49 protein-coding genes and 2 tRNA genes (1 of these 51 only partly in view) are annotated in these 55,184 nt (G+C 52.5%); 15 read left to right on the top strand and 36 right to left on the bottom strand.

The annotated features are described in order from the left end of the window. Positions 1 to 125 precede the first annotated feature (125 nt). The 10 genes from EDC14_RS15575 to EDC14_RS26840 form a co-directional block, all read right to left on the bottom strand. On the bottom strand, positions 126 to 1,070 hold the full coding sequence (locus EDC14_RS15575) for a tyrosine-type recombinase/integrase (RefSeq protein WP_243662946.1): 945 nt from the start codon (positions 1,068 to 1,070) through the stop codon (positions 126 to 128). A 179-nt stretch (positions 1,071 to 1,249) separates the two neighbouring features. Next, positions 1,250 to 1,325: transfer RNA gene (locus tag EDC14_RS15570), tRNA-Glu, on the bottom strand. A 31-nt stretch (positions 1,326 to 1,356) separates the two neighbouring features. Beyond that, positions 1,357 to 1,430: transfer RNA gene (locus EDC14_RS15565), tRNA-Gln, on the bottom strand. A gap of 121 nt (positions 1,431 to 1,551) precedes the next feature. After that, complete coding sequence (gene gltX / locus EDC14_RS15560; RefSeq protein ID WP_132015241.1) at positions 1,552 to 3,036, bottom strand: glutamate--tRNA ligase; 1,485 nt, start codon at positions 3,034 to 3,036, stop codon at positions 1,552 to 1,554. A 183-nt stretch (positions 3,037 to 3,219) separates the two neighbouring features. Beyond that, the gene (locus EDC14_RS15555) at positions 3,220 to 3,399 is read right to left on the bottom strand and encodes a hypothetical protein (RefSeq protein ID WP_132015240.1); all 180 of its coding nucleotides are present in this window, start codon (positions 3,397 to 3,399) and stop codon (positions 3,220 to 3,222) included. A 358-nt stretch (positions 3,400 to 3,757) separates the two neighbouring features. Beyond that, a complete protein-coding gene (gene mtnA, locus EDC14_RS15550; RefSeq protein ID WP_132015239.1) occupies positions 3,758 to 4,804 on the bottom strand; it encodes an S-methyl-5-thioribose-1-phosphate isomerase in 1,047 nt (348 codons plus the stop codon). Then, positions 4,801 to 5,589: an S-methyl-5'-thioadenosine phosphorylase gene (mtnP, locus tag EDC14_RS15545; protein WP_132015238.1), complete on the bottom strand. Its 789-nt coding sequence runs from the start codon at positions 5,587 to 5,589 to the stop codon at positions 4,801 to 4,803. Before mtnP ends, mtnA begins: the two co-directional genes overlap by 4 nt. Next, on the bottom strand, positions 5,586 to 8,051 hold the full coding sequence (locus EDC14_RS15540) for a DEAD/DEAH box helicase (protein WP_132015237.1): 2,466 nt from the start codon (positions 8,049 to 8,051) through the stop codon (positions 5,586 to 5,588). The genes mtnP and EDC14_RS15540 overlap by 4 nt, the downstream gene beginning before the upstream one ends. A 155-nt stretch (positions 8,052 to 8,206) precedes the next feature. Then, on the bottom strand, positions 8,207 to 9,214 hold the full coding sequence (gene pta, locus EDC14_RS15535; protein ID WP_132015236.1) for a phosphate acetyltransferase: 1,008 nt from the start codon (positions 9,212 to 9,214) through the stop codon (positions 8,207 to 8,209). A gap of 308 nt (positions 9,215 to 9,522) precedes the next feature. Further along, entirely contained in the window at positions 9,523 to 9,681 is a 159-nt protein-coding gene (locus EDC14_RS26840) for a hypothetical protein (protein ID WP_165908057.1), read from the bottom strand. 197 nt (positions 9,682 to 9,878) lie between these two features. Here EDC14_RS26840 and EDC14_RS15530 point away from each other — a divergent pair, with 197 nt between their 5' ends. Both EDC14_RS15530 and EDC14_RS15525 read left to right on the top strand, forming a co-directional pair. After that, on the top strand, positions 9,879 to 11,675 hold the full coding sequence (locus tag EDC14_RS15530; protein WP_132015235.1) for a DEAD/DEAH box helicase: 1,797 nt from the start codon (positions 9,879 to 9,881) through the stop codon (positions 11,673 to 11,675). 156 nt (positions 11,676 to 11,831) lie between these two features. Next, positions 11,832 to 12,776 (top strand): YqhG family protein, encoded by a 945-nt coding sequence (locus EDC14_RS15525; RefSeq protein WP_132015234.1) that lies wholly within the window; start codon positions 11,832 to 11,834, stop codon positions 12,774 to 12,776. An 18-nt stretch (positions 12,777 to 12,794) separates the two neighbouring features. Here EDC14_RS15525 and EDC14_RS15520 read toward each other — a convergent pair whose 3' ends face one another. The 9 genes from EDC14_RS15520 to hemW all read right to left on the bottom strand — a co-directional run bounded on the left by EDC14_RS15520 (position 12,795) and on the right by hemW (position 23,798). After that, positions 12,795 to 13,541 (bottom strand): 16S rRNA (uracil(1498)-N(3))-methyltransferase, encoded by a 747-nt coding sequence (locus EDC14_RS15520; RefSeq protein ID WP_132015233.1) that lies wholly within the window; start codon positions 13,539 to 13,541, stop codon positions 12,795 to 12,797. A gap of 266 nt (positions 13,542 to 13,807) precedes the next feature. Further along, positions 13,808 to 14,749, bottom strand: a complete 942-nt coding sequence (gene prmA, locus EDC14_RS15515; protein WP_132015232.1) for a 50S ribosomal protein L11 methyltransferase — start codon at positions 14,747 to 14,749, stop codon at positions 13,808 to 13,810. Positions 14,750 to 14,833: 84 nt separating this feature from the next. Next, complete coding sequence (gene dnaJ / locus EDC14_RS15510; protein ID WP_132015231.1) at positions 14,834 to 15,976, bottom strand: molecular chaperone DnaJ; 1,143 nt, start codon at positions 15,974 to 15,976, stop codon at positions 14,834 to 14,836. A 214-nt stretch (positions 15,977 to 16,190) separates the two neighbouring features. Beyond that, positions 16,191 to 18,041 carry a molecular chaperone DnaK gene (dnaK, locus tag EDC14_RS15505; protein WP_132015230.1) on the bottom strand — a complete coding sequence of 617 codons (1,851 nt, stop codon included), beginning with the start codon at positions 18,039 to 18,041 and terminating at the stop codon, positions 16,191 to 16,193. 80 nt (positions 18,042 to 18,121) lie between these two features. Further along, on the bottom strand, positions 18,122 to 18,712 hold the full coding sequence (gene grpE, locus EDC14_RS15500) for a nucleotide exchange factor GrpE (RefSeq protein WP_132015229.1): 591 nt from the start codon (positions 18,710 to 18,712) through the stop codon (positions 18,122 to 18,124). Between the two features lie 57 nt (positions 18,713 to 18,769). After that, complete coding sequence (locus tag EDC14_RS15495; RefSeq protein ID WP_132015228.1) at positions 18,770 to 20,329, bottom strand: TCP-1/cpn60 chaperonin family protein; 1,560 nt, start codon at positions 20,327 to 20,329, stop codon at positions 18,770 to 18,772. 51 nt (positions 20,330 to 20,380) lie between these two features. Further along, positions 20,381 to 21,430, bottom strand: coding sequence for a heat-inducible transcriptional repressor HrcA (gene hrcA / locus EDC14_RS15490; protein ID WP_132015227.1), 1,050 nt, complete (start codon positions 21,428 to 21,430; stop codon positions 20,381 to 20,383). 196 nt (positions 21,431 to 21,626) lie between these two features. After that, positions 21,627 to 22,457, bottom strand: a complete 831-nt coding sequence (gene nudC, locus EDC14_RS15485; protein WP_132015226.1) for an NAD(+) diphosphatase — start codon at positions 22,455 to 22,457, stop codon at positions 21,627 to 21,629. A 201-nt stretch (positions 22,458 to 22,658) separates the two neighbouring features. Then, entirely contained in the window at positions 22,659 to 23,798 is a 1,140-nt protein-coding gene (hemW, locus tag EDC14_RS15480; protein ID WP_132015225.1) for a radical SAM family heme chaperone HemW, read from the bottom strand. Between the two features lie 280 nt (positions 23,799 to 24,078). Here hemW and EDC14_RS15475 point away from each other — a divergent pair, with 280 nt between their 5' ends. Beyond that, complete coding sequence (locus EDC14_RS15475) at positions 24,079 to 24,876, top strand: sugar phosphate isomerase/epimerase family protein (RefSeq protein WP_165908056.1); 798 nt, start codon at positions 24,079 to 24,081, stop codon at positions 24,874 to 24,876. On the opposite strand, the gene lepA is transcribed toward EDC14_RS15475, so the two are convergent. The 4 genes from lepA to gpr form a co-directional block, all read right to left on the bottom strand. Beyond that, on the bottom strand, positions 24,877 to 26,676 hold the full coding sequence (gene lepA / locus EDC14_RS15470; protein WP_132015223.1) for a translation elongation factor 4: 1,800 nt from the start codon (positions 26,674 to 26,676) through the stop codon (positions 24,877 to 24,879). A gap of 684 nt (positions 26,677 to 27,360) precedes the next feature. Beyond that, positions 27,361 to 28,944, bottom strand: coding sequence for a murein biosynthesis integral membrane protein MurJ (gene murJ, locus EDC14_RS15465; protein WP_132015222.1), 1,584 nt, complete (start codon positions 28,942 to 28,944; stop codon positions 27,361 to 27,363). A gap of 23 nt (positions 28,945 to 28,967) precedes the next feature. After that, positions 28,968 to 29,303, bottom strand: coding sequence for a hypothetical protein (locus tag EDC14_RS15460; RefSeq protein ID WP_132015221.1), 336 nt, complete (start codon positions 29,301 to 29,303; stop codon positions 28,968 to 28,970). A 394-nt stretch (positions 29,304 to 29,697) separates the two neighbouring features. Then, positions 29,698 to 30,675 (bottom strand): GPR endopeptidase, encoded by a 978-nt coding sequence (gene gpr / locus EDC14_RS15455; RefSeq protein WP_132015220.1) that lies wholly within the window; start codon positions 30,673 to 30,675, stop codon positions 29,698 to 29,700. Between the two features lie 473 nt (positions 30,676 to 31,148). Here gpr and EDC14_RS15450 point away from each other — a divergent pair, with 473 nt between their 5' ends. After that, the gene (locus EDC14_RS15450; RefSeq protein WP_165908055.1) at positions 31,149 to 32,093 is read left to right on the top strand and encodes a CsgG/HfaB family protein; all 945 of its coding nucleotides are present in this window, start codon (positions 31,149 to 31,151) and stop codon (positions 32,091 to 32,093) included. A gap of 78 nt (positions 32,094 to 32,171) precedes the next feature. Then, positions 32,172 to 32,441, top strand: a complete 270-nt coding sequence (gene rpsT / locus EDC14_RS15445) for a 30S ribosomal protein S20 (protein WP_424337415.1) — start codon at positions 32,172 to 32,174, stop codon at positions 32,439 to 32,441. 147 nt (positions 32,442 to 32,588) lie between these two features. On the opposite strand, the gene hisF is transcribed toward rpsT, so the two are convergent. From hisF to EDC14_RS15400, 9 genes are all read right to left on the bottom strand, one after another. Next, positions 32,589 to 33,362, bottom strand: coding sequence for an imidazole glycerol phosphate synthase subunit HisF (hisF, locus tag EDC14_RS15440; protein ID WP_132015217.1), 774 nt, complete (start codon positions 33,360 to 33,362; stop codon positions 32,589 to 32,591). 43 nt (positions 33,363 to 33,405) lie between these two features. Next, complete coding sequence (hisH, locus tag EDC14_RS15435; protein WP_132015216.1) at positions 33,406 to 34,029, bottom strand: imidazole glycerol phosphate synthase subunit HisH; 624 nt, start codon at positions 34,027 to 34,029, stop codon at positions 33,406 to 33,408. Between the two features lie 5 nt (positions 34,030 to 34,034). Then, positions 34,035 to 34,619 carry an imidazoleglycerol-phosphate dehydratase HisB gene (hisB, locus tag EDC14_RS15430; RefSeq protein WP_132015215.1) on the bottom strand — a complete coding sequence of 195 codons (585 nt, stop codon included), beginning with the start codon at positions 34,617 to 34,619 and terminating at the stop codon, positions 34,035 to 34,037. Positions 34,620 to 34,628: 9 nt separating this feature from the next. Further along, a complete protein-coding gene (hisD, locus tag EDC14_RS15425; protein WP_132015214.1) occupies positions 34,629 to 35,942 on the bottom strand; it encodes a histidinol dehydrogenase in 1,314 nt (437 codons plus the stop codon). 110 nt (positions 35,943 to 36,052) lie between these two features. Continuing rightward, a complete protein-coding gene (locus EDC14_RS15420) occupies positions 36,053 to 36,277 on the bottom strand; it encodes a hypothetical protein (RefSeq protein ID WP_132015213.1) in 225 nt (74 codons plus the stop codon). Next, positions 36,274 to 37,365: a GerAB/ArcD/ProY family transporter gene (locus tag EDC14_RS15415; RefSeq protein ID WP_132015212.1), complete on the bottom strand. Its 1,092-nt coding sequence runs from the start codon at positions 37,363 to 37,365 to the stop codon at positions 36,274 to 36,276. Before EDC14_RS15415 ends, EDC14_RS15420 begins: the two co-directional genes overlap by 4 nt. A 48-nt stretch (positions 37,366 to 37,413) precedes the next feature. Next, positions 37,414 to 38,598: a Ger(x)C family spore germination protein gene (locus EDC14_RS15410; protein ID WP_132015211.1), complete on the bottom strand. Its 1,185-nt coding sequence runs from the start codon at positions 38,596 to 38,598 to the stop codon at positions 37,414 to 37,416. Further along, a complete protein-coding gene (locus EDC14_RS15405; protein ID WP_132015210.1) occupies positions 38,595 to 40,205 on the bottom strand; it encodes a spore germination protein in 1,611 nt (536 codons plus the stop codon). The genes EDC14_RS15410 and EDC14_RS15405 overlap by 4 nt, the downstream gene beginning before the upstream one ends. A gap of 198 nt (positions 40,206 to 40,403) precedes the next feature. After that, a complete protein-coding gene (locus EDC14_RS15400) occupies positions 40,404 to 40,880 on the bottom strand; it encodes a hypothetical protein (RefSeq protein ID WP_132015209.1) in 477 nt (158 codons plus the stop codon). A 302-nt stretch (positions 40,881 to 41,182) separates the two neighbouring features. Between EDC14_RS15400 and EDC14_RS15395 the strand changes: the two genes are divergently transcribed. From EDC14_RS15395 to EDC14_RS15380, 4 genes are all read left to right on the top strand, one after another. Further along, positions 41,183 to 41,818, top strand: coding sequence for an HAD-IA family hydrolase (locus EDC14_RS15395; protein WP_165908054.1), 636 nt, complete (start codon positions 41,183 to 41,185; stop codon positions 41,816 to 41,818). A 127-nt stretch (positions 41,819 to 41,945) separates the two neighbouring features. Beyond that, complete coding sequence (locus EDC14_RS15390; RefSeq protein WP_132015207.1) at positions 41,946 to 42,404, top strand: hypothetical protein; 459 nt, start codon at positions 41,946 to 41,948, stop codon at positions 42,402 to 42,404. A gap of 70 nt (positions 42,405 to 42,474) precedes the next feature. Further along, a complete protein-coding gene (locus EDC14_RS15385) occupies positions 42,475 to 42,771 on the top strand; it encodes a hypothetical protein (RefSeq protein WP_132015206.1) in 297 nt (98 codons plus the stop codon). Then, positions 42,761 to 43,018, top strand: coding sequence for a hypothetical protein (locus EDC14_RS15380; RefSeq protein ID WP_132015205.1), 258 nt, complete (start codon positions 42,761 to 42,763; stop codon positions 43,016 to 43,018). Before EDC14_RS15385 ends, EDC14_RS15380 begins: the two co-directional genes overlap by 11 nt. A 108-nt stretch (positions 43,019 to 43,126) precedes the next feature. Here EDC14_RS15380 and EDC14_RS15375 read toward each other — a convergent pair whose 3' ends face one another. Further along, positions 43,127 to 44,905 (bottom strand): L-fucose isomerase, encoded by a 1,779-nt coding sequence (locus EDC14_RS15375; protein WP_132015204.1) that lies wholly within the window; start codon positions 44,903 to 44,905, stop codon positions 43,127 to 43,129. A gap of 49 nt (positions 44,906 to 44,954) precedes the next feature. Further along, the gene (locus EDC14_RS15370) at positions 44,955 to 45,956 is read right to left on the bottom strand and encodes a LacI family DNA-binding transcriptional regulator (RefSeq protein WP_132015203.1); all 1,002 of its coding nucleotides are present in this window, start codon (positions 45,954 to 45,956) and stop codon (positions 44,955 to 44,957) included. 496 nt (positions 45,957 to 46,452) lie between these two features. Here EDC14_RS15370 and EDC14_RS15365 point away from each other — a divergent pair, with 496 nt between their 5' ends. From EDC14_RS15365 to EDC14_RS15340, 6 genes are all read left to right on the top strand, one after another. Then, on the top strand, positions 46,453 to 47,193 hold the full coding sequence (locus tag EDC14_RS15365) for an IclR family transcriptional regulator (protein ID WP_243662945.1): 741 nt from the start codon (positions 46,453 to 46,455) through the stop codon (positions 47,191 to 47,193). Between the two features lie 85 nt (positions 47,194 to 47,278). After that, positions 47,279 to 48,202, top strand: coding sequence for a dihydrodipicolinate synthase family protein (locus tag EDC14_RS15360; RefSeq protein ID WP_132015201.1), 924 nt, complete (start codon positions 47,279 to 47,281; stop codon positions 48,200 to 48,202). Between the two features lie 125 nt (positions 48,203 to 48,327). Beyond that, the gene (locus EDC14_RS15355; RefSeq protein ID WP_132015200.1) at positions 48,328 to 49,617 is read left to right on the top strand and encodes an ABC transporter substrate-binding protein; all 1,290 of its coding nucleotides are present in this window, start codon (positions 48,328 to 48,330) and stop codon (positions 49,615 to 49,617) included. Between the two features lie 88 nt (positions 49,618 to 49,705). Continuing rightward, positions 49,706 to 50,563 (top strand): carbohydrate ABC transporter permease, encoded by an 858-nt coding sequence (locus EDC14_RS15350; protein ID WP_132015199.1) that lies wholly within the window; start codon positions 49,706 to 49,708, stop codon positions 50,561 to 50,563. Positions 50,564 to 50,571: 8 nt separating this feature from the next. Continuing rightward, positions 50,572 to 51,411 carry a carbohydrate ABC transporter permease gene (locus EDC14_RS15345; RefSeq protein ID WP_132015198.1) on the top strand — a complete coding sequence of 280 codons (840 nt, stop codon included), beginning with the start codon at positions 50,572 to 50,574 and terminating at the stop codon, positions 51,409 to 51,411. 617 nt (positions 51,412 to 52,028) lie between these two features. Then, on the top strand, positions 52,029 to 53,048 hold the full coding sequence (locus EDC14_RS15340) for a sialidase family protein (RefSeq protein ID WP_132015197.1): 1,020 nt from the start codon (positions 52,029 to 52,031) through the stop codon (positions 53,046 to 53,048). 50 nt (positions 53,049 to 53,098) lie between these two features. On the opposite strand, the gene EDC14_RS15335 is transcribed toward EDC14_RS15340, so the two are convergent. Together EDC14_RS15335 and EDC14_RS15330 are read right to left on the bottom strand one after the other, a co-directional pair. Continuing rightward, the gene (locus tag EDC14_RS15335) at positions 53,099 to 54,082 is read right to left on the bottom strand and encodes a type I phosphomannose isomerase catalytic subunit (protein WP_207930751.1); all 984 of its coding nucleotides are present in this window, start codon (positions 54,080 to 54,082) and stop codon (positions 53,099 to 53,101) included. 305 nt (positions 54,083 to 54,387) lie between these two features. Then, a protein-coding gene (locus EDC14_RS15330) for a pyridoxal phosphate-dependent aminotransferase (protein ID WP_132015195.1) crosses the window boundary here: on the bottom strand, positions 54,388 to 55,184 show its 3' portion. The gene runs 397 nt beyond the window's last position; only the last 797 of its 1,194 coding nucleotides appear in the window; its start codon lies beyond the right edge, outside the window; it ends in the stop codon at positions 54,388 to 54,390.

The raw sequence follows: 55,184 nt of genomic DNA, 5'->3' as shown, positions 1-55,184 counted from the left end.
TCAAGGTCCGTTTTGGGCTTGCTCATGGAACTTGGGGGGTTCGCTGAATCGGCTTTTTGAGGGCGTTTTCCCCTGTTCAGCGAACCCTAAATTATAGTCACTAAAATACATAATTATTTTACAAACTACAATTTTCTGACCCTATGTTTCTTGCTTATTAACTGATTTATCGGAGTCGCAATAGCGTGTTGTTGATGTAGATCGTTTTCAGTCAAAGATACATACCGTTTGGTCATAGTTAAGTTTGTATGCCCCAAAGTCCTTTGAAGTGAAAAAGCATTTCCTCCAAATCGAAGGAACATTACTGCAAAAGAGTGTCTTAAATCGTATGGTCGAATTTTCACTCCAATTTGTTGACTATAATAATTCATTCGTTTATCCCAAACAAAACGATTCATTGGTTGACCATCTTCCGTACAAAACAATGGAACTGATTCTTTCCAATCCGAATGTCTCGCCATAATGAGTTTCCTTATAGCATCAACAGTAATTGCTGTTAAAGGAAGGGTTCGTGATACTCTGGTTTTTGCTACACTAGGGGGTATATTAACCTCCAAAGCCTTGAAATTGAAATCTCCAATTACCAATCCAAAAGCCTCACTTGGTCGAATTCCCGTATCCATTGTTAAAAGTATAAGTGCATAATCCCGAACTCCGACATAAGTATTCAACTTTAAGGAGGATAAAAGGCTTTTGATTTGGTCCTCTTTAACCGATCTCGGTTTCTCATCTTCTTTCCGTTTTTTAATTCCATCGAGAGGATGATCGGAAATAATCCCCTCGTCCATAGCCCAGTTAAAAAATACCTTAAGAGTCTTTCTTCGCGTGTTAAATGTTGATGGAGATAAGTTTGAGCTTTCTGCAAAGTAATTCATTACAGCTAATCGTAAAGCCTCGTAGTTACCCATTGAAGACAATCGTGAGTTCTGGAAGAATTGGCTGACATGGTAATGGTAGTCATTAAGGGTTCTTTCAGCCAATCCTTGCGATTTCTTAAACAATAAAAAGTGTTCCAAGCATTTCTCCCATCCTGAGTCTACTTTCTGCGAAACCTTCCTGACTCTAGACAAAATAAAAACCTCCTTCGTATTTCCCACGAAAGAGGATTCTTTGAAAGTTTATGTTCTTGGTTAAGTCTCCGCTCTAGTGATTTTTGTAAGGGCGGTTCCCTATTTTCATAAATCAGGGTCACCGTACTTACTAAAAATTTTCCACTATTCGAAGATCAAAAACCACGATTTAGCTGGTATGGTAGTCCCAACGGGATTCGAACCCGTGTCTCCGCCGTGAGAGGGCGGTGTCCTAGGCCTCTAGACGATAGGACCAAAAATTGATAATGGATATTCGTTTTTTAAATGGCTGGGGGAGAAGGACTCGAACCCTCGCCGACAGGGCCAGAACCTGTTGTCCTACCACTAGACGATCCCCCAGTGCGCAAAAATTATTATACCAACGAAGCAGGCCGGAGTCAATACTTATTTACTAACAATTTTCGTTTTGCCAGGCAATTTTGACCTCGATTGGGCAAATTCAACCTTTTCTGGTCACCGGCTAGGAAAGAACCTGGATCGCCGTCTGGATTCGTCGTAATACGCGGTCTTTCCCCAAGGCATGAAGACTCTCGAAGATGCCCGGCGTGGCGGTCCGGCCCGACATCGCCACGCGGATCGGCATAAAGATCTGCCCATCGTGCAATTCAAGCTTTATCGCCAGTTCCCGGAGAGTGGCCTCTAACTCTGCTTCCTGAAAATCGTCAGCGACGTTTTGCAAAGCCTCGTGCGTATGGACCAATACTCGCAAGGTTGTTGCCTGGTCCATCTTTTTGGGGATGAGTACTTCTTTAGACAGAGCTGGAATCTCCTCTTGCAAGAAAATATCCAGCAACTGCGGCGCATCGGTCAAAAGCTTCAGCCGTTCCTGAACCAAGGGAATCAGGCTGACCAGATAAGCGAATCGTTCCGCCGGACAGGGATCCGGTAATAAATTCGCCTTTTGCAGAAACGGCAGACAACGTTCAGCCAAGTCTTGATGGCCCAAACTACGGATATAGACTCCGTTATACCAGTTCAGTTTGTCAGTGGAAAACTTCACCGGCGAGGCGTTGACCCGATCAAGGCCAAAAACTTGGGCCGCTTCCTCTTTAGCGAAAATCTCCTGCTCGGTGCCGGGATTCCAGCCCAAAAGCAATAAAAAGTTGAATAAGGCTTCCGGAAGATAACCCTGCTCGCGGTACTCCTTAACGCTGGTGGCACCATGCCGCTTGCTCAGTTTCCCCTTGCCATCCGGGGAGAGAAAAATCGACAGATGGGCAAACTGCGGCGGTTGCCAGCCGAATGCCTCATACAACAGCACATGTACCGGCGTGCTGGCGATCCATTCATCGCCACGCAAAACATGGCTGATCTTCATCAAGTGGTCATCCACCACGTTGGCAAAGTGGTAGGTGGGAAAGCCATCCGATTTTATCAGGACGAGGTCTTCGAGAGTCTCGTTCTCAAAGACCAACTCGCCACGGATCAGATCCTTCACGACGGTCCGACCACTCAACGGGGTCTTAAACCGGATCACTCTCCGCAACCCGGCTTGATTCCGCTGCTCACATTCGGCAGCGGACAATGTCCGGCACAACCGATCATAACCCGCTTGAACTTTGGCGTTTTCTTGACTCTTGCGCAATTCTTGAAGCCGTTCCGAGGTGCAGTAACAGTAATAAGCTTTCCCCTCGGCCACCAATTGTTGAGCGTATTGATGATAGAGGTCCAACCGTTCTGATTGAAAATAAGGTCCGTACCCGCCGCCCGTTTCCGGTCCCTCATCCCACTCCAACCCCAACCACCGTAAGCTGGCCAGGATATCATCGAGCGAGTCCGGTACAAACCGATTCCGGTCCGTATCCTCAATCCGTAATAAGAATTTGCCCCCGGTGCGCCGGGCCAGTAGCCAATCGTAAATTGCGGTTCTGGCGCCTCCGATATGTAAATATCCGGTCGGACTCGGCGCAAATCGCACCCGTACTTCGGCTTGGTCTTGATTCATCGAACGGTCACTCCCAAATAACATTTTCGAATTCGTTTTCATCTCAAAAAGAGCCGCATCATGGATTGATCCGGCGAGAGCTACCATAGGTTCCCCGTGGCAACTCAGTCTTTATATCATAGCATATCCGCTGGGCGTAAACAAGCAGAAGAGGCGTCGGAGACGCCCCTTCCAGATGAGAGGTTACTGTTTTTTCCGGGGTTGTCGCCGCTTGTTCATGCCGGATTGCGAAACGTCGGTCAATAAATCGCTGGCATACTCCATGTCTCCATGCCGACTGCTCTCGGCATGCTCATGGATGGCGGATATTTCAGAAGCGGTCTCCATCCGTTTGCTGTCGTTTTTCTGCGGTTTCTTGGCCAAACCGGACCCTCCTTTCGTCGAGATAACCATAGTATCTCTGGCCGACGGAGAATCATGATTGATTTTCAAATTTCTTAAACCGGTCTGAACCAAATATTATCATCATTTCCATCGTTTCTTAACTGGACGACGGAAGACTTTATGGCATATGATGAATATATCCTGGTTCATCTGGGCATATGAAAACCGTTGGATAGAGGTGATAACATGATATGCCCGCTATGTCGGCGCCACAAATTATTACGGGCCGAAGGAAAGTGGTTTTGTCCCCACTGTTTCCAAGTCTATCATTCTTTGCCGCTCTATGGAGCCGGCAAGTTTGTAGCAGCCAAAAGACCGAGCTTTTAAGCACGGTCTTTTATTCATTTGGTGTAATCCAGCTTCGAAAAGTACGCTTCCAGTCCCCGGTAGCGATGCCCTTTTCGGTGATGATCGCTGTCACGTATTTGGCCGGCGTGACGTCAAAGGCCGGATTGAAGACCGCGACTCCTTCCGGGGCGACCGGGATCCCGCCAAAAGAAGTGACCTCCGCGGCAGCCCGTTCCTCAATGGGAATATCCGCTCCGGAAGCCAGCTCCAGATCGATGGTCGAGAGCGGCGCCGCCACATAAAACGGGATGCCATGCTCCTTGGCAAGCACCGCCAAACCATAGGTGCCGATCTTATTGGCGACATCCCCGTTGGCGGTGATCCGGTCAGCGCCCACGATCACCGCTTGAACCTTGCCCAAATGCATAACTGCGGCAGCCATATTGTCTGTGATTAAAGTCACCGGGATCCCTTCCTGCATCAGTTCCCAAACGGTCAGACGCGCGCCTTGCAGCAACGGACGGGTCTCATCGGCAAAGACGCTAATCCGTTTGCCTTGCCGGTGAGCCATGCGGATGGCGGAGAGAGCCGTCCCATAGGCGGCAGTAGCCAATGCCCCCGCATTGCAATGGGTCAGTACGGTGATCCCATCCGCCAAGAGCGTCGCGCCATTCTCCCCAATGGCCCGGCAAACTTGTTCGTCCTCGGCGGCAATTTGGCAAGCTTCATTCTCTAAGGCGGTGATAATCATCGCCGCTTCTGCCTGAGATTCGTTCCGTTCCAGCACGGCCTGTTGCCGTTTGAGCGCCCAAAACAGATTGACTGCAGTCGGACGGGTCTCCGCCAGTTCGGAGATGACCTGCCGGACTTTCTCGCCAAACTGCGCCGCTCCGGCGAGTTCCTTCGCTCCCAGCACCACTCCGTAAGCGGCCGCGATCCCAATGGCCGGCGCACCCCGGACTTTGAGCCGTCGAATGGCGTCAGCGACGACCCGATAGTCTTGGGTGGTAATATAACGGGTCTCTCCCGGCAGCAACGTCTGATCGAGGAACGTCAGCCGGCCGTCTTGCCAGGCGAAAGTGCGCCACCCGCTCATTCTTTTCCCTCCGAACCGCGCCGGCAACCGCAGTCGGAAACGGCGCCGATCGCTTGATAACAGCCGATGATCAGATTGACAATTTTTTGGCCATGTTCGTTCATAATCTGGACCACATCGGCATGATCCAAGCGAATGGGACTGATCCCCGCCGCCCAGTTCGTGACCATGCTGACTCCGGCGTAACAGATTCCGAGTTCCCGGGCGAGCACCACCTCGGGTACGCCGGTCATCCCGACCACCGCTCCGCCCAACTGGCTGTACATGCGGATCTCCGCCGCGGTTTCATAGCGCGGCCCTTCGGCGCAGACATAACAACCCCCGGAATGAACCGCGATCCCGGCGGAAGTCGCCGCCCCTTCGAGCTGGCGCCGGAGATCCGGACAATAGGGCTCGGTCACGTCAATGTGGGCCCGGTGTACCTCGCCACTTTCAAAGAAGGTCAACGGCCGTTGCTTGGTAAAATCCAAAAACTGATCCACCAGGACCAGCGCTCCAGGGGCCAGCTCTTCGCGCAGGCTCCCCACCGCCGTGGTGGCGATGATCCGTTCCACTCCCAGACTTTTCAATCCCCAAATATTGGCCCGGTAGTTCAATTGATGCGGCAGCAGCGAATGCTCCCTGCCGTGCCGCGCCAGAAAGGCAACCTGCCTTCCAGCGATCTTTCCGACCATGGGCCGGATCTCCCCATAGGGGGTTTCCACGGCGACTTCCGAGACGTCATCCAGCATCGCAGGCTGATATACCCCGGAGCCGCCGATAACGGCCAATTTGATCTCATTCATTCGTTTTTCCTCCTCGGCATCGCCAGTTTCTGGCGGAGCTGTTGTTCGATCTTCTCGGGCAGGCGAAGCAACGGCGGATACGGGACATCCGGCACCGGCGTCGCGCTTGCGCCGGCCACGGCCGGCGCTTTCCGTTCCTTCGGGACGTAGGGTTCCAATTCCAACAGGTCATGCAGGATGATTAGCGCCCCTTCCTTGTCGGGGATCCGCCCTTTGGCGGTAGTATCCGGATCCAATTGGGGATTGGGCGGCAGCGGCGATCCGACACACGACGGGCAGCCGTCCTCGCAGGAACAGGTTTGAATCAGTTCCAGCGCCTTATGGAAAAGGTCTTCCACGCTTTCGAACGAACGGTGGGCAAACCCGATACCGCCCGGGAACTTGTCATAGACGAAAATCGACGGTGCGCCGTTGTTTTTCAGATCGACCACCGAACCGATATCCCCGGTATCGCACATCACCAGAAACGGCAGGACTTCGGTGAGCACATTGGCGATGCCGAGCATCGCCTCGACCGGATCCCGCTGAAACTCTTTGACCCGGTGCAAAGTCGACGGCGGCGGCACGACCCAAAGCGCATTGGTCTGCATTACCTGCGGTTCCAAGTCAATCTTGCCAAAACCGATGCTGTCCCTGGAGCCGAACTTGATCTTCCGGAACAGATACGGTTTGATCATCACTTCCACGTCGCCGAACCCGGTGGCGGCCTTGCGCCATTCCCGCTCCAGCTCCTTGGCGGTGGTAGTAATCTGTACCTCGGTGATGGACTGGGTATAGTAATCGACATCGATCTTCTCGACATAGGAGACTTTTTGGGGTACGTTCATTTCTTTGACGAAATAGGTCTCGCCGTCGTGCAGATAGATGGCTTCGGTATAGATCTGCTGATAGGCGCTGGCCTCTTCCAGCGTGCCAATGACTTTGCCGGGTTTGACGGTGACATCGACGATGCTGAAAGTATTGTCGGAGATATTGCGCAAGCTGACATCGGCCGGCGGGAAGCCGTTCGACCGCCAGTACCACTGGTGCTGCAGCTGTTTCAACTCCCCCGCCTCGCCCAACAGTTCCAGCAAGGCCGGAGCGTAGGCCCCGAACGATTGGCAATCCAGTCCGCTCACTGGCCCTTCCAGCGCGGCGCAACGGAGGTGGCCCATGAGAATATGGGGATTATTGGGATCGATCACCGCGGCCTCGGGATTCCGTTCGAAAAAGTATTGGGGGTTCTTGACCAGGTACTGATCGATGGGATTCTGGTGCGGAATGTACACCACCAGCGACTCCTCGTGCGCCCGGCCGACCCGCCCGGCTTGTTGCCAGGTGGAAGCGATGGTCCCCGGATAGCCGGTGATCAGGCAGGCGTCCAATTGGCCGATATCGATACCGAGCTCCAACGCATTGGTGCTGGCCACTCCCAGCAATTCACCGGAGAAAAGTTGCCGCTCGATCTCACGGCGTTCCTCCGGCAGGTAGCCGCCCCGGTAGGCCCGGATCTTCCCGGCCAGCGACGGACTGTAACGTTGCAATTGATCCTGGACATAACGGTAGAGCAACTCGGTAACGACCCGGGCCTTGGTAAAGGTGATGGTGGGAATCCGCTCCCGGATCAGCTCTGTCATCAGCCAGGCCGCTTCCGTATTGGCGCTACGCCGTTCGGTCCGGGTTTCATCCAAATACGGCGGGTTCCAAAAGATAAAATGTTTACTGCCGCGCGGCGATCCGTCGTTATCCACCAGTTCCATCGGCAGTCCCACCAGTTCCTGGGCATGTTCCAACGGATTATGGATGGTGGCCGAAGCCGCGATGAAAACCGGCATGCTGCCGTAATGACGGCAGATCCGGATCAGCCGCCGCATCACATTGGCGACGTTGGAACCGAAGACGCCCCGGTACGTATGGACCTCATCGATGACCACGTATTTTAAATTGGTGAAAAAGGCGGACCAGGCGGGATGCTTCGGCAGGATCCCCTGGTGCAGCATATCCGGGTTGGTCAGGACGAAATTGCCGCGATCGCGCAGGGTTTTGCGGAGGTTGACCGGCGTGTCGCCGTCATAGGTGCCCATCGCCGGCGGCGGCGCCGGCAGACCCTCAACCAGCCGTTGCAGGCTTTTTAATTGATCCTGGGCCAGCGCTTTGGTGGGATAGAGAAAAAGCGCCCGGCTCTGGGGGTCCGCCAGGTAGCTTTCCAAGGCGGGCAGATGATAGCAGAGCGTTTTGCCGCTGGCGGTCCCGGTCACCACCACCGTATGGCGGCCGCTGCGGATAGCATTGATGGCATCGGCCTGGTGGGAATAGAGATCCTTGATCTCCCGTTCCGCCAATAAGCGTTGAACCGGTTCGCTGAGCGGCGGATCGAGCCGGCCCCAGACCGCTTCCTTCGCAAAGGACTGTTGCTCGAAGACGATCTGCCCCTGATAGTTCCGATCGGCGGTGATTTTATCCAAAAATCGTTGAACGTTCATCGTTACCCTCACTTTTCCAAACTTAAAGATTCGACGATCGGACTGAACGTTCCTGCCGGAGAAGATACCCGCTTGAAAAAGAACCGCTTCTATTCAGCTCCCGGTTCCTTGCCCATCATTTTACCGGGACGCTCCGTTTCCAAACGCTCTGAACTTTACGGACGGATCGTGGCTTGAGCTTGCACCGCAGTTATCGCGACCATATTGACGATATCATCGCTGTTGCAGCCGCGCGACAGATCATTCACCGGTTTGGCCATGCCCTGAAGGATTGGCCCGATCGCCACGGCTTTGGCCAGCCGCTCCACCAGTTTATACCCGATGTTGCCGGACTGCAGATCCGGGAAGACGAGCACATTGGCTTTGCCGGCCACCGGGCTCCCCGGCGCTTTTTGGCGTCCGACCGCCGGGATCAGCGCGGCATCGGCTTGGAATTCGCCGTCAATTGCCCAAGAGGGCTCCATTTCCCGGGCGATTTGAACCGCTTCCCTGACCTTGTCGACCATCTCATGGCTGGCGCTCCCTTGAGTGGAAAAAGAGAGAAAGCTGATGACCGGCTCAAAATTTGCCAGATTCCTGGCAGTATGTCCGGCCTGAATGCCGATCTCCGCCAGCGTCCGCGAATCAGGATTGACATTCACGGCGCAATCGGCAAAGACGAACAACCCATGCTCTCCGAGGATACAATCCGGCACAAAAATCAGGAAGGCACCGGATACCGTCTGATAGCGCCGCTCCGTTTTAATGATCTGAAGGGCTGGCCGGAGCACATTCCCGGTGGTGCTGATCGATCCGGCCACCATGCCATCCATATCCCCACAATAAACCATCATGGTTCCGAAATATAAAGGATTATTCAATAACTCCCGGGCTTCGTCCAACGACAATCCTTTTTCCCTGCGGAGCTGGTAAAGAGTTTTAACATACTGCTCACGCTTGGGATGTGCCGCAGGCTCGATGATCTCCAGGTCCGAGAGGTCGATCCTCAAATCCGAAGCCTGTCGCGGCAGTTGCCGTTCTTCCCCGATCAACGTGATCCGGGCCAGCTTTTGGTCGACGATCTGCCGCGCCGCTTTCAGCACCCGGCTGTCACCGCTCTCCGGCAGGATGATGCGACGCTGCGCCGCGCTGGCTTTCTCCTTGATGACCTGTAAAAAATCCATCGTTTTTCCCTCCTGAATTACGACTTTCCGTCCGGATAACGGAGAATCGGATCAATAATTCACAGTGATTTCGGCCCAGCTGATTTCAGTCATGCCATCTTTCTACTCTTCAACATCTTTCCTCAGTTCCCTCCCCTCAAATTTTTTATAACCAAATTTCCGTAAATGGGCGGGATAAACACAGGGAATACCCTTTGAAACAGATTTCCTCCTTTCAGTCCCCCATTGCGGGTTGCTAAATGCGGATAACGGGAAACAAAATTTGAGGATTTCATTTTGGAATGAACTTCGTCAGTAACCGCCGTAGTTCATTTTGTTACCGAATCTTCTCCGGCAGCAATTGCCGGAGTATATTTTGTTGTCAAAATTGAGCATTCTGTTGAAAGGCGTACGCCAATCACCCGAAAATAACGCCGGTCCAGATCGGCCAGGCCATTTCCGGAGAGATAACCGCCAATGGTAACCATTAAACAAGCGATTCCGGAAACGTCGGGAGAAACTCCGGCCTGCGGAAGGATTCCCCCAAACGCTTTAATTCCAGCAGGGTTAAAACAAAGCTAAAACGATAATAATAACTCAACACTCGCAATATTCGGCAAGCTTTCCCGATGGAAATCGGGTACGGCCGCGCCTTATCTTCCTGTTCTATGGACGGAGGGGTAACTTGGAATCATCGACCATATCCAGGGATCAACTTACCGAGAAGAATCCGGAAGTTCCAAAGGGCACACTGCAGCTGGCCCAACTCTTTCCCGATTTTCAGCCGATGATCGAGGTCTCCGACGACTTCGCCCGGTTTTTGTTGCCGATGCACCGCAAACAATGGGATAGCTGGGAAGCCTTTTTACTGCACTATCGCGGCGAGGAACTGACTCTCAGCCGAGGCTTTGAAGAGCTGCAGGTCATCAGCCATCTGCAGGAGCATTGGCGCCAGAACGGCGTCATCGCCTATCCCCACCAATTGGAAACGGTTAAAAAAGTCATCTCCCAAATGCGCGGCCGGGCCATCCTCGCCGACGAGGTCGGTCTGGGCAAGACCATCGAAGCGGCAATGATTCTCAAAGAATATATGCTGCGCGGGCTGGTGAAACGCTTTTTGATCCTGACTCCGGCCACCCTCTGCCGGCAATGGGAGACCGAGCTACGCGAGAAGTTTGAGATTCCGACCCTGATCGCCCGCCGTGAATACGACTGGGCTCATTATGACTACCTGATCGCTTCCATCGACACGGCCAAGAAAGAGATCCACCGCCAGCAGATCCTGGATCTCTATTTTGACCTGGTGATCGTGGACGAAGCCCATAAACTGAAGAGTACCGCCACCCAGAACTGGCAGTTTGTGAACAGCATTCAGAAGAAATACTTTCTGTTGCTGACCGCCACCCCGCTGCAGAACGATCTGAAGGAACTCTTCAACCTGATCTCGTTGCTCCGCCCCGGACAGCTGGGCAACTACCGCAGCTTCAAAAGCCGCTACACCCATGACAAGCGGAAACCGAAGAATCCCCAGGAATTGAAGGGGCTCCTCAGTGAGGTCATGATCCGCAACAAACATGGTTCGAATATGGGTTTCACCAAACGGCACGTCCAGGACATCCCGATCACCCTGACTAATCTGGAGCAGAGCTTGTATGATCAGGTCAGCGAGTTCATCCGCCAGAGTTTGAGGCTGGACAGCTCGGGCATGGGCGGCCTGCCGCTGCTCACCTTGCAACGGGAGATCTGTTCCAGCACCTTCGCGGCGGTATTGACCCTCTTCAAACTGGCGCAATCCATGAATATCGAGGAAGAACGGCAAGAACAGGCGGCCTCCCTTTTTAAGCTGGCGCAACAGATCAAGGATAACTCCAAGATGAAAGTGGTCATCGATCTGGTCAAGAAGACCCCGGAGAAGGTGATCATCTTCACGGAATTCCTGGCCACCCAAAGTTATATCCGGACCCGGCTGGAGCAAGCCGGCATCTTCAGTCTGGCCTTTGACGGCAGTCTGTCGGCCAGCAAGAAAGAGTTCACCAAATACGAGTTCAAGGAGTATCCCAAATATCAAGTGCTGGTCTGCACCGAATCGGGCGGCGAGGGCATCAACCTCCAGTTCTGCAACACGATGATCAACTATGATCTGCCCTGGAATCCGATGCGCTTGGAGCAGCGGATCGGCCGGATCCACCGTTTGGGACAGGCGCGCGATGTGTTTATCTACAACCTTTCGACGCGGGGCACCATCGAGGAGCATCTGCTGCGGCTGCTCCATGAGAAAGTGCGGATGTTCGAGATGGTGATCGGCGAGAGCGAACGGGTCATCAGCAAGCTGAGCCACGGCAAGAGCTTCGAGGCGCGGATCATGGAAGTGGTCACCCAGTCCGGTTCTCAGGAAGAGATGAACCGGGGCTTCACCAAGCTCGGCCAGGAGATCGAGGGCCTGCTGGAGACGGAGCCGGACGATTTGTCCGATCTACTGTAGCCCTTTGACATAGAGGATGAAATAAATTTCCCTCATGTTTCCATCATGGCCGGCATTAGGGGCATGATGCTTATCTAAAAATTTAACTCAACTTCTATAGCCAAGGGCTTGGTTTACGATTGTCGCGGAAAAATCTGAATTTGAGAAGAGGTCCTTATGGCCGATAGCCAGAATGTATTCAACTTTGTCGTAGATACGCTCAAGATCTCGGGCGCGCCACATCACGTCATTGATAACGAGTTGATCATGGCCCAGTGCCAAGCCGAGATCCCCCGTACTTTCTTCCGGCCGGCCCGGATCGAAACCATCAACCTGCAGATGGTTTGCGAGCCGAACCTGCTCGCCAAATACCCCGGCTCCGAGCTGGTTAATCAAGGCAGTTTCCGACTGCAATGGTTTGTCGACGGCATCCGCCAGCGCGGCCTGATCTGCCGCGGCACCTGCGCCTACGACCTGGATCCCCGCCGCACCCAGCGGGAGATCACGGCGCTATTGGAAGAGAAACCGGCCTTCTTTTTCGAGCAGCCCTTTCTGATCTACCACCCCCATCTGCTGGTCAATTTCAAGGTCAGTTTCGAGACGGATGAAAGGTTCGACGAACTCTATTCTTTGGGGATCAATCTGACCACCGGCGAGATCACTTCGAACCTTCTGGCGGAGTTGCGAAAGCGCAAAATCACGCCCAATCCGCCCAAAAAGAACCTGGAAAAAAGGAAGATTCCCTACCGGGAAGGATTCGCGGCCTTGCTCAATCATCTCAAATGGCTCTTGGAGAAGCATGACCGGAAATGGGTCGACGCCGCCCAGCTGCGGTGGGAAGAAGAGGTTAAATACCTGGAGGCATATTATCAGGAGGAACAAAAAGCCTCGGCTGAGGATCCCGGGTTTTACCGCCGGGTGGCCGAGAGCTACCGGAAATTCCGGCCGGTCATCCGGGTGGCGATCATTCATACCGCCGTGGTCAACTCGCCCATCGTCATCTATACCGTCGAGGCCTTTCATGGCCAACCGCTGGGGCCTTTGCTCTATGACCCGTTGCGCGGCAGGGTCAAATGGCTCCGCAAGACGCAGCCGGACCCCGATGAGAACGTCTCGCGCTGATGGAAATATCCTTGTGAATCAGCCGCCCATTTCGCCATAATGATACAGGATGGCCGCAGCCACCGCCAGACCGGCGGTCTCGGTCCTTAGGATTCTAGGGCCCAGCGTGACCGGTACCGCTCCGAGGTCCTGCGCCTGCTCCACTTCGGCCAGGGAGAATCCCCCTTCGGGACCGATCAAAACAGTGAGAACATCCGGAACGCCTTGATGCTCGGTGAGCGCCTGGCGCAACGATCGCGTCCGCTCTCCTTCCCAAGGGATCAACACCAGCCCCGGCCGGAAAGGACGGCGGAGCAGTTCCCGCCATTCACGAATCGGTTCGAGCTCGGGAAGGAGCTGACGCCCCGATTGTTCAGCGGCTTCGCGGATGATCTTGCTCCAACGTTCCAGTTTTTTGGCCCGGGCCGGGGGATCCAGCCGCACGGTGCTCCGCTCGGTCATCACCGGTTGGAAACCGGCCACGCCCAGCTCGGTGTTTTTCTGGAGGATCCATTCCAACTTCTCGCCTTTGGGCATGCCTTGAACCAGATGAATCCGGACGGCCGCTTCTGCCTGGCGGCCGACGGTCTCAATCAATTCGGCCCGGACGGTCTCCGGTTGCAGAGCGGTGAGCACCGCCCGGTACTCTTCCCCCTTGCCGTTCAGGACGGTCAATTCGTCGCCGACTTTACTCCGGAGGACCTTGGATAGATGATGCGCATCCGCGCCTTTTAGCACTACTTGTTCTCCGGTGATCTGATCCGCCGGAATAAAGAACCGGGTCATCGCAACCGTCTCCTTCGTAAAAGAGCTGTGATTCACCCGGCCAAAAGCCGGAAGGGTCACAGCGCTTGCTTAAAACAAGCGATAAAGCATTGAAAGCCATGTGATAAAGTCCTCAAATTCGGAAATCACTCTTTCAAAGGATTAAAAATCGACTTTATCACTTGTTTTTCTGAGCTTTTGTGTTCACCCTGGCCTTCGGACAGGGTTTATCACAACGCTTTTAAAAGTCTTTTAGTTAGAGGATTTCTGATTTGAAAGACTTTATCCTAGGCTTCCAATTCTCTCATTACGGCAATTACCGCTACCCAGCCGTCCTCATGCAGACTCTTTTCGATGACAAAGCCCCGTTCGCCGAGGGCCGCCTGGACCTCGGGATAACGTTCCTCGATAATCCCCGAGGCCAAAAACCGGCCGCCGGGGGCCAGCACTCCCGGCACGTCGGGAATGATCGCCAAAATGGCGTTGGCAATAATATTGGCAACCACCAGATCAAACTGCTTGGTGAGACCGAGTTCCAACAAGTTTCCTTCCCGGCAGGCGATCCGGCCGGCAACCCCGTTGCGTTCCGCGTTCTCGGCGGCGATTCGCACCGCCAGCGGATCGATATCCGAGGCTACCACCGCCGCGGCTCCCAATTTGGCGGCGCTGACCGCCAGAATTCCTGAGCCGGTTCCGACATCCAGCACCTGTAGCGGAAATTTCACCAGTTCCTGTAATAACAACAGACAAAGCCGGGTCGTGGGATGGGTCCCAGTCCCGAAGGCCATGCCCGGGTCCAGCTCCACCACCAACTCACCCTGCTGCACGCTATAATTCTCCCAACTCGGCTTGATCACAATCTGGCCGATATGCTCCGGCTTAAAATAGCTTTTCCAAGCCTCGGCCCAATCTTCCTCGCGGATCTGCCGCAATTCGAACTCGGGATGGGTTCCCAGCAACGGCTCAAGTTTCCCCGCCAACCGCTGCAGCCGCTCGCCCAGCCGGTCATCCACGGGGAAGTAAGCCCGCATGCCAAACGTTCCGGGCAATTTCCCGGGAAACTCCTCGCCCAAATATTCGTCATCCGTTAAAGTCACTTGGTCGAGAATGGCCGGATCATCATAGACAACGCCCCCGGCTCCCTCTTCTTGAAAAAAATCGGCAATTAACTCGGCTTCCGTCTCCGGGACCGCCGCCAATTTCACTTCACACCAGTATGTATCCGCCATCGGCTCTCCTTCTGTCTATCCATCGCTTCACTTCGTTTGAGGAACAAATGAATACTCCAGAAGGCTGGCCTTCTGGAGTATTTGTCATTTAAAAGCCTCTTTGACTTTATCCATAAAACCCTTTTCCTCGGCGGCCGGTTTTTCGCCGAAAGAGACAGCCAGTTTCTTTAAGAGCTCCCGTTGTTCGGAATTGAGCTTTGTCGGAACCGCCAATTTGATCCGGACGAAATGATCGCCCCGACCATGACCGCGCAAATGGGTTATCCCATGGCCGCGCATGCGGAACTGCGTGCCATGCTGCGTCCCCTCGGGGATCTTCAATTCCACCTTGCCATCCAGAGTATCCACAAGAATGGTCGTTCCCAAAGCAGCCTGGGTCATGCTCAACGAAATCTCGCTGATCACATCGTCGCCCTGGCGTTCAAAGCGGGAGTGGGCTTTTACATAAATGTAGACATACAAATCACCCGGCGACCCGCCCCGCAAGCCGGCCTCTCCCTCGCCGGATACCCGCAGCCGCGAGCCGCTCTCGACGCCGGCCGGAACCTTAATCTCGATCTTGCGGTTGCGGCGGACCCGGCCGCTACCGTTACATTCGTCGCATGGGGTTTGAATCGTCTTGCCCGCGCCGTGACAATGTTCACAGGTGCGGACATTCACAAACCGGCCGAAAGCCGTATTCTGAGTGACTTGAACCTGGCCTGATCCACCGCAATGGGGACAGGTTTTGATCGGCGTGCCCGGCTTGGCGCCGTTGCCGCTACAAGTGGGGCAAACTTCAGTCCGGGGGATCTCAATGGTAGCTTCCTTCCCGAAGGCCGCCTCCTCAAAAGTAATCTCCATGTCATAGCGAAGATCATTGCCGCGTTGAGGACCGGTCCGGCGTTGTGAACCCCGGCCGCCGCCGCCCCCGCCGCCAAAGAACATATCAAAGATATCGCCAAAGCCTTCAAAACCGAAATCCGAGAAATCGCCACCCATTCCGGCGCCGAAGTTCGGATCGGTTCCCGCATGACCATATTGATCGTAAGCGGCGCGTTTTTGCGGATCACTCAAGATGCTGTAAGCCTCATTGATCTCTTTGAATTTGGCCTCGGCTTCCTGTGGGTTTTCCTTATTAACGTCGGGGTGGTATTGACGAGCCAGTTTCCGGTAAGCCTTTTTCAGCTCTTCGTCGCTGGCGGTTTTGGCTACCCCGAGAACTTCATAATAATCTCGCTTTGCCATCGCAATTTCCTTTACATTTTAATTCCCGTGTCCCAAAAACCCATCGTTAAAGATGGATTCATATCCAAATTAGTTTATCATTAATCCGGGTACAAAGATATTACTAATTAATTACAACGAACAATTGACAATCGAATCAAGCCTGGAAATACGGCCATCAATTGTCAATTGTCGCTGGTATTTCTATGATTGGAAACCCTATTGGGCTTCCCGGTTATTTGTCATCTTGCACTTTGTAATCGGCATCGACTGTCGGACCTTCCGCTTGCGGGCCATAATTGGGCTGATCCTGCGCCTGGCCTTGGGCACCGGGTCCACCACCGGCTTGCCCTTGATTCTGGCTATAGATAGTGGCGGAAAGTTCGTGCAATGCCTTTTGGAGAGCTTCCTGCTTTTCTTTGATTGCCGTAAGGTTTTTGGCGGCAACCTCTTTTTGGAGATCATCTTTTAACTGGTTGACCTTTTCAACCTGGGCTTTATCCGCCTTGTCGCCAATGTCCTTGAGCGTTTTTTCAGTGGAATAGATGAGGCTGTCAGCCTCATTGATGGCCTCAACTTCTTCGCGGCGGCGTTTATCCTCGTCGGCGTGGGCCTCTGCGTCCTTCATCATCCGCTGAATCTGGTCTTCCTTCAATCCGCTCGAAGAGGTAATGGTAATCTTCTGTTCCTTGCCGGTTCCTTTATCCTTGGCCGAGACATGAACGATGCCATTGGCGTCGATATCAAAAGTCACTTCGATCTGGGGCACGCCGCGCGGCGCAGCTGGAATGCCATCCAAGCGGAACTGGCCGAGGGTGATGTTGTCTGCCGCCATGGGGCGTTCACCCTGTAAAACATGGATATCCACCGCAGTCTGGTTGTCGGCGGCTGTGGAGAAAATCTGACTCTTTGACGTCGGAATTGTGGTGTTCCGGTCGATAATCCGCGTAAACACGCCGCCCAAAGTCTCCAACCCCAATGAAAGCGGAGTTACATCCAACAAAACGATATCTTTCACTTCACCGGTCAGCACACCGCCCTGGATCGCGGCACCAATCGCTACGACCTCATCCGGGTTGACTCCCTTATAGGGCTCCTTGCCGATGATCTTCTTGACTAGTTCTTGGACAGCCGGAATCCGGGTCGAACCGCCCACCAGAATCACTTTATCGATGTCTTTCGGTTCCAGACCGGCATCAGCCAAAGCCCGTTTGGTCGGCCCGACGGTGGCGTCGATCAAATCGGCGCACAACTCTTCAAACTTCGCCCGAGTCAAGGTCATATCCAAATGGCGCGGCTCGCCATTGACGGCCGTAATAAACGGCAGGTTGATATTGGTGGAAGCCAGACCCGACAATTCGATCTTGGCTTTCTCGGCTGCTTCCTTCAAACGCTGCATCGCCATGCGGTCATTACGAAGATCGACGCCTTGATCACGCTTAAAGTTCTCAGCCATCCAATTGACGATCCGCTCGTCGAAATCATCGCCGCCCAATCGGTTATTACCGCTGGTGGCCTTGACTTCAAATACGCCATCCCCCAATTCAAGGATGGATACGTCAAAGGTTCCGCCGCCTAAGTCATAAACCAGGATGGTGTGGTCCTCGCCCTTATCCAAACCATAAGCCAATGCGGCCGCGGTCGGTTCATTGATAATCCGCAGGACTTCAAGCCCGGCGATCCGGCCGGCATCTTTGGTAGCCTGGCGCTGTGAGTCGGAGAAATAGGCCGGAACAGTGATAACTGCCTTGTCAATCTTTTCACCGAGATACGCTTCGGCGTCGGTTTTCAATTTTTGCAGAACCATCGCCGAGATCTCCTGGGGCGTATACTGTTTATCATCAATGCTCACTTTGTAATCTGTGCCCATGCGCCGTTTGATGGAGACCACGGTCCGGTCGGGATTGGCAACCGCTTGGCGTTTGGCCACCTGTCCCACCATTCGCTCGCCGGTTTTTGAAAACCCGACGACGGACGGCGTCGTACGACCGCCTTCGGCATTGGCGATAACTACCGCTTCGCCGCCTTCCATCACGGCCATACAAGAGTTGGTTGTACCTAAATCAATTCCAATAACTTTAGCCATTGTAAGAACCCCCTGTTCAAATACTTTTAAAATAATTTGTTTAATCTGTTGGTAACGACATTCATTGCTCGGCTTTCTGCTTATTTGGCAGGTACGGCCACTTTCACCAGCGCCGGGCGTAGCAGCTTGCCGCGAAATTTATAGCCCCGCTGCAGCTCCTGCACAACTGTGGGCGTTGAAACCGTCGAACTCTCCTCTTGCATCACGGCTTCATGAACTTGCGGATCGAACTCCTGTTCCAGCGCGACCACTGCTTCCAACCCTTCCGTCATCAAGATATTCCGGAATTGTTTGAGAGTGAGTTCCACACCCTCCCGCCAGCTGCAATTATCCTGTTGTTCGTTAAAACACAGTACAGCACGTTCCAGACTGTCCAGAGCCGGCAAGATCTTCTTAACCAAGTCTTCGCCCGCACTCAACGTGAGTTGTTCCATCTCCGTGCGGGTGCGGCGCCGAAAATTATCGAAATCCGCTTGATTCCTTAACAAACGATTATAGTATTCATCTTTTGCTTGGATGGTGCTCTGGAGTTCCTGTTCCAGTTGGGCGAGGCGCTCCTCCGGAGATACAACATTATTTTCAACCGTCTTTTTTTCTTCAGCCGTTGCTTCAGACCCTGCTGTTTCATTTAGGCTAACGTTTTCCGCGATATTTTGTTCCTTTTTCACCATTGATTGCCTCCAAATGTCAAAATAGACTGACCGTGGCTAATTTCTTAAAAAATACTATCAATTATCCCAGGTTTTCTCAAGGAGCGGTTCCCGCTCTTCTTTCATTTTTATGATCGTTTGGATTCGTAAAATCGCTTCAGCCACTTCTCCCGCTGATTTTAGCGCGTGATATTTTACTAAAAAGGGGTCATAAACCCCGGCGGCGGCCAGGTCGATGACAGTCCCGTCCTCGCAGTCGATCCCGATGGAATTAGAATGCTGTTCGAGTTGCGCAGCGATGACTTCGGAGACCTTTTCCAACGCGTTAAATCCGGCATTGACGCAGATCTGCGCCAGCGGTTTTTTCAGGGATTCAATGACACATTGAAATCCGTAACCGGCCATTCCCCGGAGCGGTTCTTGCTCCAGCAACCGGGCAACCGCCAATTCAGCGCTGCCACCGCCGGGGACAATCCCGCCATTCCAGGCGGCTTGCACCGCTGCCGCGGTATCTTTGGCGATTCGTTCGCGCTCTCCCACGACTTCTTTGGTGAACGCGCCCACCAGAACCGTGACATACTTTTGTTCCGGTTTTCCCAAAACCTGAATCTGTTTAAAACGCTCATTCACCCGTATTTCAGCCGCTTGCCCGGTCAGTTTGAGGAGTTCCAAGGCAGGCTTTGCGAGGCTGGTCCGCTTCAGTGGGCGGGCGCCGGTCAACTCCGCCAAGCGGCGCCATTCATGCATCGCGACTCGCGCCACGCCAATGATCCCTAAGTCAGTCAACAGATCTTCCGCCCCATCGGAAATAGCCCGATCAGTAAAAATAGCTTGAACGCCAATCTGCGCTAGTTTCTGAAGGTTTTCCCGGAGAAGCTGTTCATTATGTAGTTGTTGCTCAAAACCGGCCTTGCTGCCCAACGCCTCGGCTGCCACTTTCTGGGGTTCCAAGGCGTCGTCGAGAATGACAATCCTTGTATCCGCGACCTGACGAGGCATCTGGCGGTTGATTGGTTCCCGCGTAATGATGGTGCCCTGAATCAATGAACTTTCGGAACCTTCCAACGCCAGAATCTGATCGGCCAGCTTAAAGCCGGGTTCCCGCAGCTTTTCCCCGCCCACCAAACGCGCAGCCTGAACAATCAAACGGGCCAGTTCCCGATGACCCCGGCCCGCTATCGACGCAACCCTTTCTAACACGGGATGATTGATATCATCGACCGGTTGAGCCATTTGACCCAACCAATTGAGCGCTCGCGAAATTCCGGAGTCGATACCCTCGATTACTTTAATGACCGGCACGCCTCTCAGTACTTGATTTACCCCTTCGTTGACCAAAGCGCCGATCATCACGGCGGTGGTGGTGGTGCCATCGCCGACTTCTTCCTCTTGATACTGGGCAGCATTGATTAATATCCGGGCGGCCGGATGGGTAATGTCCATCGTTTTTAGAATCGTGACGCCATCGTTGGTAACCAGAGCATCGCCGCATTCATCGACGAGCATGCAATCCAGTCCTTTTGGACCTAAAGTGCCCGCAACCGCTTCCGTTACCGCGCGAATGGCGCCGGCATTATGAATCAACGCCGCCATTGGCTGATCAACTTCCGAACGGTTTGCTGCTTCCTGAATGGACATCCATCCTCCTTACTCATCCGGGGTTATTATTAAGTCGGGTATCTCCCCGGCTTACTTGCTCGTTTTATTGTAAATTTGGGTCAGTAATTCGCTGAGTATCGTGGCGGTATATTCGACTATCGGCATTACCTTCGCGTAATCCATCCGTGTGGGTCCCAACACGCCGATAACCCCGACGGTCCTCCCGGCGATCTCATAACCGGCTGTGACCACGCTGCAATCTTGAATGACTGTTTCCTCATTTTCATGGCCGATCTTGACCTGGGCGCCCCTGTACCCGCTCGGAGTCAACAAGGTATACAAACGTTCTTCCTCATCGAGCAGTTGCGAGAATGATTTAAAACGCTCCAGATCGGCAAACTCCGGTTGCTCAAGAATTTTGGTGGTCCCGCCTACGATAACCCGTTCCTTGGCCTGTTTGGAAGCGGCGCGAATCAGAATTTTTACGGCTTCGTCGAAAAACTCATTCTTAAAGACCATCTCGGAACGGATTTCATTTAATAACGCCGGACGAAACTCCTTCAAGCACACGCCGCGGAGTTTGGAATTGAAAAAATTGGAGATCTGTTCCAATTCCGAATCGGAGATTCCTGAACCCATCTCAATCACGTTATTTTCAACGAATCCGGTATCGGTAACGATCAGTACCAAAATCGTCGTCTCCGATAGCCGGATCAATTGAATATGCCGAAAACTGGCCGAATTTAATTGCGGACTTAACACCAGAGACGGAAATTTGGTAAATTGGCCGAGGATTTTTGAAGTTTGGTGAATAACCTGATCGATCTCCTGATGATGCTTCTCCAGTTCGATATAGATCTGCTCTATCTCCTGGTTCAGTAATTTTTTGTGTGCCATTAAAGCATCCACATAATACCTGTACCCGAGTTCGGAAGGGATCCGTCCGGCTGATGTATGAGGTTGCTCTAGATAGCCACTCTCTTCAAGGTCCGCCATCTCATTCCGAATCGTCGCTGGAGACAGTCCTAAATTATAGCGACGGGCAATCGTCCGCGAACCAACCGGTTCTGCCGAAGCGATGTAGTCGTCGGTAATCACTTTTAAGATGTGTTTTTTGCGTTCGTCCAATTCGGAGGCCATATACAAGCACCTCTTTTGATTATTGTTAGCACTCTTAGGTGACGAGTGCTAATCTACTTCAAAAATATCACTGCCCATCTTGTTTGTCAAGAGGTTTAGCCGCCAAATTTTGGCTCGGATCGCCCGTTCTCTTACAATATAACCATTGCACAGCCACTTATGCTCAAACCCATCGGAGGCAGGTGAAAAACCCATCTCAACATGATCCGGACTGTCCCTGCGCGATGAACCAGTCGATCATGCGCCGGGCGATACTGACAGGTTCGGGAATCCGCGGCAGTTCTGCGGCGGTGAACCAGTCGGCGGTGGTTATCTCCTGATTATCCACCCGGATCTCGCCCGCCGCATGCCGCGCGGTAAAGGCGATCATCAAGGAATCAGGAAAAGGCCAGGGCTGGCTCCCAAAGTATCGCAGATCCCGGATGGTAATTCCAACTTCCTCATATACTTCGCGTCGCACACACTCTTCCAGGGTTTCACCGGGTTCGACGAATCCCGCCAATATGCTATAGAGATTGTGAGTAAAACGGGCGGCCCTGGCCAGCAAAATCCGCTCTCCTTTGAAAACGGCAACGATAATTGCCGGCGAGATACGGGGAAAAACCGGATTGCCACACTGCGGGCAAGTTTTTCCCCGTTCTTTCGCCATCCATTGCAGCGGATAGCCGCAACAACCGCAGAAGCGATTCGTCCGATTCCAATGCAGCAAATGGGCGGCACGACCGATAACCCAAAACAGCTCATCATCCAAACCGCCATAGCATTGCCGCCAGGGTTGAAAAGCCATTGTTTCCGGAAGGGTTGCTTCATCCGCCAACTCCGCTGTAAAACAGGGCGTTTTATCATAGGTTCCGAGAAACTGACAAGTGTCGGCCTTCAATCCCAAAGACGCCGCGGGCGGTTCCGCAAAGAAAGGGATGCCGGGTCCGGCATTGGCAATGTCCATTACAATTTGATGATTCCAAAATAAAAACCATAAACCGCCACCCGGTGTAACATCAGCACTATAAGCGGGTGCAAAATGCATCACGAAACCTTCTTCTTTAAAAATATTACCAGGGCTAACGCACTATCACGCCGCAATGAAACTGCCCAGGCTGTTCGAAAAACTATACGGGCGTAGCATTATACTTCTGGATTCAGTCCGCTCATTCCTGCGCCGTAACCCAACCTTAACCCGCCCGGTTTCGCGAATCGTATGAACCGGGGCGCCTCTTAGGCAAAACGGTTACAAATTCCGCATAATCTTCGCTAAAACCTGATTACTCACCAGAACTCCCTCATCGGTCAAGGCCAATCGGTTCTCGCGGATCACCACCAGCCCTGCGGCAGCCAACTGTTCAATCTCCAGACCGGCTTGATCCAGTAAATTCAGGTGAAACCTTTCCCGCAACCAATCCAAATCGAGGCCTCTCCGAACTCGTAACCCCAGCATCACGGCCTCCGTCAATCGTTTCGTCTCATCGAGGGTTTCCCGTTCGGCAATGACCGATAAACCCGCCCGAAGCCGCTCCGCATAGAGCTCCGGGTCTTTCAGATTCACCCAGCGTTCGCCGTAACAAGTAGAACTCGCTCCCGCGCCGAACCCCAGATAATCCCGGCCCGTCCAATAGCCGAAGTTGTGCCGGCTCTCGTAACCCGGTCTTGCATAGTTGGCGATCTCATAGTGCTCAAAGCCTTGACTGCGCAAAAAAACCATCGCTTGGTTGAGCATCCGGGCCACTTCCTCTTCAGCGGGAAGCTCCACTGCGCCACGCTCAATCATCTCCGCCAGCGGTGTCCCATCCTCGATTTGCAGAGCATAGACTGAAAGATGTTCCGGTCCTAATTCGGTTACTTTCTGAAGCGATACGTTCCAATCCCCGGTGGTCTGCCCGGGAAGCCCGGCGATGAGATCCACTCCGATATTGTCAAATCCGCATTCCCTGCTATACCCGAAAACCTCCCGGAATTGCTCCCAAGTATGGATGCGGCCGATAGTGTTCAAAATTTTATTCTGAACCGCCTGCAGTCCAATGCTTAGCCGGTTGAATCCGCCGGTGCGCAGGATGATCAAATCCTCAATCCCAACCGTGCCCGGATTGACTTCGATAGTGATCTCGGCATCGGCGGCGACTCCGAAATATTGCCTTACATAGGCCAACAGCTTCGTCAGGCTTTCCGCCGGAATCAGGCTGGGAGTCCCGCCCCCGAAATAGACCGAGCGGATAACCGGATGTTGAGGCGAAAACCGCCTTATCTCATTTTCCAATGCCCGAAGGTAATCGGGGATAAGACGATTCTTGTCGGCGTAGGAATTAAAATCGCAATAAAAACATTTTCGCTGACAAAACGGAAAATGAAGATATAATGAGAGTTCTTTCGGCATTTTTTGATTCCCCTAAAATTGTCTAAAATACGACTTTTCGCAATCTTGGAGCAACAATACAAGTTTGAGAAGCTTAATTCCGAAATTTTTTCCATTCGATAGCACGGGGAGAACGAAATATTGAGAAGAAGCTTTCCATCCCTGCATCATCCGAAAAAAGGGTAAATAGCGGAATTTAGCTCATTTTATGAATTGCGACAGATAGAGACATTTGAATTTTCGACAAATTTACGGTATTGTATTATAGGAAACTATTTTATTTGTGGTCATGGAGGAAATGATGGCTTTCAGCCTCGGTTCACGGCTTACAGCAAATCTCCCGCTGTCGGAGTACCTGGCGGGCATCGCCACATGCTTTCGGTGGGTGGAGATTCCTACGGATCCGCGTTTTTTGTCACCCTATTTTCCCCTCAACGCGAACTCCAAAATTACACTCCGCGCCTATGGGACGCAATATCATTTCCGTTATTCGATGCATGCGCCGTTTGTGAACCTGGGCTCCCTGGACAGGGAGGAACGTTTGCTGGCGATTCATAAATTTCAAAGCGCTATGCAGGTCGCCGCGGAACTGGAAGTTTCGTTGCTGACTTTTCATCCCGCCAATGTCCGGCCCGAAACCGTTGCCGCTTTCGATGAGATCTGCCGCCTTGAAACGGAGAGCATCTCTCTCCTGTTGGACACGGCCCGCCAATTGGGCGTCAGTCTGTTGATCGAAAACATGCCCTCCGCTCCGGAATTTCATCCCACCGCCTCGAATGGAGAACGGATTCGGGAATTGTTGGCGATCTTTACCGGGTCTGAATTTGGCGTAACGATCGATATCGGCCATGCCTTGCAGGCTCAAGCGGATATCGATGCTCTATTGGGTTTGGAGCGGGTCCGCCATTTTCACTTGCATGAGAATGACCGTCTTTCCGACCGGCATCTGCGGATCATCACCCATCTCGATTGGTGGAAGCAGTTATTGCAAAAACTAAATGAAAGATTCCCACAGGCGGTGGGAATCTTAGAAATGAACCAGTTGGTCGATCAATTAGAGAGTTTTGAACGCTTACATCCGTTGCTCTCCCGCGATTAGCTAATCTTCAATCTTTAATACCGCCAGGAAGGCTTCCTGCGGAACCTCCACCGTTCCTAGCTGTTTCATTCGTTTTTTGCCTTCCTTCTGTTTCTCCAGGAGTTTCCGCTTCCGGCTGATATCCCCGCCGTAACACTTGGCCAAAACGTCCTTGCGCATTGCCTTAATGGTTTCCCGGGCGATGACTTTGTTGCCGATGGTCGCCTGAATCGGAACCTCGAATAATTGGCGGGGGATGATCTCTTTCAGTTTCTCCGCCAACTGCCGGCCCCGCTGATACGACTTATCCCGGTGGACGATGGCCGAAAGCGCGTCAACCGGCTTTTCATTCAATAAAATATCCAGCTTGACAAGTTCAGACGGACGGTGTCCCAAGTATTCATAGTCCAGGGAAGCATAACCCCGGGACCGCGATTTTAATTTATCGAAAAAGTCCAACAGAATTTCAGACAAGGGCAACTCATAGGTGAGCATCACCCGGGTCTCCGTCAGGTACTCCATATTCTTGAATATTCCGCGTTTATCCTGACAAAGCTCCATGATGGTCCCCACGAACTCGCTGGGGAGAATGATCGTGGCTTTCACATAGGGCTCTTCCAGGTGGTCGAGATGATTCGCCGCCGGCAGTTCGGCCGGGTTGGAAAGCTCAAGGACGGTCCCGTTGGTCAGAAACACCTTATAGACAACGCTCGGCGCCGTGGCGATGAGGTTCATGCCGTATTCGCGCTCCAGGCGCTCCTGAATGATCTCCATGTGCAAAAGCCCCAGGAAGCCGCAGCGGAATCCGAATCCCAACGCCGTCGAGTTTTCCGGCTCGAAGATCAGGGAGGCGTCATTGAGCTTCAATTTTTCAAGCGCGTCCCGGAGGTCGTTGTATTCCGCGTTGTCCACCGGATACAGGCCGCAATAAACCATCGGCTGCACCGGCCGGTATCCCGGCAACGGCAACAGCGCCGCATTCTCAACCCCGGTAATGGTGTCGCCCACCTCAACATCTCTGACGTTTTTCATGGCCGCGATCACAAAGCCGACTTCCCCCGCGATTAATTCCTTGGCCGGACACATCGCCGGACGGAAAGTTCCTAATTCGGTCACCTCGAACTCTTTCCCGGTGGCCATCATCCGGATCCGCTGGCCGATGGCGATCTTCCCCTCCACCAGCCGGACGTAGGCTATCGCGCCCCGGTAGGAGTCAAACAGCGAATCGAAGATCAAAGCCCGCAGCGGCAGCCGCGCGTCGCCCTGAGGCGGCTTGATCCGTTGCACGATGGCTTCTAAAATCTCCTCGGTGCCCAAGCCGGTTTTAGCGCTGGCCATGATACACTCGTCCGGATCGAGCCCGATGATCTCGTGCAGCTCGTTTTGGACCCGTTCCGGTTCGGCGCTCGGCAGGTCGACTTTATTGATGACGGGAATGATATCCAGATTGTGATCCAACGCCAGATACAGATTGGCGATGGTCTGAGCCTCCACTCCCTGTGTGGCGTCCACGACCAGCAACGCTCCGTCGCATGCGGCCAATGAACGGGATACTTCATAGGTAAAATCGACATGGCCCGGGGTATCGATCAGATTCAGCACATACTTCTGGCCATTCTTCGCCTGATACTCCAGCCTTACCGCCTGGGCCTTGATGGTGATCCCCCGTTCCCGTTCCAGATCCATGGAGTCGAGAACCTGTTCGGTCATTTCCCGGGCGCTCAGAGCCCCGGTATACTCCAGGAGCCGATCGGCCAAAGTGGATTTACCGTGGTCAATATGGGCGATGATGCAAAAATTGCGAATGTTGGTCTGGATCAAACTGACAACAACCTCCAAGCCTAAATAAAGTGATGCCGCAAGCCGGTTTTCTGATCATGCCCTGCTCGTTGCGGCATATTTTCTTTGATTCAGTATTAAAATGCGTATCATTTAGCCTTTCCCAGCCATACTTCCAGCATGACAAAGGACAATCAAAAGCAATTTCAATTTATATATTATAACACTTGGGCTCATCCTCAGCAACAAAGGCTTTCCGCACTCTCCCGGCGCCATGGATGTTCCCGGAGATTCTTACCGCGGCGCGACTGTGAATGCTCAATAGCCGCCGTAGCTTTCGGCGATGTGATCCCGCGAGTCATTCTGTTGCCGCGAAAGCTCACGGAATTACTGCGCATGTCCGCTCAGCAACCGTGCAGGCTCTCTCAGTTGCTGTGCAGGCTCTCTCGCTAACCGGGCATAGTCGTACAGTTACTGTGCGACCTGACGGAGTGATTGCGCATGCTCGCTCCATAACTATGCTAGCTTGCACAGTTACTGAGCAGCATGACACAGTCATTGAGCGGGCTCGCTGAGTCATTGGGCACGCTCCCCCAGCAACGGTGTAAGCTCTTGGACGTTCCCGGGCAGTTTCTTAAATAGCCGAAGGCGCCGGAATTCCAATGAGATTCGTTCATCCCGTTGCCGAAGCACATGGAAACGGCGCCGCCGGAGTTTCCGCTTCAGCTAGTGAACTTTCTTCCGTTTCAACATATTGAGGGACATCGTCAGTTCTTCCATTTTTAACGCCCAGGCGGTTCCCAGGAACACCAGCCCGCCCAGGGCCATGCTGGCCATAATGAGCAGGGCCGACTCCAGGTGCCCGGTGATTCCCAGACGCTCGCAGTACCATCCCAGCCCCAGTTTGATGAGCTCGATCACCAGGCCCATTGCGAGCGATGCAACCAGTGATTTCAGGAACGACGTCAAAATGCTGCGTCCCCGGATGCCGCCGACCTTCCGCCGCAAAACCTCCGTCAATAACAGCATGTTGATGAGCCCCATGATGGAAAAGGATAATGCAAAGCCGCCCACGCCCAAATGGGTGAATTTCAAGAACAAAAAGTTCATCAGGATACTGGAGGATACGGCAAAGATGCTGACCATCACCGGAGTCCGGGTATCCTGCAAGGAGTAGAAAGCCCGGGGCAACATGATGATGGATGCGTGGGCAAAAATCGTCAAACTATAAAAAAGCAGCGCATAGGCAGTCAGCTGTGTATGTTCCACGGTAAATTTCTGGCCTTCAAAGAGCAATTGGACAATCGGGATGCGCAGGGTGATCAAACCAATCCCCGCCGGAACCATCAGGAAAATGATGGAGCGCAAAGCCAGCGAGAGCGTATCCTTGTACTGCTCGATTTTTTTCTCAGCCGCCAGGCTGGAGAGCAGCGGAAAAAACGCCATGGAAATCGCGTTCGCAAAAATTCCGATGGGCAGTTGAACCAGCCGGTTGGCGAAGCGCAGGGCGGTAATGCTCCCTTCCGGCAAGGAAGACGCCATCGCAGTGGTGGCCCAAATATTGGCCTGATCCGCCGATAGACCGATCAGGGCCGGGACCATCAAAATTAACATGCGGCGGAAACCCCGGTTTTTCAGATCGATATAGCCGAAACGATAATGCTTTTTGGCGCCGGTCCGCCATAAAAAAGAGGCTTGAATCAGAAAATTACCGGCCGCGCCCGCCACCACACCAAAGGCCATCCCATGAATGCCGATTCGCGGGCCCAGAAAAAAAGCGCCGAGGATAATGGCGATATTATAAAAAATCGGCCCTAAAGCCGGTGCGAAAAAACGGCGGTAGGAGTTGAGCGCGCCGCCGACCATGCCGGCCATCGCGGTAAAACAGACTGCAGGAAACATGATGCGCGTCAATTGAACGAGCAATTCCATCTTATCCGGGGGAAAATTGGGCGCTTCCAGCGGCGTAATCCATTCGGTAAAAGTCACGCCCAGGATCGTGAAACTGACCAGTAATAGGACGGTGATATTCATGAAGGTGCTGGCGACCTTCCAGGCTTCCTCTTCTTCGCCCCGGGTCAAGTATTCGGTGAAAATAGGAATAAAGGCCGCCGATAATGCGCCCCCTACTAACAGATAATACATGGCATCCGGGATAATAAAAGCGGCAAAGAAGGAATCGGTTTGAAACCGGGTGAAGAGTCGTCCTGAAAGATTTTCGCGGATAAATCCCAAAACGCGGCTGAAGAAGAACATCATGGAGATCATTCCGGCGGCTCTGGCAGCTTTCGCGGTATGGTTTTCAGTCATTGTTGAACCCCTTTCTGAGAATTTTAGTATTCACCATTCATTTTGGAACTCCTCCTTTTCAAAGAATTTTCCCAGCTGATTTCCAAACGCGGCTGGGTGCTTACCCGAAGCGCCCCCTGGGGGCTCTGAATCCGCCAGCCATTCCGCAGTTGCACGATTTGGAGCGGCAGACCGAGGCGGATCTCTTCACGCAAGTCCCCGGCGGTTACAATCAAGCGGTCTTTGGTCCATTGCCATCCAAAATCGGAAGGACCGGTTCCGAGCAGCCGGCTCAGGTTCACAAACAGCACCCCATAGCCGGCCGCCAGCATCACCGTCAGCCACAAGAAGATCGCCATCATTCTGATAAAATGTTTCATCGCACTGCCGCCATCAGCTCGAAATATCCTGCCCCTAAAAGCCATGTGATAAAGTCTCTTTCCAAACGATTCGACTGGCAAGAGAATTTCAAAACGACTTTATCACTTGCTTCTCTGAGCTTTTGTGTTCACCCTGGCCTTCGGACAGGGTTTATCACAACGCTTCTAAAAGAGCTGTGATAAACCCGGCTAAAAGCCGGAAGAGTCACAGCGATTGCATGAAGCAAGTGATAAAGTCTTTTTTAAACCTTTTTGCAAGCTGATTTCCGATTCAAAAGACTTTATCACATGGCTTCTAAATTGATCCGCTTTATCCGGTTCGAGAGATTCTTCCTAAATGGATTAATCCATGCAAAGCAGAATTAAATGCCCTGTCTCCTTCGCAGCCGGCAATTTACGTAAGGTAACGGAAGACCTCTTCGGGACTTACCGCCGGGTGGAGAGCAATATTCAAAGCGCCGGATACGACGCGCGCCAGGTCCTCGATCATGACGTCAATTTCTTTCGGGGTCACGATCAGACTGTTCAAATACGGGGAAAGCACCCGCCCGATCAACTCGCGCTGATTGACCGCCTTGGGACTGACGAGCGAGGGAGCCATCCGGGTCATCTCTTGCAAAGCATCCTGGACGATGGTGGTCGCTTCCACCACGGTGGGAACGCCGATGGCAATGACCGGAACTCCCAAGGTCTGCGGGGTGAGTCCGATCCGTTTGTTGCCCAGGCCGGAACCGGGATGAATTCCGGTATCGGCGATCTGGAGCGTCGCTCCCATCCGCTGCGTACTGCGGGAAGCCAAGGCATCGATCACCACCACGAATTTTGGTTTGGTCCGCTGGACCACTCCCATGACAATCTCGCCGGTCTCCATCCCGGTGGTGCCGAGGACTCCCGGGGCGAGGGCGCAAACCGGGCGCAGGCCGCCTTTTTTCTCCGGCGGAGCGGTCTCTTGCAGGTGGCGTGTTACCAAAATATGCTCGACCACCTTCGGACCAAGAGCGTCCGGAGTGGCGGACCAGTTGCCCAACCCCACCACCAAACAGGGATCATCGTCGCCTAATTGGAACCGGGCAATATAGCCTTCAATCTCTTTTGCCATCAAAAAGGCAATCTCTTCCCATTTATCGCGATCATGTGTCCGCAATCCGGGTGCTTCCAATGTGACGTAAAAACCCGGTTGCTTGCCGATCGCCTGACCGGCTTCTGCGGTCTCAATATTCACCCGGGTAATCAGCGTGTCCCCTTGCTTCTCCGTTTGCGTGTTGACTCCGGCGGGTTCGCTTCCTCCGCTCCGTTCCATCGCCAGTTCCCGGGCTTCCATCGCCAGATCGGTATGAATTTCCCCGATTTGAATTAATTGTTCACTGTCCATTATCTCACCCTCAATTTATGATTGTTCTGGGCAACTGCAGTTCTCGCTATTTCCGAAAGAGCGCTCCCTGCCATCCTTCCTTCCTTTATATATCGCTATTATTCCCAACGCCCGCAAATTCACTCCCGCAATCAGTACTTCTGCCGAATTTCACCAAACGAAAAAGCGCCGAATGAAACTCCCTTCCATGGCGTATGATGAAGATGAGCTCCAAATAAGGAGTTGCTCAAAGAGGAAGAGCAACCCTGCGGGCGAAGTATTGACAAGCTTCCCGCCGGTCGCCGTTTTCCACGCGTATGTCATCAGGCCATGGAAAACTTGTAGGTTCCCAATTACCTATGTTATAATTTAAAATAATCCTGGAATGATTCATGCTCCGGCCTCTCGATTTCAAAATAGCGATCCTTCGTTTCGCGTAAATTAGGGAATAACATAAAAAGTTCAAAAAGATGCTTAAAAAGGAGGCAAAATCGGTGAGACGGAAACTCTGGTTTATCCTGACGCTCATTCTACTGTTCGGGATATTCATCTTCCCCACCATGGCCGCTGAAAAGCTTTACAAAATAGCGGTTCTGCCGTTCGACGACGGCTCCATTCAGGAGCGTTGGTGGCGAAATAGCTGGGATGTCGGCAAGGGAATTTCCGATGAATTAACGACTGCTTTAGTCAACACTCAAAAATTCCGGGTAATCGAACGCGAACAAATTGATAAAGTCTTGCAGGAACAGCGCTTTGGGGCTTCGGGAATGGTGGATTCCAATACGGCGGCGCGATTGGGCAAGATTTTAGGGGTCCAGTACTTAGTCATGGGTAGAGTCACCGAATTCTCCTTCAAGTCCAATGGTGGCGGAATTGCCACCAGCAAAGGGTTTGGCTTGGGAATAAAAACTACCAATGCCCTGGTGGCGATCGATGCCCGCTTGGTTGACACCACCACCGCTGAAATCGTTTCGGCCGTTACCGGAAGAGGAGAAAAAAAACAGACCAATCTCGGCCTGGTGGTGAATTGGAACGCCATCGCCTTTGGCAGCAGCGAGTTTCGCAAAACCATCCTTGGTGAGGCCCTGCGGGACGCCGTCAGTCAACTCACCGACGAACTGGTCGCCAAAACCTACGGCAATGGGCCTGCCGGTGATTCGGTCTTAACGGGTCTGGTCGCATACGCCAGCGGCCATAAGGTTATCATCAATCTGGGATCCGGAGACGGCATCCAACCGGGCATGGTCTTTACGATTCACCATGTAATCGAGGTGGTCCGTGATCCCAAAACCGGGGAAATTATTGACGAAGTCACCGAGCCCTTGGCTGAAATATCGGTGGGAGAAGTGAAAGAGAAATCAGCCACTTGCGTGATTCTCAATGTCTTCAGCCGACGCTATTCGATAACCGCCGGGGATATCGTCAAGTCAAAACGCTAAAATTTCTTGCAAATCATGGATGCGCGTGTTACAATATATTCTGTTGAAAATTTAGGTCTTTTGCCGCAGTATAAGGAGGTGAAGGTTTTGCCGAATATTAAATCAGCCGAAAAACGAGTGAAAGTGGCCGCGATTAACCGTGAAGCCAACAAGACGCAACGATCCGAGTTAAAAACATACTTAAAGAAGGCTGTTTCCTCTATTACTGCCGGAAACAAAGATGCTGCCAAATCCGATCTGCAACAAGCTATCAAGTCTTTGGACGAGAGCGCGTCAAAAGGTTTAATCCATAAAAATCAGGCCGCTCGGAGAAAATCCCGCTTGATGAAGAAATTAAACGCCATGTAATGAGAAAAGGCCGAAAGGCCTTTTTTATTTCTCTAAGTTTTTTATTTAGTATATTAATCCATCCCGTAAAAAAGGCGGCCGTATCGGGTCGCCTTTACCTTTTTACCTCACCTGACAATTTGCTTCCGGAATGGCCGGCCTTTACTTTTATACGCCCCGCACCGCGATTTGCTGTTGCGCCAAGAATGCTTTTGCTTGGCGAATGGTATATTCCCGGTAGTGAAAGATCGAAGCGACCAGAACCGCATCGGCTTTTCCGAGTTGAATTGCTTCCGCCAAGTGTTCCAGCCGACCGGCTCCGCCGGAAGCGATCACCGGAATACCCACCGTCGCGGCGACTGCCCGGTTCAGTTCGTTATCATAGCCGTTTAAAGTGCCGTCACAATCCATGCTAGTCAACAAGATCTCGCCAGCGCCCAACTTTTCGACTTGTTCGGCCCATTCGACCGCATCGAGCCCGGTAGGCGTCCGCCCGCCATGAATGAATACTTCCCATCCCATTTCCGGGTGATCCTTCTGGCGCCGCCGGGCATCGATCGCTACAACCACACATTGCGAACCAAACCGTTCCGCTCCATCCGCGATTAACTGCGGCTGTAACACTGCGGCGGTATTGATAGCGGTTTTATCCGCCCCGGCCAACAAAATCTCGCGCATATCCTCGACGCTGGAGATTCCTCCGCCCACTGTAAACGGGATAAACACTTCTTCCGCCACATGAGCGGCCATTTCAACCACGGTCTTCCGCCGCTCGTGAGAAGCGGTAATATCCAAAAAAACCAACTCATCAGCGCCTTCTTTGTCGTAAAAGGCGCCCAATTCCACCGGATCTCCGGCATCGCGCAGTTGCAGGAACTCCGTGCCTTTGACAACTCGCCCATCTTTGACATCCAAACAAGGAATTACACGCTTGGCTAGCATACTTCACCCTCTGCCTCTCATATGCGCTACGCTTAGGTAAACCTTAGCCCCTTAGCTCTGCGAAATTGCGTAGGATTTGCAAGCCTACCTGGCTGCTCTTTTCCGGATGGAACTGGACCGCGAATACATTTTCTCGTGCTATCCCCGAACAGTAATCAATCGCATAATGGGTTTCACAAGCCGTGAGCCGAGGATCGGTTGGTTTCACGTAATAGGAATGGACAAAATAAACGAAACTCCCATCCTGGACTTTATGAAATAAAGGAGTGTCTTGGGCCAATTGGATTTGATTCCAGCCGATCTGCGGCACTTTCAATTCTCCGGCAGGAAAACGCAAGACCCGGCCGGGGAAAATTCCCAATCCTTTGAAGGAAGACGTCTCATTGCCGAAAACTTCAAAACTTTCTTCAAAAAGAAGTTGCAATCCGAGACAGATTCCTAAAAAGGGGCGCCCCGAGGCAATGACTTCACGAACTACCGGAACCATTCCCGCTTTCTCCAAACTCTCCATCGATTTGCCGAAAGCTCCGACCCCCGGAAGAACGACCCGTTCCGCCTCTCGAACCAGCTCCGGGTCACTGGTGACTTGCGCTGAAAAACCCAAAAACTCGAAAGCCTTAGCGACGCTTCGAAGATTTCCCACTCCATAATCAATGATTGCGATCATCTTTTTTAGAGGACTCCTTTGGTTGAAGGAATCCCGACCATCCTTTCATCGATTGATACCGCACCCGCCAATGCCCGCCCAAATGCCTTAAATATCGCTTCGCAACAATGATGAAGGTTGGAACCGTCCATCAACTGAATGTGAATATTCATGCCGGCTTGGACTGAAACCGCCCGGAAAAACTCTTCCACCATTTCCAGATCAAATTGGCCAAGGCGCGTTTTTCCTAAGTCCGCCCGGAAACGTAAAAAAGGCCGGCCGCTAAGATCGATGGCTACCAGCGATAATGCTTCGTCCATGGGAACAATGGCCTCTCCATAGCGGCAAATTTTCTGCTTTTCACCGAGAGCCCGTTGCAGGGCCTGGCCGAGAACGATCCCCACGTCTTCCACGGTATGATGGGAATCGACCTCTAAATCTCCGGCGGCATGCACCTTGAGATCCAATCGGCCATGGCGTGCGATTTGGGCCAGCATATGGTCGAAAAAGCCGATGCCGGTCTCGATCTCGTAGGTCCCGGTCCCATCCAAATTGATCTCGATCTGAACTTTCGTCTCCAAGGTATTTCGTTCCATTACGGCAGTGCGCATTCACTCACCTCATTTATTTAACCGAAGCCGGACGGCATTGGCATGAGCATCCAGGCCTTCAACTCCGGCGATGGTTATCGCAGCCGGCCCAAAACGCTCGATTCCCGCCTGACTATAAGAGATCAGGCTGCTTTTTTTGATGAAATGATCGACGTTCAATCCCGAAGAGAAACGCGCTGTGCCGTTGGTGGGCAAGACATGATTGGTGCCGGCGACATAGTCCCCGATCGGTTCCGTAGAATAAGGCCCGATAAAAATGGCTCCGGCATGTTTGATCCGGTTCACACTGGCCCAAGGATCGGCGATGAGCAATTCCAAATGCTCCGGAGCGCAATAATTGGCCAACTCGAACGCTTCGTCCAAACTGTCGGTTACTGCAATCAGGCCATTCGACTCCAGCGAAGCCGCGGCGACTTGATTGCGGGAAAGCTCCTTCAACTGGCCTTCCACTTCATCATTGACCGCCTCGGCCAAAGCCGCGGAGGGCGTCAGTAAAAATGCGCCGGCTTCGTTAAACGGTCCATGCTCGGCTTGGGATAACAGATCCGCCGCAATGTAGGACGGTTTATTTTCGGAATCGGCGATGATCAAGATCTCACTGGGACCAGCCAGCATATCCAGGCCGACATAACCGAAGACCTGGCGTTTGGCCTCGGTAACATATTGATTGCCGGGACCGGTGATGACATCGACCGGTGCAATACTCTGGGTTCCAAAAGCTAAAGCGGCAATTGCCTGAGCACCGCCGACTTTATAAATCTCCGTCACACCGCATTCCGCCGCCGCGGCAAGCAAATAAGGATTAATTCCGCCACTGGCGTTGGGGGGCGTACAGATGACGATGCGCCGGACTCCGGCCACCACGGCCGGAAGCACATTCATCAGGACCGATGAGACCAACGGAGTCGTCCCGGCGATCCCGCCCGGTACATAAAGTCCGGCGGAGTCGACGGCTTGAAACCGTTGCCCCAAGACGATCCCGTCGTTCCGGAGGTCGACCCAGTCCTTAGGAAGCTGCTTTTGGTGATACGCGAGGATATTGTCTTTCGCGAGACGAATGGCGGTTACGAATGAGGCGGGAATATCAGCGCGAGCGGTTGCGAGCTCCGAATCGGCAACTCGCAGCGTACCTGAGGCCAAGACAATCCGGTCGAACTTCTCGGTCAATTCATATAAGGCGGCATCGCCATCGATCCGGACTTTTTGCATAATTGCCGCGACATTGGCGCTGAGTTGCAACTGAGCCTCGGCTTGAAACTTGGGACGCCGATTCAATAAATCCATAATCACGGTTTTGTCTTGATTGGTAGTCAGTATCCGCATGATTACCCCTACAACAATTTTCCTTTAATTTATCATACGGGGTACCCATTGTCAACGCGGGCCGTTTGTGTTTACAATACTTTAGACTGCCGTCTTTTTTCGGTATTTGTTCATCCTTTGATTTTGAAAACCGCCTTTACCCAATTGGTGATAGCCGTGGATACCGGGGGGATTTCGACGCCCGCCACTAGTAGCAAGCTAAGGCCCAAGCCGGCCAGTAACAAAAAGCTGTAGACGATCAACTCTTTCCAGTATCGCTTTTTGAGCAATCCTGGAACTTCCAAAGCGGCGATTAGAGAGAAGATGAACAATACAGACAATCCGGAAAGAATCATTCTTTGGCTCCTCCCTGACGGCGAATCATTGCGATTCCCAAGGTTATCAATGGAAACCATGCTTGAAACAGCAAGGCGTAAATCGGATACGTAATCCGGGCGTACTCCATGTTTTCCACAATATTATTGAAGTTCAACATTGAAAAAATCAACATTAGAATCCCAACCGGGATAATCAATATTTGATAACGGCGTAACCCAAACAACTGCGCTATCCCCAAAACTGTTCCATAATAAAGAATGGTTATTTTTAAGAACCCCATGGTCATAAAGTTAATCCCGACAATTATCTCCATCCGGGCATTGAAAAAAGGGAGGTTTAATAGTTTTAAAGCTTCAAAGGAAGGATAGGTAAAAATCGCCGCAGTATTGCCCAATACGGCGATAGTGCGTACTGCGGACAGCGATAAGACCAGCGCGGAAAATGAAATTCCCGCTATCTCAACCATTGGGCTTAATTTGGATGGATTGAGATAAGGAAAGATCATCAGGAAAACCACTATTTCCGCAAATGGAAAAGTGGCCGCGCCGTGAGCGGCGCCCAAAAATTTCTCCATCGGTACATCCAAAAAGGGTAATAAATTTTGAAGATCAAAAGTGTTGATTTGCAGCATGTATGAGATGAGAAAAAACACTACCGTCAATGGCACCAGAATTACACTGGATAACGCAATCACTTCCACGCCTTGGTAAACCGCAAACGCTGCAGCGAATATCATCGCTATCCCGACGATCAGAGTCGGCGTCTCCGGCATGAAAACAGTTCCGATAAAATCGGTAAAATTACGCGTTACAATAGAGCCGAGATTAAATATATACCAGAGAAAGGCCACCGACACGATGCTCCCGAGATATGGCCCGTATACGATGGAATTAAATTGTACCGCGGTTTGATTCGGAAAACGCCGCGCCAATACGGTAAAGATGAACGCAATGATGAGCCCTTCACCCGCGCCACAAAAAATTGCCAACCAACTGCTGTTTCCTGCCTCCGTGCCGGGAGGAAGGATCACGGAAGAGCCGAGGATGTACCCCATGATTAAAAATATCAGTTGTCGGCCATTAATTTGTCCATTTTCCAAATTCATTCATAATCTCTTTCATGCGACACTCCCGAGCCAGCATCGAACATTTGGCTAATCTTGCACAGGCACTGCCGGCTTGGTGGTTAGGCCTACTAGTTTGATGACTGAACGCACGTCGACCTCGACTGGCAGTTGGGGAAAGATCTCATCCCATTGGCGCTCCATTTTCTGCCATTGTTTGGGATGGGAACGATGAACCGCGTCTCCAAAACCGAAAATATCGGTTTTCATTGCTTTGGCCTGTTTCAAGGCTGAGTAGATCTCTCTCCGGATGAGGGCTGCTTTCCGTCGCGCCAGGGATTTCAGCATCGCCGGTTTGGTCAATTCCGCCGGAGTCATTTGACAACCCAAGTTTCCCTCCTCGCGGACAGTGACCCGGATCTTTAACCGGCCCTTTTCGAATATCGGTTTGATTTCACTGCTGGCGCGAATAATCTCCATCCCCGCTTCCCCCTGTGGAACCCGAATCATGATAATTCCGCTCTTCACCTTTCCCAGCACCCACAACAAACCTCTTGTCTGATGGGTATCCAGTTTACCCCGCAGGCGATCTTCTTTAAAGACGGCGGTTCCCGTAAGGCTTAGGCGTTTCTCCTTACTCTGCTCATTGATCCTGATCATCGGGGCGACCGGAGCAGTTGTATTGCTCATTAAACGAACAATAAAATCTTGCAGTTTAACGATGATGTTTTCAGAAGTCGCGGTTTGAATCTGGACCAATTCGCTGATCTCCATGGCCGAAATTTTCTCCAGCTCACCGGGAGCTTTTAAAATATCCTTGGCTTTTCCCTCGGCCACCAGAACCCACACCGTCGGACGCGGCTCGTGGTCACGGATGAACAGATCGAGTATGGTACGAACTCCATGCTCCGCTTGTTCCTTACCGATCACGATCAGCTGGTTATGCGGGAAATATAGCTTCCGGTTCGTCTCCCTTAACGAATTACGGATCGCTTCAAAAACGGTTTTGCCGGCAATGGTTTTCACGATAAACGGCGGTTGTTTCCCCCCTCCTCCACCGCCGCCTCCTCCCTGTTCTCCGCCTGATTTTACCTCGCCAGGTTTGATAATCTGAACCGTCAATTCAACCGTGCCCGGCCGCTTCCCTTGATCCAGCCCAACTCCGGAAACGATGGATAATTCGTCCAATTCATGGTAGTTCCAGCAACCGCCGCATAAAAGCAGCAGCCCTAGTAAGCCGGCAAGCGTCAACCAACAAAGAATACGCCGTTTCATTTTTTCGAACCATCTTTCGAACCTTTGGGTGGATGAGGCATCAGCCGGAAACGCTGCCGCTCCGGATCGCCGGCCGCGAGCATCCGCGGCCGGAACCACATTGTCCACCAAGGACTGCGAATCACCACATCTTGAAGAAATTCCCGGGCTGAGAATGGAACCACCGGCGCTAAATACGGAACTCCGAAAGAACGGATCGAAGCCAGGTGAATCAATAACACCAATAAGCCGATCATGATCCCGAACGCTCCCAGGAGTCCCGCCAAAACGACCAGGAGAATCCGCAACGGTGTCGTTTCATCCACCAGAGTCGGCGACACAAATGTCGCCACCGCAGTGACCGCGATAACTATCACCGTGGGCGCGTCGACTAAACCCGCTTGGACGGTCGCTTGCCCGATCACCAGGGCGCCGACGATCCCGATGGCTTGACCGACCGGTTTGGGCAGGCGGATACCACCCTCCCGGATAATCTCGAAGAGCAATCCCATTCCGATCGCTTCCACCACCGTGGGAAAGGGTGTCCCTTCCATCGATGCGGCCATGGTGATCACTAATGGTGTCGGAATCAGTTCCTGATGAAATGTGGATAAGGCGACGTAGGCGGCGGGGGACAGAAAACTGAACCCAAACGCGACGTACCGGACCCAGCGGAGCAATGTGGCATAAAGAAAGTGAAAGTTATAATCATCAGGGTACTGGAAATTCTCTACAAACAAAAAAGGTACCGTCAGGACGATCGGCGTACCGTCGATGACGATCGCGGCCCGGCCTTCGATGATTTTGGCGGCCACCACATCCGGCCGTTCGCTGTAGCCCACGGTGGAAAAGAGTGAAAGCGGCGCGTCTTCAATGAATTGTTCAATCCCTCCCGCTCCGACAATAATATCGGTCTGGATCCGCTTGATTCTTCGTTTGATCTCTTGTATCAGTGGTTCGGGGGCAACCTCCTTCAGATAAGCGATACTCACATCGGTCTTCGTTTTTTGTCCGACCGTCAATGTCTCAAAGGTTAAATTGGGATGACCTATCTTGCGCCGTAAGAGAGCAGTATTGGTCCGTAGCGATTCGATGAATCCATCGCGCGGTCCCCGAATATTGACTTCGGAGTCCGGTTGCTGAAGCGAGCGTTTCTCCCAGCCCGGGGTATTCACGATAATCGCAGCCGCTTGTCCGTCAATTAGCAGAGCGGTACTGCCCATTAAGACGCTGTCGATGAGTGTGAGCGGTTCATGGGCCAACTTCACCTCGCCCACGGTAAGCAAAGAGGATTCAACATATTCCAGCAGGTTGTTTCCAGTGTGGAGCGCTCCGTTTTCCCCGGGCAGCATTAAAGGGCGCAGGATACTCCACTCGATCTGCTTCTTATCAGCCAGGCCGTCAATAAAGACTACAGCCGCTTGGCGCCTTCCGGGCAAGCCGAGCGCAAAAGATCGGATGACCAGATCCGTGCTGGCATGAAGCCGGTCTTTGATTTGGCGCAGATTGTCCTGGAGATGCTCGGAGAGACCCGTTTCCAAGGAATTATCCTTGGCGAACTCCATTTTAATCCGTTCAAGCTCACGGAGCATTTTCCAAAATATTGGTCGCTTTGGTGTTCGATACATTTTTCCCTCTTATTGCCACCGACGATCGGTAAACTTTTCATATTATGCGCTAGGACCAGGTGGGATATACCGCATCCCCGGCAGCCATGCTCTTTGAGTTAACGAAAAAATACCGGATTCTTTGGGAATCACGGTGCTTGAAGTAGCGACTTAGTTTGCCAAATAACCCCTGACGATTATCAAGTTAGCTCCGCTCACTCACGAAGGGATTGAAGGATAAGTCATGGCGTCGTTTTGCGGATAAGTGACCGGGTTGAGAAGCTGAAAGAGAATGTTTTGTGAATCACGGATCATTTTGGGTGACTGAAAGAGCTCATTCAGTCGCTCGGTAAGCTCGTTTTGTGGATAAGTGAGCTTGCTCAGTCGTTCAGCGAGCTCTTTTTGTGGATGAGCGAGCTGGTTTTGTGAATGAGCAAGCTGGTTTTGTGAATAAGTGAGCTCATTCAGTCGCTCAGCAAGCTCTTTTTGTGGATAAGCAAGCTGGTTTTGTGAATGAGAGAGCTTGCTCAGCCGTTCAGCAAGCTCTTTTTGTGAATAAGCGATCTGTTTTTGTGGATAAACGGATCCGTTTAACGTGGTTAACGGTTTTGGCTGTGGATAAGTCGGGGAAGTGTGGCCAAAACAGGGTACAGTCAGAGGGTGAGCGGAGCGAAGTTGATACTCAGTTAGGCTCATCCAATGAAAACGCAGCCCGAGATGGCTCACAGCCACACTGAAAAAAACCGGAATGATATGGATGTTTTTGAGAAAGAAATTTACTTTTCCCCATGGAATACCGATACATTTATCGATATAAAATCCGAAAAAGCTGGCGTCCTTCGCCCGGAAAAGGTATACTACTACTCTGACGGTTAAATTCGTCGAAAAGAATTTTGGAAAATCACGGTGCCTCAATGCGTTTTTCCAATTGCAATTCATCCATTGAACCACCGGATGATAGGAAAATACAATCCCCGCTCCGAAAGGCCGGTGAAGCTTTGTACAAACACATTATTTTTGATTTTGACGGTACCCTGGTGGATTCGCTCCGGGCTGCTTTGGAAATTTACAACCGCTTGGCGGAGGAAATGGGACTCAATCCAGTGACTTCGGACGATTATCGCCGCCTTCAGCAGGCTAGTATGAAAGAGCGTTTTAAGATCATGGGCATCCCGCGCTACCGGATCGGGCTCATTCGCAAGCTCTTTCACCAATTCCACGAACGCTACCAGGAACACTTGGGCGCAATTCACCTATGGGGAGGCATAAAGGAGCTGTTGGCGCGGCTGGAGGAACTCGGCTATACGGTCTCGGTGATCACCTCCAACTCGGCGGAGAATGTGGCCCGTTTCTTTACGAAGCGCGGCATCGTCATCAATGGAGCGATCCGTTCGGCCCACGGTGTCTTCGGCAAGAGACAAGCGTTGCAAAAATACCTTCGTGACCAACGTCTAAAAAAACACGCTATTTTATACGTCGGAGACGAGTTGCGCGATGTTATCACCTGCCGGAAGGCACGGATTGACATCGCCGCCGTGACCTGGGGATTCGATCAAAAAGCGACTCTGGAAGCAGCCGGACCGCGGTACGTGCTCGATCACCCCGCCCAATTGCTGGAATTTTTGGATGGTTGATTCGTAAAATCCTGGATTGAGAATGGTTGACAGAGCTTCCTGCCCTTCTCGATTGAATTTTGATGTAAAGAGTCAGCCTTTTTAGGGAACCTTATTTCATGAATGAACATTTGCTGGAGGGGTTCCTGTGTTCAAAGATGAATTTACGGCTTGGTTTATCGCAGGAATGATCGGTTCGGTGATGAAGGACCTCTACGGACTGTTTGCGGTATTGAGCCGTTTCGCCACGTTCCACATCATTCATATCGCCGCCGATATTTTTTTAAAGAAGCCTCATATCCAAATCTTTCTAGGTTATCTGATCGGAATGATTATTGATCTCTCGGTCGGCGGGATCTTCGGCATTCTCAGCGGGCTCACCCTCCGCTGCTTCGGAAACCGCCATTATCTTTTGAAAGGCTTTGTCATCGGCTTTACCATTTGGCTCGGCATCTTCGGTATCATCATGCACACGCTGCCCCAGATCTTCGAACTTCAGGTCAACCGCCCCAACGAAGTCCTCAATTTTCTGCTGGTCCATGTGGTCTACGGGATGGTGACCTCGTATTGCATTATCAAATTCACCTGGCCTGCCCCTCTCCGGTAAACATGGCATAAGCGGCGCGCATTTTTCATACACATATCATGAAAGAATACCTGAAGGATGAGGGCCAACCATGCCGACGGACAAACCCAAACCAGCCATGGCGGAGACGGCTTCCACCAGCGAGAAAGCCATCCGGGACGGAAGGCTGCCCGCTCTATGCCGTACCGCCCCGCCACCGGTTTCCACCTATCCGGTGCTGTTGACCATCGGAATTTATATCTTTTCGATCTCGCTCATTGTCACCTTGGCCATCGGCAAGATTGTGCCATTTTTCGGCGCCCTGGTCGGTTGCCTGCTTGGCGCGAGGTTTTTGACCACCGCCTACCATACCTACGAGAAAAGGCGGAGGGATGACAGTGACGGCTGAGATCCCCAACAAACCGCTTTATAAAAGGTTGGAAGACTCATTCTTCCGTTTGTTAAAGGTGTTGGGAGTCTCCCGCTACCCCTCGGATGAACAAAAAGATGTTTTATTGATTATTATCCTGATCATCTTTCCGGCGGTTCTCTATTGCCTGAAAATTATCACCCAGTACGACCTGCGAGTGGCATATTATTTCTGGATGTATTTTGTCTGCCTCCGGCTGCTGCTCCATCTGTTCCACGAAAGATGACCAAGCCATGTATCTTCGCGCCGAAAATTAAAAGCCGCAAAACCGGCCCATTACCGACCGGCCTTGCGGCTTTCTTGCCGGGATTCCCAATGATTGCCCGAAGATCGTTTAACCGTAAATCGGGCCAAAATTTTGGCAGGCCCGGTAGTCGGCGCCTTGCGGATCCTGAGCCCCAAAGGCTCCCCAGGCGCTGGGCCGGAAGATCCGTTCCTCGGGGACATTATGCAGCGCGACCGGGATCCTCAGCATCGCCGCCAGGGTCATCAGATCGCCGCCGATATGGCCGTAACTGATAGCGCCGTGATTGGCGCCCCAATGATTCATCACCGAATAGACATCCTTGAAAGGTCCGCTGCCGGTCAGCCGCGGCACAAACCAGGTGGTCGGCCAGGTCGGGTCGGTCCGGTCGATAATCGGCCGGCTGATGGCAACCGGCAGATCCACCGTGTACCCTTCGGCGATCTGCAGCACCGGCCCGAGTCCATGGATCAGATTCAGCCGGCTCATGGTCACCGGCATCCCGCCCCGGGTTTCAAAGGTGGTGGAGAACCCGCCGCCCCGGAAGTATTCCAGCACCGCCGGGCAGAAACGGGTGGCTTCCAGGCATCGTTTCGTCTCGGCCTCGGTAATCTCCCAGAAAGGTTTCAAGGCCGGTTTGCCGTTCCGCTCCTGCTGGCCGGTGCCGTCCAAAGCGGTCGAGCCGGAATTGATCAGATGGATAAAGCCGGGACTGGCCGGTCCGGAAAGCTCGTGCCCGGTTACCCGCTTGACTGCTTCCGGGCTCCAATAGGAACGGACATCGGAGAAGATCTGGGCGGTGCCGGTCAGCAGATGCCCGAATAGCATCGAAATTCCATTCAAAAAGTCATTCTCCGTCGCGAAGCTGATGGCTTCCCGGATGCCGTTCCAATCGAACGAAGAGTTCAGGATGGTTTCCATAAAATCGCCATTGGGAAAATGATCGGTCCACTGACGTTGGCCTTGGAATCCGCCGGCGATAGCGTTATGCCCCAATGCTTCTTCCCCGAAACCGAGTTCACCCAGTTTGGGGTTGCCGAGCATCAGGTCGCGGGCGATCATTGTCATCTTGATGATGAATTCCCATTCCCAGTCTTTCCGCTCCCGTGAGCTCCGCCGCTCCGCCGGATTGCGTTCCAACCCTTCCTGGCAATGGGCCTTCACCCAACGCAAAGCCCGCTCAAACTCTTCCCGATCATAGATTCCTTCCTCCATCCGCCGCAAGAATTCACTGGAATCCACCATCTCATAGCGCATGCCCAAAAACCGTTCCAGAAAATCGGGGTTGACGATCGAACCGGCAATGCCCATTGACATACCGCCGATGGCCAAGTAGGAACGGCCGCGCATCGCCGCCACCGCCAGCCCGGCCTTGGCAAATTGCAACAATTTCTCCTGTACGTCGGGTGGAATCGAGCGGTCGGACGGATCTTGAACATCATGGCCATAAATGCCGAAGGCCGGCAACCCCTTCTGGTTATGAGCGGCAAGCACCGATGCCAAATAAACCGCGCCGGGCCGCTCGGTCCCGTTAAAACCCCAAACTGCTTTGGGGATCAAGGGATCCATATCCATGGTCTCTGCGCCGTAACACCAGCACGGAGTCACCGTCAATGACAATCCGACGCCTTCCCGGGCGAATTTGGCCGCAGTCTGGGCGGCCTCGGCCACTCCGCCGATGCAGGTGTCAGCGATGACGCATTCTACCGGAGAACCGTCGGAATGGCGCAGGTTTTGAGCATAAAACTCCGCTACCGCCTTGGCCATCCCCATCGTTTGATCTTCCAGGGATTCCCGGATGCCACGCCTCCGGCCGTCAATAGCCGGACGGATGCCGATCTTTGGCAAGCAACCATTTTTTAAACTCATTACGATCCCTCCACTTTTTTGATATATCAGTTTGTTTTATTGTAGGCGCTTATCGCGCCCCGCAGGACTTACGGATAACCAGCTCCGGCCGGAGAAAGATCTCCTTTCGTTCGGAAGTTTCACTCTCAAAAAGCCGTTGAAAGAGAATTTCCCCGGCTAACGTCCCCATGGTGTAGGTAGGTTGGCGGATCACCGTCAAAGGGGGAACAAAAAATTCCGCCCAATCCGAATCGTCAAAACCGACAACCGCAATCTCTTGCGGAATCTTCAGCCTTAACTCCGTCATCGCTTTCAGTGCGCCGATGGTCATCGAATAGTTGGAGACAAAAACCGCCTCCGGTCTTTGCTCCAAAGCCAGTAACGCTTTCATCGCCAGATACCCGCCTTCGATCGTAAAACGTCCGTCCTTGATCAACTGATCGACAAGCGCTATTTCATAATCGCCGAGCGCTTGCTGATAACCGCGCCAACGTTCGCGGCCGGTGAAAATATCACGTTTTCCGGCGATGAAGCCGATCCGCCGATAACCGTTATCCAAGAGATGCTGAACCGCCCGATAAGAACCGTCACGATTATCGACCACTACCGCATCCGCCTGAACTCCGGAACACACCCGGTCGATGAAGACAAATGGCAACCGTCCGGGTTCTACCTTTTTGATCAGAGCATCATCATCATCGGCCGGCGCAATGATAAAGCCATCGACGATGCCCCCACGGAGCATCTCCAAATACTTGGATTGTTTTCCCGGATCCTCATCGGTATTACATAAAATAACACGGTAATCGTATTTATTGGCGATATCCTCGACGCCCCGTGCAACTTGGGTAAAGAAATCGTTACGGATATCCGGAACCACCAATGCGATCAGCTTCGTCTTGCCCCGAACCATGCTGCGGGCAATGTGATTGGGTTGATAACCGAGCTTCTTAATGGCTGCCATCACTTTAGCCCGGGTCTTACCCGAACTGTATTGATTATCATTCAAGATCTTTGAGACCGTTGCAATGGAAACCCCGGCCTCGGCAGCTACATCCTTAATTGTCGCCATCAGTTTCCCTTTCAAAATTTACTGAAAACATTTATGGAACAAAGCAACCTTGAAAATGCCCACTCTTATCAATCGGGCGCAGACTCATTTGTAGCCGGCGTAATTTTGCGACAAATCGAAAACGTTTCAACCATTCTCCAATCGAAAAACCTATTCGTCAAGAAAAGCACACGGAAACAGCTCAAAAAACAGACATGATATTCAAGGATAAAAATATAAAACGTTTTCTAAATATAGATATTTGTGATCTTTAAAAAAATTCCTGCCGGGTCGATCAAATTTTCATTGCAAGATCGCGAGTTCTTTTGAGATGACTGGATTTCAAGCACAATTTCATAAAATGATTTGTGACAGGAATGAGTTCGAGCTGTTTTAAAATAATTTTAAAAGGGTCTAAATTTATTTTGACAAAACTTTCAGGTACGATTTATAATTAATAATGATGAATCGTTTTCATCAATAATGAACAGGAGCGATTCCCATTTCTGAACCAAAGGTGAAATCCTTATTTAAAGCCATCAAATTATTGGACTATTTTACCAATGACGCTCCGGAACGCGGCATCAGCGAACTCAGCGAACTGTCCGGCCTGTTAAAGAGCACGGTTCACAATATTGTGACCACGTTTGAACAAGCGGGCTTTTTGGAGAAAAATCCGGAGACGAATAAGTATCATTTGGGTATGAAAGTGCTGCAATTAAGCAACAATCTTTACGCCACCCATGATTTGCGCCGGATTATCCGGCCATATCTGGAAGAATTCTGTGATGCCAGTCGCGAGACAGTTTATTTAGCCAAACTCTCCGAGGACGAAGTCATCTATATCGATGCCATCTATCCCATCGGCGTTACGCCCGGGCGATCCGTCATCGGCCTGAAAGCGCCGCTCTATTGCACCGGCGTCGGCAAGGCAATCTTGGCCAATCTGCCGGAGAACGAGCTTCAAAAAATCATCGCCAAAGGCCTGGAGCCATTCACGCCCTATACGATCACCGATCCGGTGGCCTTTTTACAAGAGATGAACCTGATCCGGGCCAGGGGTTATGCCATCGATAACATGGAGCATGAGTACGGAATCAAATGTATCGCCGTGCCGATTCAAAACTATAAAGGGACCACTGTCGCTTCGGTAAGCATCTCCGGCCCCTCGTTACGTTTTACCGAGCCTAAGATCGAAGAGTATGCGGCCATGTTGTTACGGGCAACCCGGGAAATGAGAGGTTTAATCCAACGCTGAATACAATGAAATGATTCTTTTTTTGTCATGAATTGTGAATGATGTTCATTAATGATGAACATATAATAGGAAAGGAGCTTTTCCAATGGACAGCCAAGAATTGCATGGAGTCATCGTCCCTTTGGTCACCCCGTTACATAACGACGAAACTGTCGATGTCCCGGCTCTGCGGCGAGTGATCAATTATATAATCAAGGGTGGTGTGCATGGCATTTTTCCGCTGGGTACTTCAGGGGAGTTTGCGCGCTTAAGTGATGCCGAGCGACGTACGATCATGGAAGTCACCATCGCCGAAACGCAACAGCGGGTCCCGGTTTTGGTCGGCATCAGCGACACCGGACTCCATCGGGTAATCGAAAATCTCAAAATCGCCGAGAGCCTGGGGGCCGATGCCGTGGTGGTCTCCCCTCCCTATTATTATCCGGTTCATGACGACGCCGAGATCGTCGCGTTCTACTCCGAAGTCGCGGAGCGTTCCTCCCTGCCTATCCTACTCTACAATATTCCGGTGACTTGCGGCACCAATATCAGTCTCGCCGCGCTGGAGCAGATCCTCTCCGGCAGCGGTTCCAAGATCGTCGGTATCAAAGACAGCAGCGGGAATCGCGATTATTTACAGCAGATCATCTCCCGTTATCACGACAATCCGGCCTTCCGCATCTTCGTTGGCGATGAATCGATAGGCTATGAAGGCCTGGCCGCCGGCGCCCATGGTATCGTCCCCTCGCTGGGGAATGTTTTCCCGCGCCTCTTTGTCGCTCTCTATGAAGCCATCCGTGACGGCGAACTCTCCAAAGCACGGAGTATCGCCGATCAGATCAATGCCATGAACAAAATGAATCTTTACAGCAACTCCTGGATGTCCGCCATTGTCTGGCGGAAAGCGGCCCTATCCCAACTTTCGTTATGCGGCGAAAAAGTCACTGAGCCTTACATCCCGATCACCGACGCCGTACGGCGCGACATTGCGCAAATGGTTGCAATTTACTCCGAAAATTACGGAATCTAACAGGACATTTCTTTTTCCGGCCGAATTTTAAACAATGCGTAACAAACAATCAATCCATTTGTAAAACAGCTTACGTCCGGACTGGCGCAAGCTGTTTGATACAGATCAAAAAAGGAGGAGTTTGAATGAAAATGAAAAGGCTATTCGTACTGGGGTTGCTGGTGGTCATGGCAGTATCGGCATTCGGCTTTCAACCGGTTGGAGTCCATGCCGCAAGCCCGGTACAGATCGACTTCTGGGGCGGTTGGACCGGACCGGATGGCGATGTGATGCGGGGGCTGGTGGAGAAATTCAACAAAGAACACCCTGGGATCACCGTAAACCTGATGACGCTTCAATGGACTCCGCTCTTCTCCAAGTTCATCATCGAAGCAAAGGGCGGCAATCCTCCGGATGTCCTGGCAATGCACCCCTTTGAACTCGGCCAGTTCGCGAGCATGGGCGTGCTCGATGCCAAACAGGTTAAAAGCGTGAAAGTGAAAAAGGCTGATTATACGCCCAACATCTGGCAGGGATCGTTCTACAGTAAGGTGCAATATGCGGTACCCCTGGATTTCCATACTCACGCGCTCTATTACAATAAAGAATTGCTGGATAAAGCCGGCGTAGCCTCCGCTCCCCAAAACCTGGAGGAATTCATCAAAGCCGGTCAAAAACTCACCATCGACAAGAACGGCAAGAACGCCGGGGAAGCGGGTTTCGACCCCAACAATGTCATCCAGTACGGTTTGGGGATGAATATGAACCACCACGCGTTCTATCAATGGTTCGCCTTGATGTATCAACAAAATGAGAAAACATTTAATGAAAAGACCACCCGGACCTCGTTTAACAATAACAAAGCCGCCAAAGCCTGGGGATTCCTGCAGGATCTCGTCTTTAAGTACAACATCGTCCCCAAAGGTGAAAAGGCTCCGTTCGATGATTTCCGGGCGGGAAAAGTGGCGATGTTGATCGATGGCCCCTGGCAGTTGCCGGTGCTGGAGAAGTCCAATCTCAAATTCGGCGTGGCCCCCTATCCGCAAATCTTCCAGAAAAAAGCGGTGTGGGCCGCAGCCCATATTCTCACCTTCCCGGTAAATAAGAAAGCCGATGCCAGCCGGAAAGCGGCCGCCGTTCAATTCGTCAAATGGCTCTCGGACAACTCGGCGGAATGGGCCAAATCCGGCAACATCCCGTCCAAGATGTCCACCATCGCGGAAACGAAAAAACTTCCGGGACGGGAAGCCTTTATCAACATGATGAGTTATGCGCATTTCCTGCCTCCGCTGCCCAAGGCCGCCCAAGTATTTTCATCGGTTGCGCCGAGCCCGATCCTGACCGCGGCGCAGGATACGCTGTTCAATAACAAGAAACCCCTGGATATCGTCGCTCAAATGAAAAAGGAGATGGACTCCATCCTATCCGCGCCCTGATTTTCTGAATCGTTAGGGGTATAGGCCCGATTCTATACCCCTTTTCTTTGCAAAACAGCAATCCGTCGAGGGAAGGCAGGTTTATCGGATGCGCAAGCAGGAGAAGGTCGCTTTGTTCTTTCTATTACCGTATTTGATCGTCTTTATCATGTTCCGGCTCGGCCCGAGCATCGCCGGAATTCTGGTCAGTTTCACCAAGTGGGATATTATCGGCAATCCCCAATTCATCGGTTTCAAGAATTTTTGGTATTTGTTCCAAGACCAAAATTTTCACATTGCTTTGAAGAATACGTTCCTGTTCCTATTGTTGACCGCCCCGCCGCTGGTCCTTTTCAGCCTGTTGTTCGCGGTATTGCTGAACCAAGGAATGAAGGGGAAGAATCTGGTGCGCACCATCGTCTTCTCCCCCTATGTGATTATGCCGGCGGTGATCGGGATCATCTGGAACTGGCTGTATGATAATAACTTTGGCATCATCAATTATTACCTGCGCTTCATCGGCCTTCGACCGATTGAGTGGTTGACCAGCGAGAACTGGGCGTTGTTCGCGGTATCCATCGTCACCGTCTGGTCGCTGGTGGGTTACAACATGATTCTCTATCTGGCGGGACTCCAGGGCATCGACAACGGTCTTTATGAGGCGGCCCGGATCGACGGCGCCAACGGTTTTCAAATGTTTATCAAACTGACCGTACCGATGCTGGCGCCGGTCACCTCGATGATCGTAACCCTGACATTGATCAACACGGTGCAAATCTTCGATCAGATTTATGTGATGACCAGCGGCGGTCCAGGAACCGCCACCCTGACCCTGGTCCAGTACATGTACGGTCAAGCCTTTCAAAACTTTACGCTGGGCTACGGCTCCTCCATCGGTTTTGTGATCTTGTTGATCTTAACCGGGCTGGTCCTCTTCCAGTCGAAAGTCATTAAAGCTGAGAGCTAGGTGAAGCAATGAAGACGAAACGGATAAACATTCTACCCTATCTGCTGATGGGTTTGGTGGCGCTGATCTTTCTTTTTCCCATGGCCTGGACCATTATTTCCGCGCTCAAGCCGGAAGGCCAGATCGTCAGTTATCCGCCGCAATGGATACCCCAGACCCCGACTTTGGAGAATTTCACTTTGGTCTTGCAGAAGTTCCCGTTCATGCAATGGGTTTGGAACAGCGTCTTTTTGGCGATCGTCTCCACCGTCCTGGTGCTGGTCCTGGATTCCATGGCCGCCTATGCTTTCGGGCGCCTTGAGTTCCGGGGCAAAAAAATTCTGTTCGGCCTGATCGTCTCCATGCTGCTGGTTCCGATCCAGGCCTATGTCGTCCCGCTGTACATGCTCTTTTCCACGCTTGGAATGTTGAACTCGTATACCGCCCTGATCCTGCCGGTCTGCGCCAATGTCACCGGAGTGTTCCTGTTGACCTGTTTCTTCCGGAGCATCCCCAACGAACTGCAGGAAGCGGCGATGATCGACGGTTGCAATGATTTCACCATCTTCTACCGGGTGATGATCCCGCTCTCCAAGCCGGCGCTTTCATCGGTGGCGATCATTACCTTTATCTCCAGTTGGAACAGCTTCCTCTGGCCGTTGATCGCCATCCGTTCCGACCATTTGAAACCTTTGCCGGTCGGCGTGGCCCAATTTATGGGCGCCGCGGGCGGAGTCAGCGGATCCGCCCCTCAGTACGGCATTTCGCTCTCGGCCGCCTGCATGGCGGTATTGCCGACGCTTATCGTATTCCTGATTTTGCAACGTTTCTTCGTGCAAGGCATCGTCTCTTCCGGTATCAAGGGGTAATCGCGAGTCGACTGCGTGAGCCTTGCGATTTTGATGGACTTATGCCATGGCTTTCATACCGGTACGATGGATCATTCGTTCCAACTCCCGGGCAAAGAGCCGCCGCTCCGATTCCGACATGGACTTCCTTTCGTCCGTCCCGGATCGGCGCGGTCATGTCAGGGATGATCCTCGGTCCAACAAGGATGTTCTTCATCCTTGTTAGGATAAAAGCCATCCTTGTTAGGGATGCCATGATCCTTTCAAAGGATTCCTTCATCCTTGTAAGGGATGCCTCCTTCCTTGTTAGGTATGGTTTTCATCCTTGTTAGGGATCTACTGATCCTTTCAACGGATCTTCTGATCCTTTCTTCCCCAAGAATCATCCCTACTTCCTCAAAGCCTGGGGAAGCTTCCCGGAGCCTTCCGGAACCTGCCCCAAGGTTTCGGGATCGAGGACGGAAGCTTGAGGAAGTTTCCCGGAGCCGTGGGGAAGCAAGACGGAACCACGGGGAAGCTTCCCCGCCTGTCATCCCTGTTCGGTTGCAGATGGTCCAACCATTTTGTTCTTACAAAAGCCGATAAGGAAAAACGGGAATGTAGAAAAACGCGATTGTTTAACCGGAGGGATTTTTTCCATGTTGAAAACAGTAACCCGGGAATTTGTCTTTACAGGAAAAATGCCTTTCGAATGTTGCCACGCCTCCCATCTTACCTTACTCCCGGGCGGAGATGTTTTGGCGGCATGGTTCGGCGGAAGCCGGGAAGGCGCCGATGATGTGGCGATCTGGTCGGCGCGGCGGAGCGGCGGGCAATGGACCCCGCCGGTCCAAGTGGCCGCCGAAGCAGGGCTGCCTCATTGGAACCCGGTGCTCTTCACCCGGCCCGACGGCACGGTGTGGCTCTTTTATAAGGTCGGGCGGCTACTGAAGGAATGGTCTACCCGCTTGAAAATATCGCAGGATAACGGTCTGACCTGGACAGAACCAGTGGAACTAGTCCCCGGTGACCGGGGCGGACGCGGCCCGGTGCGGAATAAGTTGATCGTGCTCTCCGATGGCAGCTGGCTGGCGCCGGCCTCTACTGAAGACGGGATCTGGAAAGCGTTCGCCGACCGGTCGATCGACCAAGGAGAAACCTGGCGGAAGAGCAACGAAATCCGCATCGCGAGCCTTCATGAGGGCGCCGATATGGAGATTCGCAGCGATATCCCCGTCTCGGAACAATCCTTCCGGGGCCGGGGCGTCATCCAACCGACTCTTTGGGAGTCGGAGCCGGGCCGGGTCCATATGCTGTTGCGGAGTACCGAAGGCCGGATCTACCGGAGCGATTCGGCTGATTTCGGACGGACCTGGTCCGAGGCTTACCCTACCGGACTCCCCAACAATAACAGTGGGATTGATCTGGTCAAATTGCAGGATGGCGTCTTGGCGCTTATTTTTAACCCGGTCGGCCTCAATTGGGGGCCGCGTACCCCGCTGGTTTTGGCCACCTCATCCGATAACGGCCGCACCTGGGGTAACGACTTGGTCCTGGAGGCCGGTGAAGGCGAATATTCTTATCCCGCCATCATCGCGGCGGCAGATAGAGTGTATCTGACTTACACTTGGAAACGGGAACGGATCGTTTTTGGGGAGCTCCACTATACGAATCCATAAGAAAAAGACCGGAAGATTTATCCGGCCTTTTTCTTACTGTGCTTACCCCATCAAAGCTGATTGGGCACATAAGATTTGAGATATTTAAGCTGTCCGGCGATGATAAAATCGCCCAACCCCGCCGAGATGAACACCGATTCGGCGGGCGCGATCGGCAAAACGCCGCCGGCGTAACGGATCTCGCCCGTACCCGAGATAAAGGTATAGATGAAGAAGCGTTCCCCGGCCGTGGTCTCTCCCAGCTCTCCATCCAGGTCGTACAGCTCGACTCCGAAATAGCGGTTGGCGACCAAAAGCTCTTTCACTCCGGCTTGGCCCAGGGAAAAACGTTGCCCTTTGATCTTGGGATCCCGGCCGGCTGCCGCAAAATCGATGACATCGAGCCCCTTGTCGATATGCAGCGGCCGTTTGTGGCCCGCCGCGTCCGTCCGATCGTAGTCGTAAAGACGGTAGGTCAAATTGGAACTCTGCTGGATTTCGGCGAGAACGATCCCCGCCCCGAGACCATGGACTTTTCCCGCCGGGATATTGAACGCGTCGCCGGCGCTCACCGGAACGGTTTGCAGACAATCGGCGATGCGGTTCTCCCGGACGGCTTGGGCGAGCGAATCCCGGCTGACCCCGGGTCTCACATCATAAATGATCTGGGAGCCGGGTTCGGCGGAGATAATATACCACATCTCGTTCTTGCCGTACCCGCCCTCATGAGACTGGGCATAGAGGTCATCGGGGTGGACCTGAACCGAGAGTTTTTGGTTGGCATCGATGAGCTTGATGAGCAACGGGAACTGTTGCGCATGCGCTTCCGGCAAGGCGGAGCCAATCGCCGCCCGGCCAAAACGGCGCAAATAATCGGGTAGGGTCGAACCGGCATATTCGCCGTTAGTAATCAGGCTGACCCCGTCGGGATGGGCTGAGACTTCCCAGCTCTCAGCGACGATCCCGTCCGGAAGTTTTCTGCCGAGACGCTCCAGGTTGCGGCCGCCCCATAAATAATCTTTATACACGGGCTGAAATTTCAAAGGATAAAGCACCATTATCCCCCTTATCGTCGATGAATTTTTGGCGAAAAGAACCCTCTTCTGCATCTTTCCGGTTATTTCTATTCGTTTTTTTTCTTCCCGATTCCTTCTATGTTCTTTTAAAAGCGTTGTGATAAACCCTGTCCGAAGGCCAGGGTGAACACAAAAGCTCAGAAAAGCAAGGGATAAGGTCGTTTTTTAGTCCGCTGAAAGGATGATTTCCGAATGGACGACTTTATCACATGGCTTTTAAAAACGGACTTTACCATGAAAAAAACCGGCTCTTCGCCGGCTTGTTGCGGAATAGACGATTCAGGTTACGAACACCTGGCCACAAATTGCGCGATCCGTTCCAGGCCTTTTTCGATTTTCGCCCGGGAAGTCGCATAGGACAGCCGGAAATACTCAGGCGCGCCGAATCCCGAACCGGGGACTACCGCGACATTGGAACGCTGCAGCAAAAGGTCAGCCAGTTTATCTCCGTCCGTGATGGGGACGCCGTCAAACCGTTTGCCAATCAGTCCGCTCATATTCACGAAAACATAAAATGCGCCTTCCGGTTTGCGGCAGCTCAGTCCGGGAATCTGGTTGACCTTCTCCACCATGTAGTCGCGGCGGCTGTGGAACTCGCCCACCATCTTCTCAATCTCCGCCGTCGGCGGATGGGCAATGGCGTAAGCGCTGGCGCTTTGACAAAAACTGGTCGGATTGGAGGTACTGTGACTTTGGAGATCGCCGATGGCTTTGATGATCTTGGCGTCTCCCACGGCGTACCCGATCCGCCAGCCGGTCATGGCATAGGTCTTGGCCACGCCGTTGATGATGATCGTCAAGTCCTTAATCGCTTGCCCAAGACTGGCGATGCTGACATGTTCCCCTTCATAAAGCAATTTCTCGTAAATCTCATCGGATACCACCGTAATCTGCTTTTCAACCGCAATCGCGGCGATGGCTTCCAGCTCCTCCCGGCTATAAACGGTTCCCGTCGGGTTGGAAGGGCTGTTGAGGATGAGCGCCACCGTCCGGGGAGTAATCGCCTCGCGGAATTGGGCGGCAGTCATTTTGAATCCGGCCGCTTCGCAGGTGGGAACGATAACCGGTTTAGCGCCTGCCA

The sequence above is a fragment of the Hydrogenispora ethanolica genome (genome assembly GCF_004340685.1).
GTDB lineage: Bacteria > Bacillota > UBA4882 > UBA8346 > UBA8346 > Hydrogenispora > Hydrogenispora ethanolica.
Note: the sequence above shows the minus strand (reverse complement) of the source record. Positions and strands in the feature narration are given on the sequence as shown.

What these genes read in the sequence shown, in the direction of transcription:
- gltX (WP_132015241.1), bottom strand. Translation starts at nt 3,036, where the DNA reads ATGAATCAAGACCAAGCCGAAGTACGGGTGCGATTTGCGCCGAGTCCG.
- mtnA (WP_132015239.1), bottom strand. Translation starts at nt 4,804, where the DNA reads ATGAGCGGGTGGCGCACTTTCGCCTGGCAAGACGGCCGGCTGACGTTC.
- mtnP (WP_132015238.1), bottom strand. Translation starts at nt 5,589, where the DNA reads ATGAATGAGATCAAATTGGCCGTTATCGGCGGCTCCGGGGTATATCAG.
- EDC14_RS15540 (WP_132015237.1), bottom strand. Translation starts at nt 8,051, where the DNA reads ATGAACGTTCAACGATTTTTGGATAAAATCACCGCCGATCGGAACTAT.
- pta (WP_132015236.1), bottom strand. Translation starts at nt 9,214, where the DNA reads ATGGATTTTTTACAGGTCATCAAGGAGAAAGCCAGCGCGGCGCAGCGT.
- EDC14_RS26840 (WP_165908057.1), bottom strand. Translation starts at nt 9,681, where the DNA reads ATGGTTACCATTGGCGGTTATCTCTCCGGAAATGGCCTGGCCGATCTG.
- EDC14_RS15525 (WP_132015234.1), top strand. Translation starts at nt 11,832, where the DNA reads ATGGCCGATAGCCAGAATGTATTCAACTTTGTCGTAGATACGCTCAAG.
- EDC14_RS15520 (WP_132015233.1), bottom strand. Translation starts at nt 13,541, where the DNA reads ATGACCCGGTTCTTTATTCCGGCGGATCAGATCACCGGAGAACAAGTA.
- prmA (WP_132015232.1), bottom strand. Translation starts at nt 14,749, where the DNA reads ATGGCGGATACATACTGGTGTGAAGTGAAATTGGCGGCGGTCCCGGAG.
- dnaJ (WP_132015231.1), bottom strand. Translation starts at nt 15,976, where the DNA reads ATGGCAAAGCGAGATTATTATGAAGTTCTCGGGGTAGCCAAAACCGCC.
- dnaK (WP_132015230.1), bottom strand. Translation starts at nt 18,041, where the DNA reads ATGGCTAAAGTTATTGGAATTGATTTAGGTACAACCAACTCTTGTATG.
- grpE (WP_132015229.1), bottom strand. Translation starts at nt 18,712, where the DNA reads ATGGTGAAAAAGGAACAAAATATCGCGGAAAACGTTAGCCTAAATGAA.
- EDC14_RS15495 (WP_132015228.1), bottom strand. Translation starts at nt 20,329, where the DNA reads ATGTCCATTCAGGAAGCAGCAAACCGTTCGGAAGTTGATCAGCCAATG.
- hrcA (WP_132015227.1), bottom strand. Translation starts at nt 21,430, where the DNA reads ATGGCCTCCGAATTGGACGAACGCAAAAAACACATCTTAAAAGTGATT.
- nudC (WP_132015226.1), bottom strand. Translation starts at nt 22,457, where the DNA reads ATGCATTTTGCACCCGCTTATAGTGCTGATGTTACACCGGGTGGCGGT.
- hemW (WP_132015225.1), bottom strand. Translation starts at nt 23,798, where the DNA reads ATGCCGAAAGAACTCTCATTATATCTTCATTTTCCGTTTTGTCAGCGA.
- EDC14_RS15475 (WP_165908056.1), top strand. Translation starts at nt 24,079, where the DNA reads ATGGCTTTCAGCCTCGGTTCACGGCTTACAGCAAATCTCCCGCTGTCG.
- murJ (WP_132015222.1), bottom strand. Translation starts at nt 28,944, where the DNA reads ATGACTGAAAACCATACCGCGAAAGCTGCCAGAGCCGCCGGAATGATC.
- EDC14_RS15460 (WP_132015221.1), bottom strand. Translation starts at nt 29,303, where the DNA reads ATGAAACATTTTATCAGAATGATGGCGATCTTCTTGTGGCTGACGGTG.
- gpr (WP_132015220.1), bottom strand. Translation starts at nt 30,675, where the DNA reads ATGGACAGTGAACAATTAATTCAAATCGGGGAAATTCATACCGATCTG.
- hisF (WP_132015217.1), bottom strand. Translation starts at nt 33,362, where the DNA reads ATGCTAGCCAAGCGTGTAATTCCTTGTTTGGATGTCAAAGATGGGCGA.
- hisH (WP_132015216.1), bottom strand. Translation starts at nt 34,029, where the DNA reads ATGATCGCAATCATTGATTATGGAGTGGGAAATCTTCGAAGCGTCGCT.
- hisB (WP_132015215.1), bottom strand. Translation starts at nt 34,619, where the DNA reads ATGCGCACTGCCGTAATGGAACGAAATACCTTGGAGACGAAAGTTCAG.
- hisD (WP_132015214.1), bottom strand. Translation starts at nt 35,942, where the DNA reads ATGCGGATACTGACTACCAATCAAGACAAAACCGTGATTATGGATTTA.
- EDC14_RS15420 (WP_132015213.1), bottom strand. Translation starts at nt 36,277, where the DNA reads ATGATTCTTTCCGGATTGTCTGTATTGTTCATCTTCTCTCTAATCGCC.
- EDC14_RS15415 (WP_132015212.1), bottom strand. Translation starts at nt 37,365, where the DNA reads ATGAATTTGGAAAATGGACAAATTAATGGCCGACAACTGATATTTTTA.
- EDC14_RS15410 (WP_132015211.1), bottom strand. Translation starts at nt 38,598, where the DNA reads ATGAAACGGCGTATTCTTTGTTGGTTGACGCTTGCCGGCTTACTAGGG.
- EDC14_RS15405 (WP_132015210.1), bottom strand. Translation starts at nt 40,205, where the DNA reads ATGTATCGAACACCAAAGCGACCAATATTTTGGAAAATGCTCCGTGAG.
- EDC14_RS15400 (WP_132015209.1), bottom strand. Translation starts at nt 40,880, where the DNA reads ATGAGCCTAACTGAGTATCAACTTCGCTCCGCTCACCCTCTGACTGTA.
- EDC14_RS15385 (WP_132015206.1), top strand. Translation starts at nt 42,475, where the DNA reads ATGCCGACGGACAAACCCAAACCAGCCATGGCGGAGACGGCTTCCACC.
- EDC14_RS15375 (WP_132015204.1), bottom strand. Translation starts at nt 44,905, where the DNA reads ATGAGTTTAAAAAATGGTTGCTTGCCAAAGATCGGCATCCGTCCGGCT.
- EDC14_RS15370 (WP_132015203.1), bottom strand. Translation starts at nt 45,956, where the DNA reads ATGGCGACAATTAAGGATGTAGCTGCCGAGGCCGGGGTTTCCATTGCA.
- EDC14_RS15360 (WP_132015201.1), top strand. Translation starts at nt 47,279, where the DNA reads ATGGACAGCCAAGAATTGCATGGAGTCATCGTCCCTTTGGTCACCCCG.
- EDC14_RS15355 (WP_132015200.1), top strand. Translation starts at nt 48,328, where the DNA reads ATGAAAATGAAAAGGCTATTCGTACTGGGGTTGCTGGTGGTCATGGCA.
- EDC14_RS15350 (WP_132015199.1), top strand. Translation starts at nt 49,706, where the DNA reads ATGCGCAAGCAGGAGAAGGTCGCTTTGTTCTTTCTATTACCGTATTTG.
- EDC14_RS15345 (WP_132015198.1), top strand. Translation starts at nt 50,572, where the DNA reads ATGAAGACGAAACGGATAAACATTCTACCCTATCTGCTGATGGGTTTG.
- EDC14_RS15340 (WP_132015197.1), top strand. Translation starts at nt 52,029, where the DNA reads ATGTTGAAAACAGTAACCCGGGAATTTGTCTTTACAGGAAAAATGCCT.